Below are 54,510 nucleotides of genomic sequence, written 5' to 3'. Positions count from 1 at the left end.
CGCTCCGGGAGCGGCGACGCGTGGCTCTACGACTACCTCCGCGCGGAACTCGACACGGACCGGTTCGCCCGCGTTCGCGGTCGGGGCATGGCCGTCAACCGAGCGGTAACGGTCGTCACGGTCCTCGCCGGTGGCGTGCTGTACGAACTCGACCCCCGACTGCCGTTTCTCGCATCCGGCGTGCTGAACGGCGCTGGCGTGGTCGTGCTGTTGACCCTCCCGCGAAACCGTGCGTACGCCGAGGGCGACGACAGGGACGTTCTGTCGCCGCTCGACGCGGTTCGCGTCATCCGCCGTCACCTCTCGAAACCGCCGCTCCGGTCGTTCGTGACCTACGTGGCGCTGTTTTTCGCCGCGACCGGTGCCGTCGAGAGTTACGTCCAACCCATCGCCACGGGACCGCTCGGACTTTCCGTCGAACTCATGGGACCGCTGTACGCCGGGTTCACGCTCGTCTCCGCCGGGGTGAGCTACTACGCCGGGACGATAGAGGAGGTCGTCGGCCTCCGAACGACCACCGTGTTCGTCCCGGTGGTTCTCTGCGTCTCATTCGTCCTGCCGGTGTTCGTGCCCCTCCTCGCCCTCCCGATGTTTGTCGCCCGAACCGGGTCGAACACGCTCCTCCGGCCGCTGGTCAACCAGTACATCAACGACCACTCGGAGTCGGTCGGCCGGGCGACCGTCCTCTCCGCCGCGTCGATGGCCTACGCGGTACTCAGGCTCCCACTCGTCCTCCTCGGCGGTCTCGTCGCCGACGCGTACTCGCCGCTGGTCACGGTGGCGGCCGTGGGTGCGATCGTTCTCGTCGGACTCGTTTCGGTCATCCTCTGGGAATCGCCCGTCGGAGCCGGAACCGAAACGGTCAGCGGTTCGTGATTCGGACGACGCGCCCCGAAAATTCGGTCGACGGTGCGCGACGGTTCTCGCTCGACGGTGCGCGGCGGTTCTCACTCCGCGGTGCTCGACGGTTCTCGTTCGACTGTCCGCGGCGGTTCCCCGCCGCGTCTCGTGATGTACCCCGCGATGCGGTTCCGAACGCTCTTCGAATCGACGTTCGTCAAGACGGTCACGCTCTCCTTGTTCCGGTCGAAATCGTCCGTGAACGCTTCCGGGTATCGCTCCAAGAGGATTCCTCCCACCTTCTTCACGTAATCTGGCTGAACGGGCATTGGCACGTCGTCAACCCACTCCGGCAAAACAGTTGGGGCATCCCTCAACACGGTGAAACGAAGACGATTCCGACCTACTGGTTCGCCTTCCCGACGAACTTCTCGCGCACTTTGCGAATCTTCGGCTGGGCGTTCATCGTGCAGTAGGCGTCGTTGGGGTTCTTCTCGTAGTAGTCCTGATGATAGCCCTCGGCCTCGTAGAACTCCGAGAGCGGTTCGACGTCGGTGACGATGGGGTCCTCGAACGCGCCCTCCGATTCGAGGCCGTCGATGTACGCCTCGGCGACCTCCTTCTGGTCGTCGTCGTGGTAGAATATCGCGGAGCGATACTGGGTGCCCACGTCGGGGCCTTGCCGGTTGAGCGTCGTCGGGTCGTGGATGGTGAAGAACACCTGCAGGAGTTCGTCGTAGCCGACCGTCTCGGGGTTGTACTCCAACTGGACGACTTCGGCGTGACCCGTCTCGCCGGAGCAGACCGCTTCGTAGGTCGGGTTCTCGACCGACCCACCGGCGTAGCCCGACGTGACGGACTGCACGCCGTCGAGTTCCTTGTACGCCGCTTCCAGACACCAGAAACATCCGCCCGCGAGTGTGGCCGTCTCGGTCATGGGGGAGGTTGGACCGCGAAGCGTTAAGACCCTGCGGTGGCGGTCAACGTTTCAGCTATCGCCTCGTTCCGGCGTTTGAACGAAATGAACGAACCGAACCGACGTCAGCCGTCGATGAGTTGGGAGGCGGTGATGACGTTCACGTCCTGCTTCTCGACGTACTGCAGGAGCGATTCGAAGTCGGCCTCGCTGATTTCTCCGTCCGTCCCGACTTCGTGAAAGAGCGGGACGACGAGTTGCCCGTACTCGGCGGCGTTGTCCACGTACCGCTTCGTCACGTCGAGGTTCTTGCCGTTCACCCGCGAGACGATGGCGTCCTCGTTTTCGAACGGCATGGCGTTGGGCGACGCGCCGAAGCTGAACACCGTGTCGTAGTACTTCCGGGCGAGGTCGAAGGTGTTCGGACCGACCTCGTTTTTCGGGACGAGGAGGTGGCGCGCGCCGTCCTCGAAGCCGCGGGACTGCAGGTACTCCTGTGTCCGCTTCAGGAGGTCCTCCTGCTCTTCGGGGGAGTAGTCGGGGAAGTAGCGAGCCTGCACGTCGGGGTGGGCCGATATGTCCCAGCCGCCGTCCGCCATCTCCGAGAGTTGGTCCTCGGTCAGGCGGTCGTCGTGCCCGATGCTCTCGGGAATGACGGCTTCGACGCCCGCGAAGTCGTACTTTTGCATCAGTTTGAACGCGCGGTAGTGGGTCGCGTGGCTGTCGTCGAAGGTGAACATCACCGCGCCCGTCTTCGGGCGGGAAACGGTCCGAAGGTCGTCGACGAGGAACTCGATGGGAGCGGACGCGTTGGTGTCCACCGGCCGTCCGACGATGCGGATGTCGGACACGGAAGCGAGGTCCGGGCTCCCGGTCGCGGCGGTGACGCCGAGGTTGAGCCGCACCCAGCGGTCTTTCGGTCCGACGAGGGTTCGTTTCAGACGGAGGACGTTGCGTCCGTCCGGAGCGTGCAGTTGGACCGCGATTTTGGCGAAATCGTGGCTGGTCACCTTGACGGCCACCGAGAGGTTGGTCCCGCGGAGGTCGGCACCCGAAAGCGACCGCACGATGTGCCCTTCCTTCGTCTCGTCGCTGCCGGTCACGCGCGCGCACTGTGACCCCTGATACGGGTCGTCGGTGGCTTTCGATAGCGTCCCCTGCCGCGGAACCGCCCGCCACTCGTCGAGCGTTTCGAAATCGTGGGGAACCGGCACGCTCGACGCACCCCCCTGCCGCGTCTTTCGCTCGTTCTCGTCTGTCGGTAGCGGTGCCTTGCCTGCAATCGAGGAACAGCCTGCAAATCCGACCGCACCGGCGGTCGCCAGAAACGTCCGTCGCGTCTGTCGCGTCATCTCTATCCTTCCGAATGAGACTCCGTATATATTCTTATGAGCAGTTTAATGAGATGCGGTTTTTGTTGCTATAGAATACTGAATTTAGTACATCTACTTGAGACTCTATCCGAAGGCTTGCCAATTCAAGCGACAGATTTATATGTTTTTCGCACTTACCTATGGTTAGCGGAGCGCCCTTGCCACCGGTTTCTCCCGAGGGTCAGTTCCGACTCATTCCATCATGACGAGCACGAAAATCCAGCAGACGGACGAGCGGACCGCAGCGCATTCGAACCAACCGCGGACGCGAAAGCGACGGGCACGGACGAACGAACACGAGGACGAACGGGCGACGGAGCACGAGCACGAAGACGAGCGGGCGGACCACCGCTGTCCCGAATGCGGTGGCAGCCTCGTCACCGACTCGGAACACGCCGAAACCGTCTGTAGCCAGTGCGGCCTCGTCGTCGAAGCCGACGGCATCGACCACGGCCCCGAGTGGCGCGCCTTCGACGCCAGCGAACGCGATTCGAAATCCCGCGTCGGGATGCCGACGACGAAGATGATGCACGACAAGGGGCTGTCGAGCAACATCGGCTGGCAGGACAAGGACGCCTACGGACGGTCGTTGAGTTCGCGCCAGCGCCAGAAGATGCAACGCCTCCGAACGTGGGACGAGCGCTTCCGCACCCGCGACAGCAAGGAGCGCAACCTCAAACAGGCGCTCGGCGAAATCGACCGCATGGCCAGCGCGCTCGGCCTCCCGAAGAACGTGCGCGAGACGGCGAGCGTCATCTACCGCCGCGCGCTGAACGAGGACCTCCTGCCGGGGCGCTCCATCGAGGGCGTCGCAACCGCCTCGCTGTACGCCGCGGCGCGCCAGAGCGGCGTCCCCCGCACGATGGACGAGGTGACCACCGTCAGCCGCATCGACGGCATGGAATTCAAGCGCACCTACCGCTACATCGTCCGCGAACTCGGCCTCGGCGTCAAACCCGCCGACCCAGAGCAGTACCTCTCGCGCTTCGAGAGCGAACTCGACCTCACCCACGAGACCAAGCGCCGCGCCCACGACCTGCTCAAGACGGCGAAAGGGACGGGTATCACGAGCGGGAAATCGCCCGTCGGCCTCGCCGCCGCGGCGCTGTACGCCGCCGCCCTGCTCGAAGACGAGAAGCTCACGCAGGACGAGGTGAGCGACGTCTCGGACGTGAGCACCGTCACGATTCGCAACCGCTACCACGAACTGTTGACCGCGGCCGACGAGACGGACGCGCTCCCGACGACCGCCGGTACCGACGAGGCGACAGCCTAATCGGTTTTTTCCTTCGAATAAGCGACGAATAGAGACATCTCTCGGATTTTGTGTCACCCCAAAATACAGTATTTCTGAAGTCGTTGCCCACCTATGAACCGGCGAACGCTCACGGCGGGACTGGCGAGCGGTTTCGCGGCCGCCCTCACCGGGTGCGTCTCCCGACTCTCGACGGCGGACCAGACGAATAAGACCGAGCACCGGACGTTTCAGGTACAAAGCGGAACGCGGCTGGCGGTCGAGAACGAAAACGGGTCGATAGACGTTCGTCGCCACGACGGCAGCGACGTCGATGTGACGATGAAAATTCACGCCCGAGAGGGTGGCTCGCTCGATGACGTCTCCCTTTCGGACGCGAAGACGGCGGACGAACTTCGCCTGCGCGTGCACGCGGACGCGGACGACGTGAGCGTGGCGCTGACGGTTCGCTACCCGAACTCCGTCCCGGTCGGAGAGCTACGGAGCACGAACGGACGCATCGATGCGACGGTGGTCACCGCCGGAGACAGCGCGGCCGTTCGAACCGAGAACGGCAGCATCGACGTGAAACTGCTCGAAGTCGCGCGCGACACCGACGTTCGAACCGAGAACGGCAGTATCGACGCGGCGCTCGCGTCCGACCTCGACGCGACTGTTTCGGCGACGACGAAAAACGGGTCGCTAAACGCGAGCGGACTCGACTTCTCCTCGGAAGAACTCTCGATGACGGGGTTCACCGGCGTCCTCGGCGATGGGTCGAACGACCTCTCGTTCGAGACCGAGAACGGGTCTATCTCGCTCTCCGCCACCTCGGAGTAACCGCTCACCGAATCCGCGAGAACCGCATTTTCCGGTTCGTGCTCGGTTTCGAATTCGGCCGAATGTCGTCCAAATCGCCGACCGTCGGCCCGTTGACGATGGTCACCGTTCGCCCGTGGCGGTCGATGCGGAAGGCGTCGGCGAACGGCCCGTCCTCGATGCGCCACGTGTCCGGACCGACGCGGGTCGCGTTCCGTCCGCGAAGCAGGTCGCGGTACGCTCGTCGGAACTCGGTCGCATCACGGGGCGTCTCCCATTTGGTTCGCCAGACGTACCCCCGTTTGTCCCCCTTGTGGTACGGCCAGAGTCGGTCGTTCGCCCAGCCGTCTGACGGCGTACTGGAGTAGTTGAACAGGTCGAACTTCCCTTCGTCGGGGTTCTGGAACTGTCGCCAGCGGATGATGGGGTTCCCCTCGGCCCGTCCCTGATACCAGAACATGGTGTAGATGCCGGTCTCTCCGACCGTCTGTGACCCGTTGACGCCGCGTTTGCCGTAGAGCTTCCAGCCGCTTCGCGCCTGTTCGCCGAGGCGGAGGCGTTCGGGACCGTCGGTTCGCGTCTCGGGGTGGATGACCGCCTTCGACGACTCCGGCGGGTTTCGATACTCCTCGGTCACCGCCTTCCACTCGCCGGAATCGAACCGCGAGGCGACGTACGCGGGACCGTCGGAGTAGGGCTGAATCAGCGCAACCTGCATGGCGAGGTTGTAGGACGGAAGCGGGCCGCCGCCGTACGGCGTCCGCTTCGGCCCGACATCGGGCTTGGCGACGCACTGCCACGACTTCCCACACCGGTTCGTGTACCGCTTCTCGACGTACATCGCTTCGCCCTCCGTCAGGCCGTCGTCGGCGCGGCGGCCGTCCATCGTCTTTGATTCGAGTTCCGACGACGACAGGTCGACGTGCTGGTCCTGTATCGCGTGGGTGAGTTCGTGCACCAGCGTCGCGTTGTCGATGCGGCGCTGGCCGTGCGAGATGACGTAGATTCGGTCCTCTCCCGGGACGTAGAACCCCGCGACGCGCTGTTGATAGAGTCGGGTCTGCTGGCGGGCGGCATCGGCGCGCTCGCCGGTGACGAACAGCCCCTCCCACACCTGATTCTCCCACGCACGCTGTGGCGGCGTGTTCGAACGCGCCGCCTGCTGTCGGACGAGGTTCCGATACTCCTCCCGCGACAGCGGCTCGACGTCCACCGACCGGGTGAACTCCTCGTCTCGGATGAACTCGACGCGCGCCATCGCCCGCCCCACGTACGCCTTCAACTCAGCGTCGGACAATCCGTCGCGCTGGTTCACGTCGATGCTCTCGTTGTACCAGTAGCCGTTCTCCCAGCCGATGACGTCGGAGCTCGGGTCCGGCGGGTGGGTTTCGGCCGCGCTCGAATTTCCGTGGTTCCCCCCGGGAGCCACCATCGCGACCACCGGCGCGGCACAGACGAGTAACACGACGACCACCCCCACGAGTCGCATACCGATGCCACGAGCGCCCGCGGCATAACGGTTGACCGTTGTGTTACGCCGCGTGTTTCGTCGAATTTGGTCGAATCGGGGTGAACGCTGGCGGGACGGCTTCCCCGATTCGGTTACAGATAGTCGAATTCCTGTCGCCCGCCGTCGAACCCGGCGCGTTCGTGTGCCCACTCGAACGGGTCTTCGTCGCGGCGGTCCCAGAGGAACGAGACGATTTCGTCGCCGACGTCTTCGCCGTAAAGCGACGGTTCCGAGCGCATTCGCTCGCGGAGCGAGTCGTTCCCGTGAACGTGTTCGACCATCCCCTGCATGAACTCGCCCGAAATCGGCGGTACGAGGAGGTTGGAGTTCGCTTCGAACACCGTCTCGGGACGGTCGGTGTTGAATCGCGCGGTCAGACAGACGGCCTCCTCGATGTGGTTGAGTTCCTCCTGCATGCTCCCGGAGTCGGTCAGTTCCGCGAAACACCGCCCGGATTCGAGGAACTCGTAGACGTGTGCGTGACGCTTCCAGAGACCGCTGAAGAAGAAGTTGTCGTGGTCGTCGTCGAGTCGGAGCAGTTTTTCGCGCAGACCGTAGTTTTCGAGCGCCGCCTTGGTGGCGTTGAGTTCCACGAAGTTGACGTTGTACCCCGCCTCGACGAGCCCGATAACCGCGTTCACGATGGCGCGAAACCGGTCGGGAAGGAGGTTCGCCCGACGGTGGACGTCCACGCGAATCCAGTCGTCGCGGCGTTCGAGAATCGGGTAGACGTCGAAGACGCTCTCGCCGTCGCCTCCCTTTTTCATTTCGATGGCGTCCACGACCGAGTTACCCACGACCGGAATCCGCTCTCGACCGTGTACTTCCTCGGGATAGCCTTCGCGGACGAGGTGGTCGCGGTTCAGCGCCGTCGGCGCCAAGTGGTACGTCGCTGCGGCGGACCCGACGAACGTGTCGTACTGCTCCGGGAACGGTTCCGTTCGGTTCAACTCCCAGTCCGCGTTCCACTGCTCTTCGACGAATTCGGCGGGCGTCCCGTACCGCTCGAACGGCGGGGCCATGCTCCGGAGACCGGCTTCGTTGTGGGCGACGCCGCTGTTAGTGGCGAACAGCCACGCCTGCGGGACGATTCCGGCGGCGAGCGTATCGCCGTGGACCACCGGGAGGACGGTGGTGTCCGGGTACGACGCGGCCAGCGCGTCGGCGACCGACTCGATGCGGGTCAGCAACTCCGCCGACTTCTGCGAGAGACCGCCCCGGACGTTCAGGTCGACCGCGATGTGCTCCGCGAGGTCGTACTCGTCGAGTCCGTGACCGAGCAGGTCGTCGTAGTGTTGGCCCGTGTGGAGGACGAAACACGGGACGCCTCGCTCGCGGGCCGCCGCGACGACGGGCGCTTGTTTGTAGAAGTCGGGTTTCGTCGCGGTGACGACGGCCAATACGAAGTCCTCCCCTTCCATCTGTCGGGCGAGACGGTCGTCGTGTATCTCGACATCCATCGAGTTGACCGCTCGTTTCGGTTTGTATATTTCTTGTCATCCTCCGGGACGCCGATGTCCCGGAAAGAAGACAGAAACCCTAAGTTATCAATCCCGCTACTCGGTACCGTGGAACGAGATACCGCCCGCGTCATCGTCATCGCCCTCCTCTGCATCCTCGCCATCGCGTTCGCCGCCGCGACGCTGAACTCCGCCGTGACGGACGGCGGGTCGGGGACCGGTTTGGGCGGCGGTCCCGGTGGCGTCGGAAGTGGCCAGACGAACGGATCGAGTCCCAGCATGGCCGGTGAGGGAGCCCCGGCGATACCGCTCGAATTCCCCTGCTATCCCGTCCTCAACACGGGACCGGTCATCCTGCTCATCCTCGCGGTGTTTCTGGGACTCGTGGCGCTCGCCTACCGGAAGGCGGGGTTTCTCGGCGCATTCGCAATAATCGGGCCGGTCGGCATCCCGACACTGCTCCTACACGCGCTGTTGACGGCGTGCACCGCCCCACCCTTCCAAGGCGCGGGTGGACTCATGGGCGGGAACCGGACCAACTTCTCGCTCCCGAAGGGCGGTACGGGCGGCATCGGAAACGGTGCGACGAACGTGACCACACCGTCGGTGCTGATGTTCCTCGTCCTCGGCGTCGCGCTGGTCGGTGCCGTCGCCCTCCTCGTTCGGAGTTCGAGCGGCGACCAGGAGACGACGCCGGAGGTCGAAGCCCTCGACGAAAGCGACGAGGACATCGCGGCCGTCGGGCGGGCGGCGGGCGAGGCGGCCGACCGAATCGAATCCGAATCGAGCGTCGAAAACGAGGTGTATCGAGCGTGGCGCGAGATGACCGAGTATCTGAACGTCTCCTCGCCGGAATCGAGCACCCCGGGCGAATTCGCCGCGGCCGCCGTGGACGCGGGGATGGCCCGTGACGACGTGACCGAACTGACGAGCGTCTTCGAGGAGGTCAGGTACGGCGGACAGGACGCCAGCGACGACCACGAACGGCGTGCGGTCGATGCGCTCCGCCGCATCGAGCGAACGTACGCGGAGGACGACGAATGAACGTTCGGTCGGTCGTTACGGCGGTCGGAGTCCTCGCCGTCGGATGGGGGCTGGCGGTCGTCTTCGCGCCCGGGTTGGCGACGCTCTTCCCGCTTCGGGACCTGTTCGTGAAGTTCGTCGGACTGCTCGCGTTCGTACAGGGGCTTCGCGTCGTCCAGTCCCGACGGCACACCGACATCGACGGGACCGACACCGGCGACCCCGAGACGAACGTGACGCTTCCGATACCCGGGCAGGAGTTCGACGAGCGACTTCGGTCGGTTCACTCGGGACCGCGAAAACGACGGTTCCGGTCGCGGAAGGAACTCAGGGAACGTCTCGAAAGCGCGCTGGTCGAAGCCATCGTTCAGCGCGAAGGCTGTTCGGACGACGGCGCACGGACGCGCATCGAGACGGGGGAGTGGACGGACGACCCCGAGGCCGCCGCGTTCGTCGCCGGGCAACCCGCACCGCGGCGGTCGTGGCGCGAGTGGCTCCGCCAGTCGTTCGGCAGCGAGACGGCGTTCCAACACCGTGCACGGCGGTCAGCCCGTGCCGTCGCCCGGTACGTGGAGGAGGGACGATGAACGTCGTCCGCGAGACCAACCGGTGGCACGGCGTGAGCGCCATGGCGCTGCTCGCGGCCGGTGTCGGCGTGTTCACCGAGAGCCCGGTCACGCTCCTCGTCGGCGTGGTCGGCGTCGCCTTCGCGGCGTACGCTCGGACCGCGACGCCGCCGTCGACCGACTTCGAGTTGACGCGCACCGTGGCCGAGTCGGCTCTCGGACCCGGAGACGAAACGACCGTGGAGGTGACGGTCGAGAACGTCGGCGAGACGACCGCGCCGGACCTCAGAATCGTGGACGGCGTTCCGGACGGACTCCGCGTGACGGCGGGGTCGCCCAGAATCGGGACGGCGCTCCGCCCCGGCAAACGAGCCACGTTCAGTTACACCCTCGAAGCGGTTCGCGGCGACCACGTTTTCGGCCCGGCACAGGCCATCGCCCGAGACTTCAGCGGCGCTGTCGAACGCGAGTTCGAACTCGAAGACGAGACGACCATCACCTGCACACCCCGACTTCAATCGACGGCCGACGACGTTCCGCTCCGCGAACAGACGATTCGACACGTCGGACAGGTCACCACCCGAGAGGGCGGCACGGGCGTCGAATTCTTCGCCACACGGGACTACCGGCCGGGCGACCCGCTCTCGCGCATCGACTGGAAGCGCAAGGCCCGCACCGGCGAACTGACGACCGTCGAGTTCCGCGAGGAGCGAACCGCGACCGTCGTGCTCCTCGTTGACGTTCGGGAACAAGCGTACCTGACGGCGGCGACGGAGGACCCGAGTGCGGTCGAGCACTCGATCCGCGCCGCCGGGGACGCGTTCAGCGCCCTGCTCGACAACGGGGATAGGGTCGGCATCGCGGCGCTCGGCCCGGAGGAGGCGTGGCTCGCACCCGGCACCGGCGAAACCCACCGCGCCGAAGCGCGGAACCTCCTCTCGCACGCGGCCGCGTTCGCCCAGAGGCCGCCGGACGAGATGTTTTACTCCACGGTGAAACTGCGCTGGCTTCGGCGGCGGTTGCCGAGCGACGCGCAGGTGGTATATCTCTCGCCGCTCTGTGACCGGTTCGCTCCGGAGGTGGCGCGGCGACTCGACGCCATGGGCCACCCCGTAACCGTCATCAGTCCGAATCCGACGACGGACGAGACGACGGGACAGCGACTCGCACGGGCGGAACGAACACAGCGCATCACGTCGCTCCGCGCCGGAGGTGTTCGGGTCGTGGACTGGAACCCCGACGACCCCCTCGGCGTAACGCTGGCGAAGATGAACAGGCGGTGGGCGCGATGAGCGGAACGGAAATGCGGGACGGGACCATCGACCGCTCGCCAGCGCGAGTGAGTCAACTGCTCTCCGTCATCGCCGCGTCCGTCGCGGTCGGCGCGAGCGCGCTGTTCGGCGGCGTCGGCGCGCTCGGCGGCATCCTCGGCCTGCTGTTCGTCACCGTGGGCGTCGTCCGGGGAAGCCGTCGCTCCGTCACCATCGGCAGTTTCGTCCTCCTGCTCGGGATTCTGGCGGGAAGCCTCGTCGCCGCACCCCCCGAACTTCTGATTCCCGGCGCGATAGCGACCGTCCTCGCGTGGGACTTCGGCGAACAGGCCATCAACGTCGGCGAGCAGTTGGGCCGGGAGGCGGACACCCAAACCCTCGAAGTCATGCACGCCGCGTCGAGCGCGGTCATCGGCATCACGGCGGGCGTCGTCGGCTACGGCATGTATCTGGCCGGAAGCGGCGGCAGGCCCGTGACCGCGCTGGTGTTCCTGCTGATCGCGGTGCTGGCGCTCACGTCGGCGTTGCGGGCGTGAAACGGAAGAAGAACTATTTTCTACTCGACCGTCGGCACGGGAACGCTGTCCAGCACCGACTCGACGATTTCGTCCTTTCGCGCGTTGTTCACCTTCGCGTCCGGCGTGAGGACGACGCGGTGGGCCAGCACGGGGAAGGCGACGCGTTTCACGTCGTCGGGGGTGACGAAATCGCGGCCCTGCATGGCGGCGCGGGCGCGGGCCGCCTCGAAGAGGCGCTGGGTCCCGCGGGGGGAGACGCCGACCTCGACGCGGCGGTCGTCACGCGTTCCGCGGGCGATGGCGGCCATGTATTCGAGCAGGTCTTCCTCGACGCGAACCGTCTCGGGGACCGATTGGAGGTCGGTGACGAGTTGGTTGTCGAGGACGGTTTCGACGGACGGGCTCTGGCTGTCGCGGGCCGCACGCCGCCGGAGGAGTTCGATTTCGCCGTCGAGTTCCGGGTAGCCGAGGCTGGTCTTCACGGCGAAGCGGTCCACCTGCGCCTCGGGGAGCGGGAAGGTCCCCTCCTGTTCGACGGGGTTCTGCGTGGCGATGACGAAGAACGGTTTCGGCAGTTCTCGGGTGTCGCCGTCCACCGTCACCTGTCGTTCCTCCATGGCTTCCAAGAGCGCGGCCTGGGTCTTCGGCGGCGCGCGGTTGATTTCGTCGGCGAGGACGACGTTGGCGAAGATGGGGCCTTCGTTGAACTCGAACTCCCGGTCCTGTTCGTTGAACACGTGCGTCCCCGTCACGTCGGCCGGGAGGAGGTCAGGGGTGAACTGCACGCGGCTAAACGAGAGGCCGAGCGCGGAGGCGAAGCTCCGCGCGGTGAGGGTCTTTCCGGTTCCGGGCACGTCCTCCAGGAGAACGTGGCCTTGCGCCATGACGCCGAGGAGGACTGTTTCGAGGAATTCGCGGTCGGCAATGACGGCAGTTCCTATCGCGTCGAGGACGGAATCTGCCTTGGTGTTCGCGTCTGTAACGTCCATGAAATATCACGCAACGGCCATCGATTTTAATGTGGTGGTCGTCTGGGTTTGCGTGACGAAAATCGAAACCCATAAACCGGAAAACGCGGTACTGGAAAGTGAGCCGAGATAGCCTAGCCCGGCCAAGGCGGCAGATTCGAAATCTGCTGTCCTCACGGACACGGGAGTTCAAATCTCCCTCTCGGCGTCATTCTCCGAACGTAACCGACCGAGAGTCGCGGCTCTCGGTCACGTGTGAGGAGATGACGGTTGATGGGTTTGAACGACGGAAGAGGCAGTCTCACGAGCGAAGCGAGTGAGGAAGCGTCTTCAGGTGGTTCAAATCTCCCTCTCGGCGTATTTTCACGAGCAAAACGGCGAGCATCGCGTAGCGTGTGCTCGCCACGACGCGAGTGGGGGAATACTCGTCGTTTTCCTCCCTTATCACTCGTTCAATCGTTGACTCAGACTTCGAAAATCGACACGAGCCTCCGGGCGGCGTGCCCTCCGGCTCGTCCCAGCGCCGGGGCAGTTTTTCACTTCGAGCTTTGCCACTCCCGCACGGCATTTCACGTCCAAAATGAGAAATCCCGCCGCGTCAGTGGCGGCGTTCGGAGAGTATCGGGCGGGCGGCCTCCAGAACCTCGCCGGGGTCGATGTCGGTGTCGTCCCACGCCGGGAGGACGGCGTGGCGGTCGTGGTCGTCCGGGGGTCGAACGGCGTCGGCGTACGTCTCGACCTGTTCCCGCTCGGCCGCCGAATCGTAGTCGAGGCCGTTGAACTCGGCGTCGGCGGCGTACTGCCGGACGAACCGGCGCGCGGTGTCGCGGTAGCGCTCGGGGAGCGTTTCGTACTCGGGCGTGACGCCGTGGGCCTCACAGACGCGAAAGAGGGCACTGCCGACGCCCTCGCTCATCGTGGAGAGGCCGCCCGGTCCGGCCACGCCGCGGTGGTCGTGTTCGTAGCGGCCGAGGTCCACCTGTGCGCTCCCGTCGAATCCGGCGTGTTCGAACGCGCCGCCGAGGGTGCCGACCTCCAAGCCCCAGTCGCGTTCGACGCGCATGCCCGCGGCGAGGTCGGCGGTCATGCCGAACTCGCCAGCCAGCGCGTAGCGAAACGCGGCGAGGTAGTCGAGGATTCGTCCGTCGTCGGCGCGGCGCAACGTTCGAACCAGCGGCGCGTAGAACAGGCGAAACAGCCGACCGTAGAACCGATTCTCCTCGACGCGGGCGTAGTAGCCCTTCGTGAACGAGAAGCCGCGGTCGAGCGGGGCGAGCAGTCGCGGCACGACGGACGAATCGTAGGTCTTCGTGTCGGCGTCGTGGCAGACGACGAACTCGGAATCGGCCGCAGCGACGCCGAGGGCCAGCCACACGTCCCGGCCTTTGCCCGCCGGTCCCGTCAGACCGTGGTCGTCGAGCAGCGCCTCGACGCGCGGACTGGAACACCAGAGGACGGAGAGCGGCACGTCGAAGGCCGAAAGCCAGTCGTACATCGGCCCGACCGCATCGTGCGGCGCGCGGAGCGGAACGACGACGCGGTTCGGCGAAACCGTTTCGAGCGCCGACAGGACGCGTTCGGCCGTCCGCGACTCGAACTCGCGGTCGGTCATCGGGACGACGACCGCGGTGCGGTTGGTCGGAGCGTCGGGAATCCGGCCGGTCAGGTCGTGGAGCGTCGTCACCTGCTCCTGCACGTACTCCATTGGCGTTGGCTTCGGTGAGGGGAAAGAAAAAGGGCGTGGAGTCGGCAGACGCGTGTGATTGACCGCGGGGTTAGCTCGTCACCGCCGTGGCCGGAAGTCGGTTGGCACGGTGCAGGACGAACAGCACCGCCAGAATCGCCAGCAGGCCGACGGCGAACGTTCGGAAGACGGTATCGAAAAGGTATCCGGCGTCCAACAGCGCGCCGACGACCGAACTCCCCCCGGCCTGCCCGATCATGGCGAGGCCGCTGTACATCGCGTAGGCGCTGGCTCGATTCTCGTCCGGAAGGGAGTCGAGGAGGTAGGTGTCGAGCGCGGGGAACAGGCTGTGGATGACGTAGCCGAGGGCGAGCGAGACGGCGACGATGGCCGCGAGACCCTGTGCGGCCGTCAGTCCGAGGAGACAGACGATGAAGCCGCCGAGGATGGACAACATGAGCGGGACGTGTGGCAACCTGTCGGCAAGTCGCCCGGTGAACCAGAACGCGGGGACGCCCGCCGCGAAGACGACCGTCAGTAGGGTGCGGGCGGTTTCCGGCGATAGCCCCTTCGTCTGGTGGAGATAGCTCGGGTAGAAGTTGAACAACCCGTTCCAGACGAACCCGGTCGCGCCGATGATGGCGACGCCGCTCAAGATGATGGGCCACTGGCGACGGAACGCGGTGACGAACTCGCGGTCGGTGGCACCCGCGTCGGGAAGGTCGGTTCGGCGCGCGACCACGAAGAAGACGACGGTCACGGCCGCGGCGACGGCCGCGAGCAACTTGAGAACGCCCCGCCAGCCGACGACCGTCAGCATCACGCCGACGAAGACGGGTGCGATGGCGGCCGCGAGTTGGCTCGCCGTCCCGTGGATGCCGATAGCCCGCCCCACGCGGTCGGGGTACAGTTCGCTCACGAGCGGGTTCGCGGCGATGAAATACACCGCACTGGAGACGCCCATCGTGAACGCGCCGACCGCGAGGAGCGGAACGGAGGGCGCAAAGGCGGTGAATCCGGCGGCGGCGGTCAACACGATGCCAGCGCCGAGAACGGCGCGGTGGCGCTCGACTCGGGTGAGGAGGTATCCAGTCGGAATTCGGGGGAGCGCGCTCCCGAGCCAGACGAGCGTGGCGATGAGCCCGACGGTGGCGTTACTGACGAGGAATTCGTGTTTGAGCGGTTCGAGCAACGGCGCGAACATCACACGAGCGAAGTTGACCAGAAAGACCATCGAGCTGAGTGATGCAAAGAGGCGTCCCCGGGACACGCGAATCTCTTTATCGAGAGGGTAATCAAACCTTCCGAAACGGGCAAAGAGAGTCTTACGGTGCGGTATTCGTTCGCATTCCCCAGAGGTCGGAGAACGTGATGACCTCGACGCCAGCGATTCCGTCGATGTGCGAGAGGAGTTTCCCGTAGTCCGAGATGGACATCGTGTTGCTGCTCTCGAAGTCGTGAAAGTTCAGGATGCCGCAATTTCGATACGTTGCGACGTTATCGACGACCGTCTTCGAAATCTCCAAATCGTTGCCGATGGTCCGGGGGAGGACGAGCGGGTCGAACCCGCAGACGCCGGTCGTGTTGACGTTCCCCGACTGGTTCATCCCGCCCATGTAGTGATAGTTCGAAACGACGTCGAGCGCCGTCTCGTCGAAGTTGTTTCCGGGATAGACGATGAAGTCCGCACCCGAAAACTCGTGGTCGATGAGCCACTGTTTGTGTGTTTCGAGGATTCCGTCGAGTTTCGACGCCGACGTCTCGGAGAACGGGAACTGGCTGCTCCCGTGTGCGACCACTTCGTCGCCCTTCGATTCCCGTTCTTTCAACTCTTCGAGCGACATGAACGCGTCGCGTTTCAATCCCGCGAGGTTCGGTGGGTGGGTGAGCACGGCGGGGTAACCGTATTCGTCGTGGAGCGGCGCGGCGTTCTCGTAGTAGCTCCGCTTGCCGTCGTCCCAACTGAGGATGACGTACCCTTTGTCGGGTTTCGGATGGAATCGCACGTCGTCCACCCACGCTTTCACGTCGTCCGCCGTCCCGTTGGTGACCTGTAGCAGTATTCGGTCGATGGTGCGCAAGTCGAGTTTTTCGTCGGCTTCGAAGACGCCGGGGCAGGTTCGGAACCAGCCGATGTCTGGGGGTCGATAGGAGATATCCCGGAGTTCCAACGCGGCTTTGTTTCCGTCAGTGTCCACCAGATACACGTAGAAGCCGATTTTCGAGGGCGTCGTCGTTCGGATCATGGCCGACACGTCGCGGTCGGTGAAATTCATCGTCCCGGACAACCGGCGTTCGATGATGACGTGATGACCGCCCCGCCCGACCAATCGAAGGCTCTGCGAACCGGTGTGCTTCGTCTTCGAATCCGGCGTCATCTCGCCTTCCAACGACCGCCAACGGGCCGGGTCTTCGAACGTCTCGAAACTCGTTCCCGGCGAAGCGAACCGCTTCCGACTGTCGTATTTCGTGTGAAGGGAGGACGGTTGTTCCGTGGTCGTCGTCTCGGTCGAAGCGGTCGTGGCGGTCGATTCGCTCGTCCCGGACGATGTGGGCGGGGAACTCGTGTGCTCGGTCGTGTCTCCGGTGCCGTCGTTGGAACACCCAGCGAGAAAGCCGATTAAACCGGTACCGGAGAGGTGGAGGAGGCGGCGGCGGGTTCTATTCATCTAAGATATACAATTTGAAAAACAGCAATAAATGTTTGTTGGCCTGATTTTAGTATGTACAATGATAACTGTTATCAAAAAGAAACACAATCGTTTCCCTCGACCCGACGAAGGTCGATTTCGTCGGTGCGTATATGTCACTCCGTGGTGTATGTTGTCTCGATGCAATCAGTTCGAAGCGGTCTGCGAAAGGGAGAGGTCGAGAAGGACACGTACGGTCGTCTCTCGTGTTCAGACTGCGGAGAATCGCTGAAAACGCGAAACGACCCGGACGAGGTGTACTCGGTTCGTTTATGCCAGAACTGTGATGGTAAGTGGAAAGTGCTGTAGGTCGGACTGTTCGACGCCCTCACTCGAAAACGGCATCGAAGGCGTTCGCACCCATCGGGTCGAAGCGCCCCGCGTCGAGGTTCTCCTGAACGTGCTCGCTCGTGCTCGCACCGACGAGCGAACTGGTTACGCCGGGCGCGCTCCGCGCGAAGTTGATGGCTCGCTGTGCGGTCGTCTCACCGGCGAGCTGTTCGGCGACTTCCTCCGGCATCTCCGCCGCGAGGTCTCCTTGCGCGATGCTCGCGCTGGTGACGACGTTCAACCCCGCCTCGTGGGCGAAGCGGAGCGCACTCTGTTTTCCGTCGGGACCGTCCTGTGACTCGACGGTGAACGCGTCGGCCATGACGACGTTGAACGGAAGTTGAATCACGCGGAAGTGGGTCCTCGTGTTCTCGGCGGCTTTCGCGGCGCTTCGAGCGCGGGAGACGACCTCGCGGAGCGAGAGGTAGTCGTCGTGGCTCTCCGGGACGCGGAAGGCGTTCCACGTCGCCACGCCGTAGTGACGGATGTCACCGGCGGCGGCGCGCTCTTCGAGTCGGGCGAACGTCGCTTCGAGTCGGTCGTACACCTCCTCGTGCGAGTTGGAGTAGAGCTGTGTTTCCGGGTTGTGGACGTAGTAGCAGTCGATGGTGTCGAGTCCGAGGTTGTCGAGCGACCGGTCCAGTTGGTCGTCGATGTAGTCCGGCGCGAGACAGTGACTCCCGCGAACCAGGTCGTCCGAATCGACGAGGCCGGTGTCCACGAACTCGCGTTTGACGTACTTCCCCGGTTCGTCCGGTCGCTCGCCGTCGAAGGGAACGAACCCGCCCTTGGTCGAGACGAAGACGGCATCCCGGTCCACGTCGGCGTCGGCGAGCGCCTCCCCGACGACGCGCTCGCTCCGCTGACACCGGTAGTTGATGGCGGTATCGACCATGTTGATACCCCCCTCGACCGCCGTCGTGATCGCGTCGTAGTAGTCCTCGTCCACCGCGTCGGTTGGGTCGCCGAGGTACGTCCCGATACCGATGGACGAAACGGCGAAGTCGCCGAGCTGCCGGAAGTACGTCCGCCCGAAGTCCTCTCCGTGTTCGGTTCGATAGCCGTGTGTTCCCGATTCGGTCGCCATGCATCGTGCTAGTCGGGAGAGCGATAAAAGACCGTGGCATTCGCACGTCGGACGCTGGTTCCTGTAGGTTTATCGTCCCTTCGTCCGCATCGACCCCATGACACGAGCACTGCTCGTCGGCGGAACGCGGTTCATGGGCCGACACACGGTCGAGGAACTGCTGACCCACGGCTACGAGGTGACGACGTTCACCCGCGGCGAATCCGGAACTCCGTTCGCCGACCGCGACGGCGTAACGCACTTCGAAGGGAACCGAAACGACCGAGAGGCGCTCGAAGCGGCCCGGAACGAGGTCGAACCGAACGTCGTTATCGACTTCTGCGTCATGCATCCCCGGCAGATAGCGGCCGCCACCGAAATCTTCGCCGATGCGGACGCCTACGTCTACGTCTCCAGCGGCAGCGCGTACGCCGAACAGCCGATTCCGACGCGCGAGGACGCGACGCTTCACGACTGCACCCAAGAACAAGCCGACGACGAATCGATGGAGAGCTACGGCCCGCGAAAGGCCGAGTGCGACCGCGTGTGTTTTGCCGCCGCCGCGGACGGCGTGAACGCGATGGTCGTCCGTCCCATGCTCGTCTACGGCCCGTACGACTACACCGAGCGATACGACTACTGGCTCCACCGCGTGGCGGAATACGACCGGGTTCTCGTGCCGGGCGACGGCGACAGCCTCCTGCACCGCGCCTACGCGCTCGACGGTGCCCGCGCCCTCAGAATCGTCGCGGAACGCGGCACACCCGGCGAGGCGTATAACCTCGCCGACTGCGAAACGATGTCCCTCGGTACGTCCCTCGAACTCGCGGCCGAGGCGCTCGATACCGAGGTCGAACTGGTCCACGCGAGCGAACGAGAGTTGGCAAAACACGACGTGTCGTCCCTCGACTTCCCGCTCTACGCACCGACGCCGCACCTCGTCTCGACTGAAAAGCTCGCTTCCCTCGGATGGGAATCGACGCCGCTGTCCGAAGCCGTCGCCAAAACAGTCGAGGAGCACCTCGAATCCGACCGTACGGGGGAGGAAATCGGCCCGAACCGCGGGACAGAAGAGACGATTATCGCCGACCTGACGGACTGATACCCGCTATCGGCTATCGAGCCCGGAACTCGAACCCTTCCACGTCCCCCTTCTCGTCGCCGACCACGCTCGCGATGCCCGCACCGAACGAGTAGGCGATTCCGCGCGCGCCGAGGTTCAGCCGCCGTCGCAACGGCTGGCTGGGTTCGAACTCCCGTACCGACACCTCCGGGACGCCCAACCGCTCGGCGAGACGCGCCTCCACGTCCTCGCGCGTGCCGAGTTCGTCCACGAGACCGATGCGCTCCGCGTCGTCGCCGAGGTACACCCGCGCCTCCGTCTCGCGGACCGTCTCGGGGTCGAGGTCGCGCCCCGTCGTCACGCGCTCGACGAAATCGTCGTACATGCCGTCGATGATGCCCTGTAAGTAGTCGCGCTCGTCGCCGTCCAACTCCTTCAGCGGGATGCCCGCATCCTTGTACTTACCCGCCGCCAACCGTTCGTAGGAGAGGCCGACCCGCTCCGCCAGTTCGGCGGCGTTCACCCGCGAGCCGATGACCCCGATGCTGCCGACGAGACTGGCCTCGCGGGCGAACAGTTCGTCACAGCCGCTCGCTATCCAGTAGCCACCGCTCGCGCACACGTCGGTCGCGTAGGCCACGGTCGGCCCGTCGAACCGCTCCGCCGCGAGACGGATGTCCTCGCTCGGGACGACCTCGCCGCCGGGCGTGTTCAACCGCAACAACAGCCCGTTCGCGTTCTCGTCGTCGTTGGCGCGGTCGATTTGCGTCACGATGTCGTCCGTCGAAGTCCCGGCCGGAGAAGGAATCGACCCGCCGCCGTCCCGCCGTATCGGGCCTTCGACGGCGACCTCCGCCACGTCGTACGATGGGAACCGCTGGGCGGCGACGCGGGCGGCGGCCCGTGCGCCAATCACACCCGCCAGCAACACGAGCAGAATCCCCAGCAGTTCCACGAGCGATGTCGGATAGACGAGAAACAGCCACCACGCGACCGCCACCGTTAGCACTGTTCCGATGAAAACGATTGCGAGCCGTCGCCCGCGGCCACCACTGTCGGCCGAGCGTCCGCTTGCCATACCCGGTATCAGGTGGGCGACGGCGTTAAAAGTTCGCTCGCAAAGGTTCGCAGATTATAGCAGACCGGTCTTCTGGAGCTTCATGAGGTCCTCGGTGTCGAGGGTCTCTCCTTCCTTGAACTGCTGGTAGATCTCCTCGGCCTCGGCCTTGGCCTCTTCTCGCTCCTTGGCCTTCTCGGACTTGCGCTCTTTCTCCTCTTTCTTGTCGAGTTCGCGGAGGCGTTTTTGGACGCGGACGAAATCCTCGTGGTGCTGGTCGGCGGCTTCCTGCGCTTCCACGAAGTTCTCGTGCATCTCGTCGGCGTCGTCACGGATGTCGTCGGCCTCGCGGTAGGCCTCGATCATCTTGTTGTGGTGCTGCTGGGCCTGATCCGCGAGTTCCGTCACCTTCTCGTGGTGCGTGCTCGCTTCGGCGCGAACTTCTTCGGCCTCTTCGACGAGTTCCTCGAGGTCGTCGCTCTGGTCGAGCTTTTCCTTGCGGCTCTGGTACTCGTCGCGCTTGGCCTCGATCTTCTCGATGAGTTCGCGCTCGTCCTCGGTGGAGAGAACTTCCGTCTGCTGTTTGAACTCAAGCTCTTCGATTTCCTTCTTGAGCTGCTCCAAATCCTTTCCCTCGTCCAGTTCGAGGTCGGATTTTCGCTGTTCAACGCGGTCGAACAACTCGTTCGCCTCGGCGTTGAGTTCGTTGCGCTTCTTTTTGTGTTCCTGAACCTGTTCGTTCAGTTTGTCACGCTGCTCTCGGTGTTCTTGCGCCTCGTCCACCTTCTCACGCGTCTTCGCGTTTAGTTCGTCGCGTTTGGACGCGCGCTTGCTCGCTTGCTGATTCAGCTCGTTCCGTCGGTCTCGGAGCTGTCCTGCGAGTTTAATGAGTTCACCTTTCGACTTGTTCTGAAGATCCTCTTCTGTTACGCTTACCATTCTTAGTTAAACCTCGGTTCCTCCCGCTCCGGCGGATAAGAGCATCGCTACTCTTCTATGAGTACCAACCAGCCGATGACAATATTCCCATATCATTGGTTGACGCGCGGTGCTACCGTGACGCCGGAAGCGTTCAGGTATTACGAAGTATTCGACATAGCTATTTAAATGTTGTGCCCTCGAATTATGTGGAAACGCCTAGCACACGCCCCGTACGCCGTGGAAACGGTTGACACACGTGTCCGTGCGAGTTTATAAATGGTCGGTGGCGTATGCAAGCGACGATGCGGGGGAATAGAGGAGGCAGGAGTTGGTATCGGAGTAAAACGCACCGGAGAAATCCTGTTCCGGCTATTTTCACTTTCACTCCGGACACGGGTCGATTTAACATAGATGGCGGAACGAAATCGGATATGATCGAGACGCTCCGCTGTACGTGTGAAGCCGCCGAGTGTGACCGCGAACTCGACGAATCCCAGCGCATGCTGACGATGGAGACGAGCGCCGGAATCCGCCACGCGTACGAGTGCGAATGCGGCGCGGTGACGGTGACCGTCGTTCGGTGACGGTGGTCGTCGGGCGATGCGGGCGACCGCCATCCGAGAATCACGACACCATCGAAATGGCGACGCTGAAGTGTCCCCCGCGGAAAGCCGACGCCATGAAGGAGACGATTCACGCGCGCGGCCACGAGAACGTGTCCGGCCGCCACGCCAGCACGTTCGAAATCACGACCGACGATTTCCTCACGCCCGCGGGCGACTGCATCCTCGCCATCGAGGCCGACCGCGCGCCCGCCGACTTCGACCCCGACTTCGTGGACGCCTGCCGGGACGAGGACGCCACCATCACCGTGACCGTCGAAGCGGGCGACCACGCCGAAACCGTCACCGGCCGCGGCCATCCCGACCTCGAATTCGACAGCGACCGAAGCATGGTCGGGCGCACCAGCGACTACGTGGACGAACGGACGTTCGTCGTCGGTTGTGAGTTCGCCGCCGAAGGGTTCGACCGCGACCTCGTGAACGCGCTGGCGGACGGCGCGGAGGCCGTCGTCACCGTCGAAGTCGAGTAGCCGCTCGCCCGACGGCCCGATGGTTTTTCTTCGATTGCGCACCGAGACCACTCCATGAGCGACGACCCGGAACCCGCCGAGAACATCAGCGGCGGGGCGGACGGCGGCGGAATGGCGGCCGAGTTCACGCCCGCCGACGCCGAGACGCGAGCCGAGGAGGTCGTGGACCGACTCGGCGAACTGTACTGGCAGAAGACCTACGGCGGACAGGACGCCTTCACCTGCCTCGTCCGAACCATCCTCAGTCAGAACACGAGCGACGTGGCGAGCCAACCCGCACACGACGACCTCGTGGCGCGCTACGGCGGCGGGGACCTCGCCGAAACCCTCGCCAAAGCCGACCACGGCGAACTCGCCGACACGATTCGCTCCGCCGGACTCTACAATCAAAAGGCGGACGTGATAATCGAGTCGGCCGAGCGCGTCCTCGCCGACTTCGGGAGCGCGGCGGCGTTCGACGAATTCGTCCGCGAGGAGGAACCGAACGAGGTTCGGTCCGAACTGCTGGACATGAACGGCGTCGGGCCGAAGACCGCCGACTGCGTGCTCCTCTTCTCCGGCGGGCAATCGGGCGTCTTCCCCGTGGACACGCACGTCCACCGAATCTATCGCAGGATGGGCATCGCGCCCGCGGATGCCGACCACGAGGACGTGCGGGAAGTGTTGGAGCGCGAGGTTCCGGCCGAGAAATGTGGATTCGGGCACACGGCGAGCATCCAGTTCGGACGGGAGTACTGCTCGGCGAGAAACCCCGCCTGTCTGGACGGGCCGGAGGCCTGTCCGATGTTCGATTTGTGCGAGCAGGTTGGAGTTGATGTAGAACGAGGTGAGGTCGTTGACCCGGCGGAGTCAGGGCTGTGAACCCGGCCGTCTCTACCCGGTAACTGGTGTCGGTTCCCCCGAACCGAGCTTTCGCGAGAGCCACTCCCCGGTCATCGCGGCGATTGCCCCGGAGAGACCGACCATCAGGGCAACGAACGCTACCAGTACGAACACGACGAGTACCTCCAAGGCCCCGAAGGACATCGGCTGGTCGAACCGTAAAATCGCACCGACCGTGGGAATCGCATTCCACAAGATTGGCAGTGAGCCAACCAATCCGGTTTGGAACCCGATACGCTGCGCCTCCTTCTTTCCGCCAAGCGTTACCACTCCACCGACCAGTCCGGGCCAGAAGATGACGCCGAAGTCCAGTGCGCTGGACCCCGGGGAGTTGATCAGGACGTACGCGGATGAAATGAGTCCGGCAGGCAGCGCGTACGCCCACGGATGAGCCGTCACGAATTCACGGAAGTTTCTAATCACGGGGTTGTTTGTATACTATACATTCATTCGTGCATATATTTGTTGACGAGCAAAACCAATTACCCCTACCGATAGCGAGAATCGTCCGATTCTCTACTCCACGCCACCCTCGGAGTGCGACACGTCCGACACCCACGTCGTCTTCTCGTTGACGAACTCGTGAATCCCGTGCTCGGAGAGTTCGCGGCCGTAGCCGGAATCCTTCACGCCGCCGAAGGGGAGGCGGGGGTCGGATTTGACGAGTTCGTTGACGAACACCATCCCGGCCTCGATTTCCCGGGCGACTTCCTTCGCCCGTCGCTTGTCTTGCGTCCAGACGCTCGCACCGAGTCCGTAGGTGGTGTCGTTGGCGCGCCGAATCGCCTCCTCGACGTCCGAGACGCGGAACACGGACGCGACGGGGCCGAACAGTTCCTCGCGTGCGGCGGGGCTGTCCTCGGGGATTTCGGTGAGTACCGTCGGCGGGTAGTACGGTCCGTCCCTGTCGAGCGGTTCGCCGCCGAGTTCGACGGTCGCACCCGCGTCCACGCTCTCCTCGACCTGCTCGTGGAGGTCGTTCATCAGGTCCTCGCGGGCCTGCGGACCGATGTCGGTGTCCTCGTCCATCGGGTCGCCGACGGTCAACGACTCCATCTCCGCGGCGAATTCGTCCATGAACTCGTCGTACACGTCGTCGTGGACGACGAAGCGCTTGGCCGCGATACAGGACTGGCCGCTGTTGATGCAGCGGGCCCGTGCACCCGTTTTCGCCGCGTCCTCGATGTCGGCGTCGGGGAGGACGACGAACGGGTCGCTGCCGCCGAGTTCGAGGACGGTCTTCTTGAGATGGCTCCCCGCCGTCTCGGCGACCGCACGGCCCGCCGGTTCGCTGCCCGTGAGCGTCACCGCGGCGAGTCGGTCGTCCGCGATGACGTCCTCCATCTTGTCAGACCCGACGAGCAGGGTCGTGAACGCACCGTCGGGGTAGCCCGCCTCCTCGAACACCTCCTGAATCGCCATCGCGCACCCCGGCACGTTCGAGGCGTGTTTGAGCAGGCCGACGTTTCCGGCGGTGAGGTTGGGCGCGGCGAACCGGAACACCTGCCAGAACGGGAAGTTCCACGGCATCACCGCGAGCACCGGCCCGAGCGGTTCGTAGGAGACGTACGACTCCACGTCCGGTTCCGTGCCGATGTGTTCGTCCTGCAGGAACTCGGCGGCGTGCTCGGCGTAGTAGTCACAGACCCACGCGCACTTTTCGACCTCGGACACCGCGCTCTCGATGGGTTTCCCCATCTCCGCCGTCATCGTCTCGGCGTACTCCCGCTTGTTCTCCCGGAGCACGTCCGCCGCGTTCGAGATGAGGCGCTGGCGCTCTTCTATCGGCTGGCGGTGCCACTCGTCGTAGGTGTCGGTGGCGCGCTGAAGCTTCTCGTCGACCGCGCTCTCGTCGTCCTCGTCGAACGTGTCTATCACGTCGCCCGTCGCGGGGTTGAGACTCTCCATACCTACTCCTGACAGTTCCCACGTGCATGTACGCTACGGCAGAACACGTTGGAGAGGGACGTGGGAGAGAAACGAGCTACCTAACGCGTCGTAACCGCCGTTTTCGACGGAAAAACAAACCGCCGGAAGGGGCAACGACCCGTTTCTCCGCATACGCGCCGCATACTTATGCGAGTCGCTACCGACCGTTCCCGTGACATGAATCGCCTGAGGAACGGGGGAAGAAGCACGGAAGCGAGCGGTATCGGGAGGCGTCGAGGATAATGGCGTCGCTCGAAATCTTCCTCGTCATCGGAGTGAGCCTGTTGCTCTCGCTCGTCCTGAGCGAAGCCATCGAACGACTCGGCGAACCGGGGTTTCTCGGCGAAATCCTCGCGGGCGTCGTCCTCGGTCCATCCGTCGCCGTGCTCATCGCCAGTACGGCCGAGAACAGTCCGTTCATCCTCATCGCCACCATCGGCGGCCTGTTGCTCTTCTTCGACGTCGGCTACCAGCAGATAGATTTGAGCGATCTGCTCGCCGCGTTTCGCCCGGTGTTGATAATCGGGCTATCGGGCGTCATCCTCCCGTTCGTCGTCGGATACATCATCGGGAGCTACTTCGGACAGGGGTTGGAATCGAGCCTCTACCTCGGTCTCATTCTCTCCGTCACGTCCGTTTCCATCGTCGTCAGGACCCTCCTCTCGCTCGACAAACTCGACACGCAGTACGGGCGCTGGATTCTCGGCGCGTCGGTGGTGGACGACGTGGTTGGCCTGCTCGGCATCTCCATCCTCCCCCTGTTCTTCGTCAGTGGCGGCCTGATGGGGACCGCCTCCGCTCTCGGATTGGCCGCGCTCTTCTTCGTCGCCGCGGCGATTTTCTACCGATTCCTCCTCGACCCGGTGTCAGACCTGCTGTCGAAATCCCAAGTCGGCATGGCGGATTTCATCGGCATCCTCGGACTGCTGTTCATCTTCGGCTACGCCTCCGACGCGGTGGACCTCTCGTACTTCATCGGCGCGCTGACCATCGGACTCGTCATCTCGACGAACAAGCGACTGGAGGGAAAGAAACTCCAGTCGAACGTGTACGGCATCGCCTACGGCGTGTTCATCCCGCTCTACTTCGTCGCCATCGGAGCCAGGATGAACCTCGGCGCGCTGACGGTCAACACCTTCATCGTCGTCTTCGCCGTCTTCGGCCTCCTCTCGAACTTCGTGGCTGGCTACGCCGGAAACATCATCGCCGGAGGGCGTCGGGAACACTCGCTCATTCTGGGCTTCGCCCTCCTTCCCCGCTCCGAATCGGGAATCGCCATCGTCTCGCTCGGCGTCGCGCAGGGTATCGTCGGCAACCAAATCTTCGTGGCTTATCTGGTCGTCTTCGTCGTCTCGGTGTTGTTGACACCCTCGCTTTTGAAGCGGGCGGTCGAACGGGCCGAGCGGAAAAAGGCGAAGAAGGCGAAAAAGAAGGATGAAGGAACGGACGCGGGGAGTTCGGGAACGTCGAAATCGACGGACGCGGGCGGATAGGCGAACGATCACTTCTCGCGGTCGTATCGCTCCGCCGCGGTTTCGAAGGCGGTTTCGGCCCGCTCCGTGCTCCGCCGCCCTTCCGCTTCCGCCATCGCCTCCGGGTCGGGGTTCACGTCGTCGTCGATTCGCGCCCACGAGTTGTGGACCTTCGCGTGACACCAGCGACAGAGGTACACCGTGATTTCGTGCGAGAGCGTCTCGCCGCCCCCGGCGTAGGAGAGGTGGTGTTCTTCGAGGAGCGGGCGCTCGTTCGAGTGGGCCATCCGCCGCTCTTCGAGGCCGCAGCGGACGCACTGGCGGTCGTGATTTCGACAGCGGAAGTGCGGGCAGTCGCGCCACGACCAGTCGCCGTCGGGGTCGGCGACCGGGCAGGCGAAGTCCTCTTCGCGGCGCTCGCGGGCGAACGCCGGGTCGTGTTGCGGATGGTCGAAGGCGTAGCGGCAGTTCCCCTCGTCGGTGAGGTGGTCGCAGAGGCCGACGTGCTCGTACGGGTCGTCCACGCCGACGGCGGTGCCCGTCGGTGTCTTCTCCATGCTGAACTCGTAGCGGCGCGCTCGCACAAACGTTTTGTCTTCTCCCTGAGGAGTTCCCGACGTGCGCGTCGTACACGAATCGGACGGACGGTCGGAGACGCTAGCGAACGATGTCGAGACGGCGGATTCGTTTCTCTCGCAAGCGAAGGGACTGATGTTTCGCCGGTCGATTCCCGACGATTACGCCCTCGCGTTCCGATTCGACGACGTGGACGCCCGCGACGTCCACATGGTGTTCGTCCCGTTTCCGCTCGACGGGGTGTGGGCGGTGGACGGCGAAGTCCAGCGGGTGAAACGGCTGTCCGCGTGGACCGGATTGGGAAAAGCGGAAGCGGACACGCTGTTCGAACTGCCCGCCGGAAGCGCATCGGACGTCTCGGTGGGCGATACGGTTCGGCTGGTCGAATAGAGTATCTTACTCGGCGTCGGCCAGCGGACTGAACCCGTCCACGGGCGTCACGGAGTAATCGACGGTGAGCGTGTCCTTCGTGGCTCGAATCCGGCCGACGAAGGCGGAGATTTCCTCCAACGTTCCTTCGAGGACGAACAGTTCCATGCAGTGGTGATTGCCGATGTGGTTGTGGAAGTTCGAAGCGACGAGTCCCTCGTGTTCGTGACGGAGGTGCATCATCCGCTCCTCGACGTTGGTCGTCTCGTAATCGAAGAGCACGGTGACGATGGCCATCAGTTCGCGGTCTTCGAGGCGGCGGTCCTCGAACTCGCCGAGGAGGTTTCTGCTGGCCTCGCGGACGACTTCGCTCCGGCCGGTGTAGCCGTGTTCGTCGGCGAACTGGTCGATTCTGGAGAGCAACTCGTCCGGCATGGAGACACTGACGACGGTCATGTATTAATCCAGAACCCAAACGCTATTAGAATCTTGTTATCAGTATTCGAACTGGATTCGTTCGCTCTCGGGGTCCACCGTCACCTCGCCGCCGACCGGAACCGGCGCGACGGGGGCCGTGTGGCCGAAATCGAGGTCGAAGACGACCGGGGCGTCCGGGTTGTACTCGGCAACGAGGTCGGCGATGGCGTCGCGTTGGCGTTCGCGGTACACCGCCCGTTCGTCCGGCGGTCGCGCCACCTCGTGTGACCGCGCCTTCGCCCGTCCGACCAGAACCGCGGAAAACCGTGAGAGGAGTCCGCGCTCGCCCATCCCCATGAGCATCCAGCGAACGTCGTGTTCGCTCGGCAGTTCCTCGGAGGTTTCGAGGAGCAAGACCGCGCCGTCCAGTTCCGACGGGGCGGGCAGGTAGCGGTCCACGGACAACTGTTGGTCCACGACGGACAGACAGCCGCCCCACGTTCGACCCGTGACGCGTTCGGTCCCGCCGCGCCACTGCCACCCCGGATTCGGCTCCATCTCGCGGTGCTTTTCGAGGTTGTTCGGGTCGGCCCAATCCAAGTTCTCGTCGGTGAATCGATCTGCCAGACGGAGTTCGCCGAACGATTCCTCGAACATGGCCCGCTTCAGGTACTCGACGGTGTAGTCGTGCATCGACCCTTCCATGGCGAACTCGGTGAAGAGCGTGCCGCCGTAGAACGAGACGACGCCCTCGTTCCAGAGGACCGTCTGAAGGTTCGTGTTGTCGCTCGTACCGTAGAACCGCGTCGGATTCTCGCGGAGCACGTCGGTGTCGAGGTGCGGCAGGATGCGAACTTGGTCCGCGCCGCCGATGACCGCGATGACGCCCGCGATGTCGGGGTCGGCAAAGGCGTCCATTACGTCCTCCGCCCGCGCTGCAGGGTGGTCGTACAGCCACTCCGGGGATTTCGTCGCGGTGGGGAACTCGACGGGGGTCAGTCCGAACTCCGATTCGAGACGGTCGAGTCCCAACTCATAGACGTGGGGGAACAGGGACGCGTGGCTCGTTCCGGGTGCGATGACCGCGACGGAATCGCCCGGTTCGAGGGCTGGCGGGAGGACGAACTCGTGCATGAGAGACGCGTCGAGAGAGTGTCTGAAAGCCGTTTCGTTCCCCGTTCTCCCCCGCTAACGAGCCGTTAATTCCGAATTTCACGGACAGAGCACTCCTGATTCGAGCTTAACCGTGACATAACAAAGACCCGTTCGGCCGTCGGCACGTCTATGTCGAACAGTTCCGTGGGGTGGTTAGAGACGCGCGGGGAGTGGCCGACGGCCGCCCCAAACCGCGTCTGGTTGTTGGCGATTCTCATCGGGGGGAAGACGCTCGACGCGGTGAGCACGATTACCGTCCTCCACCTTCGGGCCGACGTGTTCGAATCGGTGTGGCTCACGCGAACGCTCATGGAGCAGTTCGGGACGGTCGGCGGGTCGTTCCTCACGCTCGTGTTCGCCGTCGTCGGCGTCGTCGTTCTCGCGGAGAGCGGCCTCCTCATCGAGCGACTGTTCCCGGAGTCATGGACCCCCGAGGGGTACCCCGCCGCCTTCAGGACGACGACGTATCTCGCCGCTGGCGCGTGGTACGGCTTTCTCGGCGTCCACAACTTCCTCTATCTCGTCTGATAGCCGACAATATATCTATTTTCTTATATTTCGGTGCCCGGAACGCCAACACTAATATCGACCGCCCGACGCTTCCCGGTAATGAGCGAGACGAAAGATGAACTCGCGGGCGTGGTCGATATGTTCGGGGCGCTGACGCGCGCCGAACTGGCCGATGCGCTCGCCGAACTGGCGTTCAAGCAGGGCAAGGAAGTGGACGTGTCGGCGTTCGAGGCGGTCATCGAGGACGGCGTGCGCGACTTCTACCTCGTCGAAGCCGACGCCGACGGGGAGACCGTCCTCGTTCCCGGACCGGTTGCGTTCCCCGCACTGCCCGAGAACGCGGAGGACTTGCCGCACATCATGGACGTCCCCGAGCGGACGACCGACCGCGAGCGACTCGGGGAACGGGTACGGAAGCGATTGGCGACCGAGGCCGAAACGGCCGACGAGGAACGCGCACGGTATCTCGTGGACGTGAGCTACGACCTCGAAGCGTGGGCGCCGGTCGAAGCGGACGACGTGCGCGAGCGGTTGGACGAGTCGCGTCCCGACCGGGCAAATTAAGGCCGGAGGGAGCAACGAAAACACATGAACCTCGGTCGGGTGGCCGACCACGAACCACGGTTGGTCACGGACGAGAAGCGCGAGGCCGCCGTCCTCGTTCCGATTATCGCCCGCGACGACGGCCCAGCCCTTCTCTTCACGAAGCGGGCGGATCACCTCGGCGAACATCCCGGACAGATGAGTTTCGTCGGCGGCGGGCACGAACCGGGAGACGCGGATCTCTGGGAGACGGCGGTCCGGGAGTCCAACGAGGAAATCGGTCTTCGACCGGAGGAGGTCGACGGCGTCGGCCGACTGGACGACATCCGAACGATAACCCACTATTCGATAAGTCCGTTCGTCGTTCGGATTCCCGACCGGCAGTACGACCCCGACGAGCGCGAGGTGGCCGAAATCGCCGTGCTCCCCGTCTCGGAACTGACGGACTTCGACAACTACGAGAACGAGTACCGCGAGCATCCGCGCTACGGCGAGGTGGTCATCCACTACTTCCACGTCGATGGCTACACCGTCTGGGGCGCGACGGGCCGGATTCTGGTCCAACTGCTCGAACTGACGACCGACTGGCGCGCACCGGAGAAGATAGACCGGTTCGTCGATACCGACCCGGATTTGGGATAGCGTTCGGCGGAGAGACGAGAACGAGCGCGCTCGTCCGCTCGACGACGGATGCTCGGGACGATTCGCGCACAACCGGCGCGAACGACCCGACCGACGCCGAAAATACGAGATACTGAATCCTCTCGAGGAGCACTGAACCATAGTGAATGACACTGACTTGCACTATTTCTCACTAAATCATACCATTCTCTACTGAAGAGTACTGGACTACCGACGCGGTAGCGGCCGGTTTCGGGTCGTTCGACCGACGCACCAGCGTTCCGGATTGTCGGTACCCATAGGAACGAGGTGGTGGACGCTCAATGGCCGGTCATGCACGATGCAATCGTCGTCGGAGGCGGAATCGTCGGCGCCTCCGTCGCGTACCACCTCGCACGGAAAGACGTGGACACGCTCCTCGTCGACCGCCACGATACCGGACGAGCGACCGACGCCGGTGCCGGAATCATCTCGCCCGCGACCAGCAGTCGCACGGCCTCGGACCGGTGGTTCGAGTTCGCGCTCGACGCGGCGGCGTACTACCCCGAACTGGTCGAGCACCTCGAAAACGAACAGGACGGGAAGACGGGCTACTCCGACTGTTCTCTGCTCTCGGTCGCGGTGGGCGAGGACGAAGTACCGGAGTACGACGCGGCATCCGAACGGATTCGGGAGCGACAGGAGAAGTACGATCAGCCAGCGCCTGGAACGACGGAAGAAATCTCGTCGTCGGAGGCGCAATCGCGGTACCCCCCGCTCGCCGAAACCCGCCGGTGTCGCGCCTACGACGGGGCCGCGCGGGTGGACGCCCGGACGTTCACCGGCGCGTTGCTCCGGGCGGGAGAAAGCCACGGGCTCACCGTCCTCGACGGGGACGTGACCCGAATCGACCACGAGAACGGCGCGGTCACAGGCGTCGAAACCACGGACGGCGGGCGGTACGAATCGGATGCGGTCGCCGTCGCCGGTGGCGCGTGGTCGCCCCGCTTCGCGGAGTCGCTCGGCGTGTCGATTCCCGTCGAACCCCAGCGCGGTCAGATCATCCACCTCGATTTGGGCGAGACGGACACGTCGTCGTGGCCCATCCTCAGCCCGTTCCACGGCCACTACATGGTCCCGTGGCCGGACAACCGCGTGGCGGTCGGCGCGACCCGCGAAGTCGGTTCGGGGTTCGCACCGCACACGACGGCCGCGGGCGTCCACGAAGTGCTCGGCGAGGCGCTCCGCGTCGCGCCCGGCCTCGCCGACGCGGAAATCGACGAGGTTCGCGTCGGGCTTCGTCCGCGCTCCGCCGACCAACTCCCCGTGTTGGGCGCGGTTCCGACCGTCGAAGGCGTTCATCTGGCGACCGGCCACGGCGCGACGGGCCTGCAACTCGGGCCGTACAGCGGCAAACTGGTCGCGGACGAAATGCGAGGAGAGTCCGTCGATATCGAGACGTTCAGCGTGGAACGGTTCGAGTAAGGAATTCGAGTACGGGATTCGAATAGGGCAGTGGAGTGGGTCGTTTCATCGACCAGCCGGCCGTTCTCAAAACCGGTCGAGCGAGAACAACTCGATATCGTGGCGACTCTCGTCGTCGATGGCGAGGTCCGCTAAAATCTCACCGACGACGCTCGACAGTTTGAAGCCGTGGCCCGAAAACCCGGCCCCGACGACGACCTGCGGGTGGTCCGGAAGCGTGTCGATGATGAAGTGCTCGTCCGGCGAGTTGGTGAACATGCAGGTCTCCAAGCGCATCGTCGGTCCCGCCGCGTCGGGAAAGTAGCGCTCCGTGAAATCCCGGAGGACGCGTTCGTCGCCGGGGGTCGGTTCGGCCACGTCGTCCGGGTCCACCTCCTCGTGAAAGTGGTTGTACTTCCCGACCTTGTACCCCGGCACGCCGTACTCGGGGAAGCCGTAGAAGTAGCCCTCCTCGCACTCCACGATGAAGACGGGGAACGAATCGGGCTGGAACCGCTCGGGATGTTCGGGCTGGAACCACCCCAAGACCTGTCGCTCCGGCACCGCCTCCGTCTCCAGCATGGGGAGCAGGTTCGCGGCCCACGCGCCCGCCGTAACGACCATCGCGTCGGCGGTGTAGCTGTCTTCTGCCGTCTCGACGCGGACGCCGCCGTCGGCGGTCGGCTCCCAGTCGAGGACGCCCTCCCGCGCGTGAATCTCCGCGCCGTGTCGGTGGGCCGCGTTCACGTGGGCGACGACGCACTGCTCGACGTGGAGGAACCCGCCGTCCGGTTCGACGACCGCGACGAACTCGTCGGGCAGATCGTAGCCCGGATAGCGCTCGCCGAGTTCCGCACCCGAGAGCAGTTCGTGTTCCAAGCCGTGCTCCTCGGCCGATTTGCGCGCACCGGCGACCTTCTCGCTTCCCTCGGGTCCGGCGACGACGCACTCGGTTTTGTGGAGCAGTTGCGTCGAGTGGGCCGCGTCCAACTCGTCCCACAGCTCGTAGGCGCGTTCGAGCAGCGGGACGTAATCCGGGTGTTCGTAGTACGCCTTTCGGATGATTCGCGTCAGGCCGTGGGACGACCCCATCGAGTGCGGTACGTCGTAGCGTTCGAGACCCAATACGTCTTGCCCGCGCTCGGCGAGGTGGGCCGCCGTCGCGCTCCCCATGCCGCCGACGCCGACCACGATGGTGTCGTACTCCGTCATTCGTTTCCACCCTGTCCGCCGGTGACAATGAACGTGGGGGTCCGACGTCACGCGAGTGGTGGGCGCCGCCGCGGAACCGACGTCCCGCCGTCACCGAGTTGAACCGGCGATTTCGTTGTCCCAATTCCGCGAATCATCCGAAAAATGGCCGTTCGGCGGACCGATACAGGTAAACCTGCGAGGTGAATATCGAGTGAAAACGGCCGCTTGGCGGTCGTGATACCGTGACGGAACAGACCGACTACTTCGACGACAGAATCGCGGACGCAATCCTCCACGGCTCGCCCTACGAGCGACTGCGCGTCCGACGGAACAGCCTCTTCGACCAACGTATCTCGACGAAACTGGCGTGGCAGAGCGTCGTGCTCCTCGCGCTCTCGCTCGTCGGACCGATAACGCTCGGCTATTCGGAATCGGTCGCGGCGCTATTTCCGGGCGGGACGCCGCTCACGTCCTCGCCCATCATCCTGATGCCCGGCGTGCTCGTCCTCCTCCTCGAAGCGGGCGCGGCGGCGGGACACGTCGCCGTCGCGGCGACCATCCTCACCAACGAGTCGGACCTCAGCACGCGCCGGATGCGTCAACTCCTGAGCGTCGAGGAGATGGCGTCGTTCTACGGCCTCATCGGCGGCGCGCTGCTCCTCACGATAACGGTGGCGTTCTTCCTCCTCGGGTACGCCGGAGTGGAGACGATTCAACAGTACACGACCGCCGGAGCGCAGGGACCGTTCGACACGTCCGGGACCGGACTGAGCGTGCTGGCGGTCTCGACCGTCGCCTTCGTCGGGAGCGTCATGCTCTTTACGGCGAGTCGTCTGCTCGATACCCGAATGCGATAGCGGGCCGGACGGAACGCTTACTGACGTTCACGGCGTGGGTGTGAGCATGGAGGAATCGGGATGGCGAGAGACACGGAGGACACGCTGTACGACATTCTCCTCGACCCGTCGCTCGACGACGACGTGTACCGAGCGTTAGCGAGCCGTCGCCGTCGGTACGCCGTCTACGCGCTGATGGAGTGGGACCGGGTTTCGATGGACGAACTGGCCGACGTTCTCACCGGGTGGCTCTACGCGAGCGAGTACCGAATGGCGACGCCGGACGACCGAAACCGGTTGATTACGGAACTACGCCACGAGCACGTCCACATGCTACGGAAGGCGGGACTCGCCGGGTACGATTCGAGCGGAGACGGACTCGTACTCCCCGAGCTAGCCTATCCGGTCGCCAGACTGCTTCGCTGGGCGCGACGGAACGAGTATCCGAACTGACTGTCACGGGAGACGTTCAAATGGACCTTCGGGAAACCATCGCCGATGTGGAACGCAACCGAAAGACGCTCGTCGTCTACAGCGAGGACCCGTCCACCGACATCGCCGACGAGTTCGAGACGAAAAACGTCACGGTGCGGTACAATCGACTTCGGGGCGTCGGCCCGGACGAGTTCCTCGTCATCCGCGACCGCGACGGATTCAAGGGTGCAATCGGACTGACGTCGCTTCGAGAGTTTCTCACGCCGCCCGTCCGCGTCCCGTGGAGCGACGAGTTCGACCCGTCCGCGTTCCGCGACCTGTTGGCGCTGCTCGGCCGGACCCTGTTCTCGTCGTTCGACCGTCGCCAGATGCTGGCGACGAGCCGCGAGTTCGAGGACCGCGCGTGGCGCGTCGGCGAGGGAACGCTCCACGTCGGCTTCCAGTCGTTGTCCGCGTTTCGCGCACAGACGGACGTGTACCGTCGCCTCGCGCGCGAGACGACCCTCGACGTCCACATCTACGGGCGGGCGGACTGGCAACCGCCGCGTATTCGAAACACGACCTATCGTGCCAGAAAGACGGGCGAAATCGGTTCGGTGTGGTTCATCGTCTACGACGGCGGCGGCGACGACCGGCAAAAATGCGCGCTGGTCGCCGAGGAGCGCGACGAGGGGCGATTTTTCGGCTTCTGGACCTACGACCCCTCGACGGTCGACGACCTCCGAACCCACCTCGAACGGACGTACGGGTGAGCAGAGAGCCGTCGCGGCGTTCGGCGACGGTCCCCGATTACCGATTTCGGACGACGGGATACAGCGCCCCCAACACCAGTCCGAAGACGGCGTGACCCATCAGACTGGTCGGGTTGACGTTCGGGACGGGAGGTGCCATCGGGAAGCCGACCGCCTGCAACCAGACGGGCATGACGAGGACGGCCGCGACGACCCAGAGCAGGACGCCGTACCCGACGCCGACCAGCGCGGACGTTCCGACCGAATCCGTCAGCGTTCGAAAGCGCGGCGTCGTCGCGATCGCGGCGAACACGACGCCGAAGATAGCCGCGTTTACCATGTGAATCACCCATCCGGCAAATCCACCGTCGAGTCCCCAGAGGGCGGGAATGGCGTGTTCGATGACCGGCCGCATCTGCACCGTCAGCATGACGCCCATCACCGCCCCTGCGACGAGTCCCGAACCGACGCCCGCTTGCCACGCGCCGTCCGTATTCGCTGCCGTTTCCGCCGTTCGTTCGGTCGCTGTTTCGGTTGCCATCATCCGTAACTACCGCGAATCTGGATAAGTCGATTTGGCGTGCGTGCGGTCGGGACGCACGTGCGTCGGGAATGCACGACCGGGGTGAGTTGAAGGTAACTGGGACGTTTATCGTCGTTCGTGTGGTCTGCTCACTCATGAACGACCCCGACCCACAACGATTCCGAAGCCTGATGCTCGCGGATGAGCCGGGGTTCGAAGACGTGTTGACCTGCGTGTTCTCAATCCAACCGCACGAGAGTCGAACCTATCTGGCGCTCTTAGAGCGTCCGAACAGCACGACCGAGGAGTTGGCGCGGACGACCGGCCGCGACCGAAGCAACGTCTCGCGGTCGCTTGCGACCCTGCGCGAGAAGGGGTTGGCGAGCAGACGCCGCCACCTCCTCGACGGCGGAGGGCACGTCTATCGCCACGAACCGACGCCCCTGTCGGAGGCGAAAGCGCTCATGCACCGAACGCTCGACGAGTGGTGTGCGTACGTCCACGGTCGAATCGACGAGTTCGGCGAGTGACTCACTCGTCGGACGCGAGCGCCGCCACCCGAACCGCTCCGAGCGTCGCCAACGGTGCGAAAACAGCGACCGCGAGGAACGTCCCGAGCGCCACTCGGAGCGATAGGGACGTGCTGGGCGCGTCGAGCAGCGGAAGGCTTCCGAGCCAGAACTGGAACGTCCCGACGAGCACGGAAAATCCGAGGACCGACACACCGTGGCCGGACACCGCGGCGGAACTCCGCCGAACCGCGTTCCGTATCGACGCACCCCGGGCCACCAGAACCGGCGCGGGAAACAGCCGCACCGAAACGAACACGAAAGCGAGGAAAGCGGCGAGCTTCCCGACGAACCCGAACGCCGCGCCCGTCGCGGCCACCAACGAGAGGACGGCCAGCAGACCGGCGAGATAGGCGGTTACCGACGCGACGTCACGCGGCGAGACGGAATCGCCATCGACGAGGGCGACGACGGCGGTGACCGCGGCCGCGGTCGCCGTCAACGAGGCGAGCCATACCGCGGCGATTCCGGCGACGGGGAGGAGACGAAGGCCGAACACCGCGCCGACGGGTCGGGTAACGAGCTGCACGGAACCGGGATGGGAAAGGACTGTGAGATGGGCGACGCCGTAGCGACCGATGGTTTCGAGCTGTACCGGAACCGAGTCGCGGAGTCGAACGAGGTTGAGGGCGGCGAGAACGATGCCTATCAACAGGAACGGCAGGGCGAGCGACGGCCGCGTTCGGAGGTCCCTGACGCTCCCTTCGAGCAGTCCGAAGGCGCTGATGTCCTCGTCGGACGGCGAGCCGATGCGGTTGACTCCCGCCCCCGAAATCCGGTCGTTTTCGCTCATCGGGATGCCTCCAAGGCGTAGAGCGCGAACCCGTCGGTGAACAGCAGTGCGCCGCCGCCGACCGCCGGAGAGGACGGGTCGCCTTTCGTCGGGAACGTCCAGAGCCGCCGACCGGTCTTCGCATCGAGCGCGACCAGCCCCGATTGGTCCGGGGCGTAGACCGTCTCTCCGGCGACGACGGGCGTCGTTTCGTGGCCGCCGACGCGGGCGGACCATCGGGTCCGCCCGGATTGGGGGTCAAGCGCGAGGAGAACCATTCCCTTCTCCCGCTCGACTTGCACGAACACCGCGTCGTCGGTGACGGTCAGCGACCCCTGTATCTCGGCGTACTCGCTGTCGCCGTCGAGGTGGCGGAACCAGCGGCGGTCACCGCTCTCGGCTTCGAAGGCGATGGCGTAGTCGTCGCGGACGCCGTACACGCCGTGGTCCGCGGCGGTCACGTAGCCCCATGTGAGGACCTGCTTGAAGGGCTGTCGTCGCCACCGGACCGCACCCGTCTCGGCGTCGAGCGCGGCGAACTCGTTGAGCCACGTCGCGACGTAGACGGTGCCGTCGTGGACGGACGCCCGCGAGGCCATTCCATCGGTCCGGTAGCGCCACCGTTCGGCCCCGCTGCTCGCGTCCAGCGCGAGCAGGGAGCGCTCGTCGAGGTGGGCCGGGACGAACACCAGTCCGTCCGCGACCACCGGCGGCGACCCGTCGCTCGACGGGAAGAACGACGACGCGAAAGACGACTCCGGCGCGGGCGTCCGCCACCGATATCGAAGCTCGCCGCGGAGGTCCGACGACGGGTTGACCGCGGAGACGCGCCGTCCGTCGGTCGAAATCACCGTCTCGTTGCGGTAGGCGGTGTCGGCCGCGATGGCGGGGAACTGCCCGTGTAACTCCGAGAACAGCGTCCGCGTCGTGCCGTCGGCCACGTCCACGGCGAGAAGGTCGCCGCTGGCAGTGTAGACCGTCCCGTCGTAGACGAGCGGCGACGACGGCGTTCCGAACACGGTCCGCGGCGTTCGTTTCCAACGAACGTCGGGCTTCGACCGGAGCGAGAGTCCGTCCGGTTTGTAGCCGCTTCCCGCCGGGTCGTACCCGACGAGCGGCCAGTCGTCGCTCGAAACCGTCGTCGTGGCGGCGGGATAGACGGCGCTACAGCCACCGAGCGTGCCCGCGACGGCGGCCGAGACGGCACCGAGGAAGCGCCGACGGGAGGGGGAGAGAACGGGGGAATTCGAAGGAGGTCTGAAGTCGCTCACGTTTCGGTACAATCAGTGAGAAAACAAATACCGTTCGGATGGACGACATCCTGAACTGGTCTATCAGTCCACTTAACCGTCTTCGCGGATTTGCAACGGTAGCGAATGAGCTATCGAGACGCGGTTATGGCGGCGAAGTACGCCGGTGGGTCGAACGAGCAAGCGACGGCGCTCCATCAGCGACGACTCGAAACCGTCATCGACGGCAGGGGGTACTTCGACTTCGAGTCGCCGCGGGGCATCGTCGTCCACGTCGTCCCCACCGGCGTCTACGACGACGGCTACGCCATCGACCTCGGGGGCCACAGCGTCCTGCCGGAGGCCGACCCGTCGCGGCCGGAACAGCTCCCCGTCCTCGGGCGGGACGGCGCGCGCGGGTCGTGGACCGGCGACGGGTTCGGGGCCGTCGTCGAGGCCGACGAACGCGACGCCCCCGCGGGCTACGCGCACATCTTTTCGAACGGCGTCGTCGAGTCCGTCTCGGCGATTCCGTTCGAGTCGTCGGAATCCGACGCACCGCGACTCGACGGTCGAACCCTCGAACTCGAACTGACGCGGTGCGTCCGTCGGTATCTGCGCGTTCTCGCCTACCACCAGCGTATGGCACCGGTTCACGTCGCACTCAGCGTGTTCGGCACGGACGGGCTTCGCCTCGATGCGAGCGGGAAGGAGGCGGGTGACGCGACGGCCGTCGAGGAAGTGACCGAGAAGAATGACATTATTAATGAAGGAATACTCGCTCCGTTTCCGGTCACGTTCGAAAACTACGACGTGGACGTGCGGGAGGCGTTGAGTGACCCCATCGATGCGCTCTGGCGAGGTGCCGGTCGTCCCGGCTCTCCCTTCGTTTCCGGCGATACGTGGGTGCTCCGGTCCGAGTTCACTCGGACGAAGTGAGCGGACGTCCGGGTGTCGAGTCGTCGGTTGTGTTGACCGAAATTTTCCTCGCTTCGACACATGCCCCGAAATTTAATCATAATAGCAACAAGAATGGAGAATAATTACGACGATACGAGTGATTCTTTTCCGGGATTCAGTTCCACATCGGCGACATATTCTATCGAATACTAGTATCGGAACGAACGTCGTAGGCCGTGCTTACCGATTTCGACCACACGTTTCAGGCACCCAATAACAATGATTGGCTCAGTAAAAAAGATTCGACAGTTGCTCATATCCGCGGACTGCGGACGAGCGGCGAACCCATCAACGAATCACAGAACACATGACGAAAAAAAGCACCATACCAGACTCGATAAAGCGACGACGGCTTCTACAGGGCCTCGGTGCAACCGGTGCCGCGGCGCTCGCTGGCTGTACAGGCAGTCAACAGGGCGGAGGCGGTGGCGGAAAGCTGAACCTCGCGCAGGTCAAAAGTCCGCTCGAATTCGACCCCATCGTCCTCAACGACGTCCCATCCCAACAGGTATCGGACCGCGTATTCGAGGGGCTGTATACGTACAACTCGGGCATCGAAATCGTCCCCCACATCGCAACCGGGGAACCGACGGTGAAGAACAACGGAAAGACGTACATCGTCGAGATGCAAAAGGGGGTGAAGTTCCAGAACGGGGACTCCATGACGCCCGAGGACGTGAAGTACTCCTTCGAAGCACCCGTCAAGGAGGAGACGGAGAACGCGGCCACGTACACGATGATAGACACCGTCACGCCGATGGGAGATCGAAAGGTCAAGTTCGATCTGAAATATCCGTACGGGCCGTTCATGAACATCCTGACCGCTTCCATCGTCCCGAAGAAGGTCCGGGAGAAGGACAAAAAGAAGTTCAACAAGAAGAATCCCGTCGGCTCCGGTCCGTTCAAATTCGACGGCTGGCAGGAGGGCAACTTCGCCAGAATCAAGCGCTGGGATAACTACTGGGGCAAGCCGGAACCGAACCTCTCCGAGGTCAAGTTCGTGCCGGTCGAGGAACCCACGACCCGACTCACGAGCCTGCAGACCGGGGAAAACGACGTTATCGAGGAAATTCCGCCGAAGCTCTGGAAGCAGGTCGAGAACATGAACGACGCGTCCATCGCATCCAAACTCGGGATGGGCTACTTCTATCTGGCCTTCAACTGCAAGAAGGGTCCGACGACGGACCCCAAGGTTCGGGAGGCCATCGACTACTGCTTCAACATGGACCAGGCCGTGTCGAACTTCGTCGAACCGACCGGCGTCCGCCAGTACAGCCCGCTGCCGGAACAGCTCTCGAAGCAGTGGGGCTTCCCGCTGGAGAAGTGGAAGAAGATTCCCCACAACAAGAACATCGACAAGGCAAAGGAGATGCTGGACAGTTCGGACAAGGTTCCGGACAACTGGAACGCCAATATCATCGTTCCGCCGGACGACAAGCGCCAGCAACTCGGCGTCACCGTGGCGAACGGGCTGAAGGAAGCCGGATACAACGCCAACGTCCAGCGCCTCGACTGGGGTGCGTTCCTCGATAAGTACGTCTCGGGCAAGCCGAGCGACTACAACATGTACACGCTGGGCTGGTCCGGCGGTCCGGACCCCGACGACTTCCTGTACTACTTCTTCACGAAGTCGGCCCACGGGACGACCGACGGCACCTACTACACGGGCGTGGACAAACAGGTCCAGCAGGCGCGGAAAACCGCGAACCACGCCGAACGCAAGAAACTGTACAGCAACGCCATCACCAAGTTGCTCAACGATCGGGCGCACCTGCCGTCGTACAACTTGAAAAACAGCTTCGGGGTCAAACAGGACGTGAACGGGTTCATGGCGCATCCCTTGTTGAGTTTCGTTCTCGCGACGAGCTACACCAACGTGTCCATCGGGGCGCAGTAGCTCGACCCCCGTTTCGATACGACTCACCGACAATACAATGGGAATCTTCCGCTATACGATTCGACGCTTGCTGCAGGCCATCCCCGTCCTCATCGGCATCGTCACGATAACGTTTCTGTTGACGAACGCGATTCCGGGCAACCCGGTGCAGATAATGCTCGGACCCTCGCCGAGCGCACAGATGGTCCAAGAGATACGCGCACAGTACGGGCTGAACCAACCGCTTCCGGTGCGGTACGTGAACTACCTCGTCTCGGTCGCGCAGGGGAACCTCGGCCAGAGCATCTACTACGGGGTCCCCGTGACGCAGAAGATAATGGAGCGACTGCCGGTGACGCTCCTGCTCATGCTGTCGAGTTTCACGTTCGCACTCGTCGCCGCCATTCCGCTGGGCATCGTCTCGGCCAAACGACGCAACAAACCGACCGACCACATATCGCGCGTCGTCGCCCTCATCGGCGTCAGCACGCCGTCGTTCTGGATCGGACTGATGCTCATCATCATCTTCGCGTACTACCTGAACTGGCTTCCGGCGACGGGGCTGGTGCTCCCGTGGGCGAGTCCGAGTTCGGTCGAGGGGGCGTCCTCCCGGGGCGACGTGCTCTGGCAGACGTTCACCCACCTGTTGCTCCCGACGCTCTCGCTCGGAACGCTCCAGATGGCCGCTATCACGCGAATCGAACGGTCGTCCATGCTGGAAGTGCTCCAACAGGAGTACGTGAAGCTGGCGCGCGCCTACGGCGTCGCGGAGCGCACCATCGTCCGAAAGCACGCGTTTCGAAACGCACAACTCCCCGTCATCACCGTCGTCGGCCTGCAACTCACGTCGGCGCTCGGCGGGGCGGTGCTGACCGAAACCGTGTTCAACATCAACGGAATGGGGCGGCTCATCATCACGGCGATCAACAATCAGGACTACCCGCTGGTCATGGGGACGACGATATTCTTCGGTCTGACGTTCATCCTGGGCGTCGTCATAACCGACCTTTCGTACGCGTACATCGACCCGCGAGTGACCTACGACGAGGTGGACTAAGATGGGAACAGGAGAAGCAAGTTCGACGGACGTTCGCAACGCGAGCAGGAACGAACAGGCTGACGACGGGGGGAAAGTCGAAGCCCGCGTCGGGTGGCGATACACGCTCAGCCAGATACGCAAGGACACGACCGCGCGGTTCGGGTTCTACATCATCGGCTTCATCTTCGTGGTCGCGGTCTTCGCGTGGATAGACGCGAAGCTCTTCGATTACGCCATCATCAGTAGCTTCTGGCACAACCCGGTGAACGACCCGTCGAACGCCAAGATTCTGCGTCCCCCGGCGTGGACGAGCAACACGTTCGGCCCCGGACTGTGGGAGTACCCGCTCGGAACCGACCACCGCGGTCGAGACATCCTCGTCCGACTCGTCTACGGCTCCCGAATCGCCATGCAAGTCGGCATCGTCTCGACTGGATTCGGTCTCATATGCGGGACGCTCGTCGGTGCCGTCGCGGGCTATCACGGCGGATGGGTAGACGACGTGCTGATGCGCGTTGCCGAGACGCTGTACGCGATTCCGTTCCTCGTGCTGGTCATCGCATTCATGGCCGCGTTCGGCCGCGACCTGACGTTCGCCATGATCGGCGTCGGCATCACGACGATTCCGGTGTTCGCCCGCCTGATTCGGTCGCGGGTGGTCAGCGTCCGGGAGGAAGAGTACATCGAGGCGGCGAGAGCGGCGGGCGTCCGCGACCGGAACATCATCCTCCGGCACGTGATTCCCAACAGTTTCGCACCCGTCCTCGTGCAGGCGACGTTGCAGGTCGGCATCAGCATCCTCATCGTCGCAGGGCTCTCGTTCCTCGGGTTCGGCGCACAGCCCCCCACGCCGTCGTGGGGGCAGATGTTGAGTCAATCGCGCGGCTACATGCTTCCCGACCCGTGGTTCAGCCTCTGGCCGGGACTCGCCATCCTCGTCACCGTGATGGGGTTCAACCTGCTCGGTGACGGGCTGCGGGACGCGCTCGACCCGCGAATCAAGAACTGACGGAGACACCATGACTGATACACTGTTACACATCGACGACCTGAAGACGCAGTTTTTCACCGAGGAGGGCGTCGTCCGCGCGGTGGACGGCATCTCCTTCGACGTAAAGGAAGGCGAAATCGTCGGCCTCGTGGGCGAATCCGGGGCCGGAAAGAGCGTCGCCGCACAGAGCATCTTGCGCCTCATCGACCCGCCCGGCGAAATCGTCGGCGGCGAGGTTCGGTTCCGCGACGAGGTGCTGTTCGGCCTCGAAGAAGGTCCGGACGGCGAACTCCGCCAACGCGACGAGATGCTCTCGAACGACGAGATGCGCCGACGGATTCGCGGCCGCGAAATCGCCATCATCTTCCAAGACCCGATGGAGAGCCTGAACCCGGTGTTCACGGTGGGCGACCAACTTCGGGAGTTCATCAAACTCAACCGCGGCCTCTCGAAGAGCGAGGCCAAGGAGGAAGCTATCGACATGCTCCGCGAGGTGGGCATCCCGGAACCGGTGGAACGGTACGACAACTACCCCCACCAGTTCTCCGGGGGGATGCGCCAGCGCGTGCTCATCGCCATGGCGCTGGCCTGCGAGCCGAGTCTCATCATCGCGGACGAACCGACGACGGCGCTCGACGTGACCGTCGAGGGCCAAATCCTCTCGCTCGTGGACGAGCTACAGGACAAGTACGACACGAGTTTCATCTGGGTCACCCACGACATGGGCGTCGTCGCCGAACTCTGTGACCGCGTGAACGTGATGTACCTCGGCGAAATCGTCGAGCAGGCGACCGTGGACGACCTGTTCTACGACACGAAACACCCCTACACCGAGGCGCTGTTGGACTCCATGCCCCGCCCCGATCAGACCGTCGAGGAATTGAATCCGATTCGGGGCGTCATGCCCGAGGCCATCGACCCGCCGCGCGGGTGTCGGTTCCACACCCGCTGTCCCGACGCCCGCGAAATCTGCACGGAGGTCCACCCCGACTGTCGGGAGGTGTCGGACCAAGGCGAAAACACGCACAAGGCGGCGTGCGTGAAACACGACGCCTTCGACGTGGGCTACGAGTTCAGCGACCCCATCGAGATTCGCGCCGAGACGGGTATCACGGGTGATGTCGTCACCGACCCGCAGGAGGGTGACTGACCGTGAGTGATTCGATGGCGACGGGAAAAGTGGCCGACGAGGAACCGAAGATGGGTGAACCGCTTCTCGAAGTGGACGGCCTCACGAAACATTTCGCCGACAGCGGCGGCTTCCTGTCGGGGGTGTTCGGGGAGCAAAAGCCGGTCCGCGCCGTCGAAGACGTGTCGTTCACCATTCGAAAGGGCGAAACGCTCGGCCTCGTCGGCGAGTCGGGATGTGGCAAGAGCACGCTCGCGCGGGCCATTCTTCGGCTGGTCGAACCGACCGACGGGACGGTGTATTTCAAGGGCGAGAACCTGACCGCGTTGGACGGGGAGGGGCTTCGGTCCCAGCGCAAGGACGTCCAGATGATATTTCAGGACCCGCAGTCCTCGCTCGACCCGCGGATGAAAATCGGTCCCATCGTCGAGGAACCGATGAAGGCCCACGGGATGTACGATTCCGAGGGACGGGAGGCGAGGGCGCGCGAACTGCTCGAAAAGGTCGGTCTCGACCCGCAACACTACAATCGCCATCCGCACGCCTTCTCCGGCGGGCAGCGACAGCGGGTGAATCTGGCGCGCGCCTTGAGCGTGAACCCGGACTTCATCGTCTGTGACGAACCCGTCACCGCCCTCGACGTCTCCATTCAGGCGCAGGTGCTCAACACCATGCGGTCGTTGCAGGACGAGTTCGGCCTGACGTACCTGTTCATCGCCCACGACCTCTCCGTCATCCGCCACATCTCGGACCGCGTGGCGGTGATGTACCTCGGACAGTTGGTTGAACTCGCGGAGAAGGAGGAACTGTACGAGAACCCGCAGCATCCCTACACGCAGGCCCTGCTGGAGTCGATTCCCGTTCCCGACCCGCGACTGGAGGGGACCCGCGGCGTCCTCGAAGGCGACGTGCCGAGTCCCATCGACCCGCCGTCCGGGTGTCGCTTCCGAACCCGGTGTCCGAAGCTCATCGCGCCGAAGGAGTACGACCTCTCCCGCGAGGAGTGGGAGAACACGCGGGCGTTCCTTCGGGAGGTCCAGCGTCGGTCGTTCGAACCGACGACGAAGGAAGAGATAGAGAATCGCTTCTTCGACGGCGAGAAACCGCACGGCGACGCGGGGCGAATCGTGGACGACGCCGCCGGACGAATCGTGGACGGCGACTGGGACGGCGCGACCGAACTGCTGAACGAGTCGTTCGCCGAGAAGAGCATCTGTGCGAGACAGGTTCCCGAGTACGAGGTTCCGACCGAACACGGAACCACGCCGCACGACGCCGCCTGTCACCGTCACCGGGACGACGTGCTCGACGGAATCCAGCAGTAGCTATCGAATCGTGACGGTCGTCTCGTCCCGCGGCCGTTCGTCCCCCGTGGCGAGGTACGCGGCGACTGTGTACTCGCCGGGGTCGGCGGGACGACGGGAGGGTTCGTCCGTTCGTTCGAATCGCCCGTCCCACGTCACGGTGGTCCGCTTTTTCTCCCGCGCCCGGAAGTAGAAGGCGTTCGGACGGTTTCGGACGTAGTAGGCTTCGTCGCTGGCTTCGAGTTCGCCGTCCACCTCCCACGCCCAGAGGCGCTGGCGCGGGGTTTCGACGACGACGGGGAACGGGCTTCGATTCTCGAACGTCACGGTGATGGGAATCTCGTCGCCGACGGCGTACCGCGCCTCGGGAACCGAGACGGAAACCGCGACGCTCCGCCGGGCGACCCACTGGGGGACGAGCGCCCGGATAGCGCGCCCGAGGTAATCGACGTTGCCCTCGAAACCCAACTGGTCGTCCGACTCGGTTCGTGACATGGCCCTTGGTTATCCAAATCCGTCCACCGTGGTGGCTTTTGTGGCTTCCTTCCGCGCCCGGTCGTCGTGGATGAACCCGTGGTTTGCCAACGACCCAGCGTTTATCTCCGTCGTTCCCATTCCCTTCGTATGGTCGATACGGGCGTTCTCGTAGCCTTCGTTCCGGCCGCGCTCGCGCTGAACGTCGCGCCGGGACCGGACAGCATCTACACGTTGAAACGGAGCATCAGCGACGGCCGAACCGCCGGGGTGATGGCCGCCGCGGGAACGTCCACCGGGAGTCTCGTTCACACGACCGCCGCCGTCCTCGGTCTGTCCGCCCTCCTCAAGGCGTCGGCCCTCGCGTTCACCGCCGTCAAACTCGTCGGCGCGGCGTACCTCCTCTATCTCGGCGTGACGACGTTCAGGAATCGAGACGAGTTCGACATCGCCTCGGACGGGGAAACGCAATCGCACGCCGAGTCGTTCCGGCAGGCGTTCGTCATCAACGTCAGCAATCCGAAGGTCGCCGTGTTCTTCCTCGCCTTCCTCCCGCAGTTCGTCGAATCGAGCGGGAACGCCCCCGTCCAGATATTCACGCTCGGCGTCCTGTTCGGCTGTCTCGGCTTCTGTTATCAGGCGGCGTTGGCGACGTTCTCCAGTCGCGCGCGGCGGGTGATACTCGAACGCGCCGTCGTCCGGGACCTCCTCCGCTACGCCAGCGCGAGCGTGTTGGTCGGGTTCGGCGTCGAACTTCTGTTCGAAAAGCGCGTGGTGAACTGACGGAGCGCCGCGGCCGCCGTGGTGCGACGATGTAGATACCGTTTTCCGGGCGTACTCCCAATTCGGAACGATGACGCAGGTGATGGATGGCGTCCGTAGCGTGCGCGGCGAGCGCGTCCGTCTCGCCGCCGTGATTTGGGCGGTACTGCTCGCACAGGTGCTCCTCTATCCCGGCGTTCCGGACCTCGTGGTCCACCTCGGGGCGGGCGAACAACTCGACGGCGGGACGTGGTTTCTGGTCGCCGAGTTCGCCGCGTTCGTGGTGTGTGCCGGAATCTGGGGCCACCTGAGCGACCGTCTCGGAACCCGCGTTCCGCTCGTCGTTTTCGGTGCGGTCGGCGCGGCGGCCGGGTACGCGGCGCTCGCGCTGGCACCGGCGTTGGGCGTCCCGTTCGGCGGGGTGCTGGCACTCCGCGTGGTGCAGGGGGCGGCGACCATCGCGGCGTTCTCGCTCTCGATGACGATGTTGATGGACCTCCGGGGCGGCCACGGACGGAACATGGGCGCGGCCGGAATCGCCATCGGCCTCGGAACCGCGATGGGTGCGCCGATAGGCGGCCAACTCGCCGAGGTTCACCCGACGACGCCGCTCGCCGTTGCGAGCGTCCTCATGGTCGGGACAGCAGTGCTCGCCCGCTCGGTACCCGACCGCGTACCGTCGTCCTCGCGGGAGACTGCCGCGGCCGCCTTGAAACGGCTCCGCGAGCGCCCCGAACTGTCGATTCCGTACGCGTTCGGATTCATCGACCGGCTCACCGCGGGCTTTTTCGCGCTCGTCGGGACGCTCTACTTCCAATCGGAGTTCGGTCTCGACGCGGGCGCGACGGGGCTGATGCTCATGCTCTTTTTCGCCCCGTTCGCCCTGTTGCAGTACCCGATGGGCAAACTCTCCGACCGCATCGGCCGGTTCGTCCCCATCGTCGTCGGGTCCGTCTGCTACGGCGTCACCATCGTCGCCGTGGGCCTCGCACCGACCGTCCCGCTCGCGGCCGCGGCGATGGTCGCGGTCGGCGTCGGCGGCGCGTTCGTCTCGCCCGCGACGATGGCGCTCGTGACCGACATCGCGGGCGAGAGCGATAGAGGGGTCGCCATGGCCGGGTTCAACGCCGCCGGAAGTCTCGGGTTCCTGACCGGGTTCCTCGTCGGCGGCGGCCTCGCCGACCGACTCGGATTCACGACGGCGTTCGCGGTCACCGGACTGCTCGAAATCGCCATCGCGTTGGTCGCCTTCCGCGCCGTATACCGCCTCGGCGACCGCATCGAGCGCACCCCGACGCGGACGGATGGGTGAGTCCCGGCTACCCAAACGATTATTACCACCGCCGTTTTTAGGCTAGCCTAAAGAATCACTTCGTCCGCGAGACGAAGGGGTTCGGTGAAAGACCATGTACGGACGAAACGGAACGAAGCGAGCGAACGTGTGGGCCGGTCTCTACGCCGGTCTGATCGGGACTCCCGACGAGCGAACGGAAACCGACGGCGAAGGTCCCGAGGCAGGAACCGAACGACTCGACGGTCGGAGCGAACGCTCCGAGGGCGATTGAGTCGAAGAGAGAACGAATCGAGAGAGACGCGCGAGCGCTGTTGTTTTCGGGATTTCGGACCCGTCGTATCAGTCCCACCGACCGCGGTCGTCGTGGTCGTCGTGACCGCCGTGACCGTGACCCCACCCGTCGCCGAAGGTCACTTCCGCGATGCGCGTGTGGTACGGGTCGCGCTCCTCGGCGGCGGGGTCGATGTCGATGTCCGGCGAGTACTGACCCACCGTCCAGAACGTTCCGGTGTGCGGGTCCACCGAGATACCGTTGTAGTCGCCCCAGCGCATGACGTCTTCGCCTTCGCCGTAATCGTATCGTGATTTACCCTCCTCGACGACGATAGAATCCTCCAATTTGTTCCGGTCGTACCACTCGGTTCGTCCCGCGACGGCCATGCTCGGGTACGTGTCGGGACCGCTCACGTTGTGCGTGATGATTGTCGTATCGCCGTCCGACTGGATGGTCGGGATGAAGTACGACGTGCCGGGTTCGCCGTACACGCCGCTCTGGACGACTTGTCGCGTCCGCGTGTCCACTTCGTACCACTTGATGGCGGCGACCGGTTCGCCGTCGCCGTTCCAGTCGTAGGCGATGGTGTGGGCCGTCCACAGCGACCCGTCGTTGTAATCGAGGTTCATCTGCCGCGTGCCGAGCGTGTCGATGCGCTTTTCGGAATCCGGTTGCTCGGCGGTCGGCGGATAGGCGAACTCCTCGACGGGAACGGTGTGACATTCCAGCGTCGGGTCGTCGAGCGGGTCGGTCAACTCCCACATCGTGAGCGCGCTCGCCGTCGGATTCGGGAAGGTGGAATCCAGCAGGTAGAACGTCCCGTGCTGTCCGCCTGAGAACGGTTGAAGCGCCGGTTGGAGGGTGAAATCCTCCCGCTCTACGTTCGGGTTGTCCAAATCGGTGAAGTGATAACCGGTGGTGTCCCGTCCGCGGTAGATGGCCTCCTTGTCGAGCGTCACCATCGTCACCGACACGTCCTCGCCGAAGAAGTTCTGCGCGAGGTAGATGGCGTCACGGTCCAGTCCGAGCGTGGGATAGTCGACCAGCCCCTCGTTGTCGAGCGGCGGAATCCGGTAGACGTTCCACTCCCCGTTCGGGTTGGGCGTCTCGGAGACGGCGACGACCCACCATCCTCGCGGCGGCCGTTCGAGGGTTTCGGCGGCCGTCTCCGCGCCGTCCTCGCCCTCTTCACCCTCGCCGGGTTCGCCGCCCGCCCGCTCCTCCATCTCCTCGCGGGTGACGATTTCGCCGTCTTCGGTGATGCCGGGTTCGTACTGGACCGCGGCGACGACGAACCGATTTTCCCGTCGGTCGTAGCGCGCTCGGGGGTCGAAGACGAACGGTTCGCCGTAGACGTAGCCGCCTTCCGGTTCGTCGATGACCGGCGCGAAGATGTCGTTCAACTGGACGGACAGCTCCTTGTGCCCGGACCGCTTGTTGAAGACGGCGACCTGCGTGTTGACCGCGTGGATTACCTTGCCGTACCCGGCCGCGATTTGCGAGTCGGAGGGGACACCGCCCGACGTTTGCTCGGCGTTCACGCCGTCGTACTCGGTGAGAATGGACAGTTCGTCCTCGCCGTCGCCCCACCAGCCGTGTTTTTGCTCGTGTCGATGCCGCCCGTGTTGACCGTGTGCCCGCGACGCTTCTATCTCCCGTTCGCTCGCCGGTTCCCCGGCCCCCGCCTGTTTCGCTTCCGTCGCCGTTCGCTTCGGTCGTGACGCGATTCGCCCGAAGTTCACCGACCCCCCGGAGTACGTCCGTTCGAACGGCCCCTCGGCGCACTCTCCACCTTCCTCCGCCGCGCGGACCGACGACGAACTGAGACCCGGAATCGCCATACTTCCGATTCCCAGTCCGCTTAATTGAAGCGCACGACGACGACCGAGACGGAATCCGTCGTTCGTATCGTTTGCTTCCGATTCCCAACCACTGTTTTTGCCATCCATCACATATAATATAGACAGTAGATTCGTGTTATATTTATTTATTTGAATAATATAAAAGAAACCTGAGACGATGCTCGATGAAACAGTGCGTGAAATGAGAGACGATAATAATTAGGTGGAACGAAACCGCCATCCGAAGCGAGTTCCGACGACGACGTTTCGAAGCATCACCTCGGGTACCGACGAAAGCCGAATACGGGCGCGCTCGCTTTCCGGTCGAGACGGATAGTTTCTATTCGACGGCGGTGGGCGGTAGCGGCGTCGAACTCTCACGACAGCGCGACGAAACCGATACCGACCGCGGTGACGGCACCGAGGGAGACGACGACGGACCGCCCCAACCGCTGCGTTCCGAACAGCCAGACGATTCCGATTTTGACGGCCGTGTTGACGCTGGCCGCGAGGACGATGCCGCTCGTCGCGGTCGCGGTCGAGATGGTGCCGCCGCGGGCGAGATTGCTCAGCGAAATCGTGATGGCGTTCACGTCGACGAGGCCGGAGACGATGGCGACCGAGTACACGCCCGTCGCTCCGAATTCGGCGCTGACGGTCGTGGTGGCGACGAGGACGACTGCGAAAAAGAGCCCGAAGAAGAGCGCGGGCCAGAGCCGAAACCGGTTCTCCACGTCCGCCTCCAGCGGGACGTCCTCGCTGACCCCGCTGTAGACCACCCGGGAAACCACCACGCCGACGACGACCATCCCGACGACCGGCGGGAGGACGGGGACGAACAGGGACGGATTCACGACGAGGACCTCCAACAGAATCCGCGGGAACATCGTCAACGAGGCGATGACCGTGGCGACGCCGCACAGTCCGGTGAGGGACGGGTCGCGCCGCGCGTTCCCCGCCATCGAAACCGCGGTCGCCGTGGACGAGACCAGGCCGCCGAGCACGCCCGTCACTTCGAAACCCACCTCGTTGCCGACGAGCGTGGCGAACACGTATCCCGTGAGGCTGATTCCCGAGACGAAGACGACCATCAACCAGACGAACTGGAGGCGCAAACCGCCCAGAAAGGCGATGCGTTCCGGCGGCAGGAGCGGGAAGACGACGAGGGCGACGACGAGGAACTTCAGGCTCGCCCGCATCTCGGCTTCGTTGAGGCGGGCGACAAACTCGTGGATGGGCCGTTTCTCCGCGAGGAGCGCCATCGTTACCGTTCCGAAGACGACGGCGAGTCGGAGTCCCGTATCGGAGTGGGTCGCCATCGCGCCGTAGACGAAGGTCAGCATCGTCGCAACGGCCGTCGTCATCCCGATGTCGCCCGTCGTCATCACCTTGGCGACGTAGGCGACGACGACCAACCCGGCGACGAAGACGACTGCTATCGGCAGGAGCGACGGGAAGAACGCCTGTACGAGCGCACCGAATCCGGCGATGAGCGGGAGCGTTCTGCTCCCGGCGAACAGGTTGCCGGGGTCGCTCCACTCCCGTTCGATGCCGATGAGAACGCCGATACCCAGCGCGATGAAGACGGCGACGACGAGCGGAACCGCCATGACGAACGACCTAGGCGGGGCGAACACATGAATCGTCGCGTCAGCGGGCGGAGCACGGGGAGAAGGGCGTCATTCCTCGGGTTCGTGGACGGTCAACACCGGCACGTCGGCCATTCGGACGACGCGCTCGGTCACGCTCCCCAGTAGGTAGCGGTCGAGACCGCGCCGTCCGTGGGTACCCATCACGATGCAGTCGATGTCGTTATCGTCGGCGTAGTCCAGAATCACGCGGTGTGGATGCCCGCCCGTCACCACGTCGTCGACGACATCGATATCGGCGTCCTCCGCCGGTTCGCGCACCGCCGCGACCGCTTTCTTCCCCCGCTCTTCGAGGTCGTTCAGGATGGACCCCTCGTAGGCGTCGGGCCACATCGCGCCGATGTCGATGACGTACACCGCGTAAATCGTCGCGTCGAACCGCTTCGCCAGTTCGACGGCGTTTCGCGCCGCTTCCGCGGCCGAGTCGCTACCGTCCGTCGGGACGAGGATGGTATCGTACATCGGTGGGGAGTACGGCGGGAAGTGGGATAGTACCGCGGTTCAATAGCCACCACCTGAGAATCGCCAACCATCCTTCGAGACCGCCGAATATACTTCGGGACCGCCGTTCTCCCCATCGCACGAAGCGTCGAGGGGTCCGCAGAGACAGCGGAGCTGTGCTCCCGCTCAGGGGCGTCGGTAGCTGTCTTGGAATCCCGTCCGACATCGGCGACGGACGAGATGCGGTTCGGAAGGCGAGGTCGGAGTCGCGGTATCCGTCTGACGACCGCGGGACGGGGGCGACTCCGAACGTGAGGAGCAATAAACCTATGACCCGCGAGAAGTGAACGCAACGTATGCAGCGAATCGATATCGACGACGTGGAATCCGGAGGAATGGGTGACGCCGACCGCCGCGGACTCTCGAACGCGCTGGAGACGGACGATATGTCCATCAACCACTACGCCCTCGAACCGGGCGATGCCTTCTCGGGCGGACTGCACACGCACCTCGACCAGGAGGAGATATTCTACATCGTCTCGGGGACCGCGACGTTCGAGACTAAACCCGAGCCGGACGCCGAAAGCGAAACCGTCGAGGTCGGCGCTGGGGAAGCGATTCGATTCCCGCCGGGAGAGTTCCAGCAGGGGCGCAACGAATCGGACGACGAAGTGGTCGCGCTCGCGCTCGGTGCGCCGCGGGACTCGACCGATGTCCGCGTCGCACAGCCCTGTCCGGAGTGTGAGAGCGACGTTCTCGGGTTCCGGATGGGAGACGACGGGATGTACCTCGAATGTCCCGACTGCGGAACGACCGTCGAGATGTAAACTCACGACGGATCCCCTTTTCGACGCCATTCGAGCGTGTCGCTCCGTACAGACCGTTCGAAAAGACGTTCTTCCGCTTTCCGAAGCGACTACTCGCGGAGCAGGTTCGGGTAGTTCACGATGAGTCCGTCCACGCCCGCTTTCGCCAGTTGGTCGGCTTGATACCACGTATCGAGGGTGTAGACGTTGACCTCGCGGCCTTCGTCGTGGGCGACCTGCACGAGGTCGATGTCCGCGAAGTCCGGGTCGTCGAGGTAGTAGGGGTCGTCGAAGAACGGCGACCCTTTCACCATGTTGTACGGCGGGTTGACCGCCTCGCAGTCGTACTCCCGAACGATGTCGAGGCCGCGTTCGATGGAATCCCAGAGGAGATAGCCGACGGGGATGTCCGGGTTCACCTCGCGGACGGTGGCGATGGCCGCCTCGTAGAACGAGGAGACGAGGACGTCGTTTCCGTGCTCGGCAACGATGTCGAGCGCGTCCTCGGTGAACGACCGCCAGCGTTCCTTTCCGGCCTCCAGTTCCGCGCCGGAGAGATTCGTCGAGGACTGCGCCGCCGCCGACCCGGGGTTCTTGAACTCGATGTTCACGTCGACGTGGTTCGGAATGGCCGCCAACGCCTCGGAGAGGAGCGGCACGGTTTCCCCGCTGCCGAGGACGTTCGCGTTCAACACCGTCTCGCAGTCGTTCTCCCAGACGTACCCGTGCTGGTCGGTGAGGCCGCGGGTACCGCCGTCCCGCGCGCCGAGTTTCTCGTCGTGGAAGACGACGATTTCGCCGTCCGCACACGGCATGATGTCGAGTTCTATCATGTCCGCCGTCCGCGAGGCCGCTTCGAACGCACGGAGCGTGTTCTCCGGGTGGAGTCCCTTGTACCCGCGGTGGGCGACGTACGTGATGTCGTCCTCGTCGTCTCCCCCACCGCGCCCGTGGTCGTCGTCCGCTCCGTGATCACCTTCGTCGTCGTCGGAACATCGCTGCTGTGCGGTTCCGACGCCAGCCAGCGCGGTGCTGGCGACCGCGGCCCCGGTTCCAACGAAC

Annotated in this window: 58 protein-coding genes and 1 tRNA gene (2 of these 59 cut by a window edge); 33 read left to right on the top strand and 26 right to left on the bottom strand. The window is 64.3% G+C overall.

Annotated features, from left to right (window positions below; genetic code table 11):
* Positions 1–876 carry the 3' portion of an MFS transporter gene (locus tag B208_RS0115755; protein WP_007981763.1) on the top strand. It extends 321 nt beyond the left edge of the window, so the window shows 876 of its 1,197 coding nt (coding positions 322–1,197); its start codon lies off the left edge, out of view; it ends in the stop codon at positions 874–876.
* A 71-nt stretch (positions 877–947) separates the two neighbouring features.
* Here the strand turns inward: B208_RS0115755 and B208_RS0115750 are convergent, their stop codons facing one another.
* The 3 genes from B208_RS0115750 to B208_RS0115740 all read right to left on the bottom strand — a co-directional run bounded on the left by B208_RS0115750 (position 948) and on the right by B208_RS0115740 (position 3,108).
* The gene (locus B208_RS0115750) at positions 948–1,169 is read right to left on the bottom strand and encodes a 30S ribosomal protein S17e (protein WP_007981765.1); all 222 of its coding nucleotides are present in this window, start codon (positions 1,167–1,169) and stop codon (positions 948–950) included.
* Between the two features lie 74 nt (positions 1,170–1,243).
* Positions 1,244–1,777 carry a peptide-methionine (S)-S-oxide reductase MsrA gene (msrA, locus tag B208_RS0115745; protein ID WP_007981767.1) on the bottom strand — a complete coding sequence of 178 codons (534 nt, stop codon included), beginning with the start codon at positions 1,775–1,777 and terminating at the stop codon, positions 1,244–1,246.
* 104 nt (positions 1,778–1,881) lie between these two features.
* Positions 1,882–3,108, bottom strand: a complete 1,227-nt coding sequence (locus B208_RS0115740) for a polysaccharide deacetylase family protein (RefSeq protein ID WP_007981768.1) — start codon at positions 3,106–3,108, stop codon at positions 1,882–1,884.
* A gap of 223 nt (positions 3,109–3,331) precedes the next feature.
* Here B208_RS0115740 and B208_RS0115735 point away from each other — a divergent pair, with 223 nt between their 5' ends.
* Together B208_RS0115735 and B208_RS0115730 are read left to right on the top strand one after the other, a co-directional pair.
* A complete protein-coding gene (locus B208_RS0115735) occupies positions 3,332–4,405 on the top strand; it encodes a transcription initiation factor IIB (protein ID WP_007981770.1) in 1,074 nt (357 codons plus the stop codon).
* A 93-nt stretch (positions 4,406–4,498) separates the two neighbouring features.
* A complete protein-coding gene (locus B208_RS0115730; protein ID WP_007981771.1) occupies positions 4,499–5,203 on the top strand; it encodes a DUF4097 family beta strand repeat-containing protein in 705 nt (234 codons plus the stop codon).
* Between the two features lie 4 nt (positions 5,204–5,207).
* On the opposite strand, the gene B208_RS0115725 is transcribed toward B208_RS0115730, so the two are convergent.
* Together B208_RS0115725 and B208_RS0115720 are read right to left on the bottom strand one after the other, a co-directional pair.
* Positions 5,208–6,671, bottom strand: coding sequence for an Hvo_1808 family surface protein (locus tag B208_RS0115725; RefSeq protein ID WP_007981772.1), 1,464 nt, complete (start codon positions 6,669–6,671; stop codon positions 5,208–5,210).
* A 113-nt stretch (positions 6,672–6,784) separates the two neighbouring features.
* Positions 6,785–8,152 (bottom strand): UDP-N-acetyl glucosamine 2-epimerase, encoded by a 1,368-nt coding sequence (locus tag B208_RS0115720; RefSeq protein ID WP_007981773.1) that lies wholly within the window; start codon positions 8,150–8,152, stop codon positions 6,785–6,787.
* Positions 8,153–8,260: 108 nt separating this feature from the next.
* Here B208_RS0115720 and B208_RS0115715 point away from each other — a divergent pair, with 108 nt between their 5' ends.
* From B208_RS0115715 to B208_RS0115700, 4 genes are read left to right on the top strand one after another with little or no spacing between them, the layout of a single operon-like run.
* The gene (locus tag B208_RS0115715) at positions 8,261–9,196 is read left to right on the top strand and encodes a DUF4129 domain-containing protein (protein WP_007981774.1); all 936 of its coding nucleotides are present in this window, start codon (positions 8,261–8,263) and stop codon (positions 9,194–9,196) included.
* Positions 9,193–9,762: a DUF7269 family protein gene (locus tag B208_RS0115710; RefSeq protein WP_007981775.1), complete on the top strand. Its 570-nt coding sequence runs from the start codon at positions 9,193–9,195 to the stop codon at positions 9,760–9,762. Before B208_RS0115715 ends, B208_RS0115710 begins: the two co-directional genes overlap by 4 nt.
* Positions 9,759–11,033, top strand: a complete 1,275-nt coding sequence (locus B208_RS0115705) for a DUF58 domain-containing protein (RefSeq protein ID WP_007981776.1) — start codon at positions 9,759–9,761, stop codon at positions 11,031–11,033. The genes B208_RS0115710 and B208_RS0115705 overlap by 4 nt, the downstream gene beginning before the upstream one ends.
* Positions 11,030–11,548, top strand: a complete 519-nt coding sequence (locus tag B208_RS0115700; protein WP_232423819.1) for a DUF7519 family protein — start codon at positions 11,030–11,032, stop codon at positions 11,546–11,548. The genes B208_RS0115705 and B208_RS0115700 overlap by 4 nt, the downstream gene beginning before the upstream one ends.
* Before the next feature lie 20 nt (positions 11,549–11,568).
* On the opposite strand, the gene B208_RS0115695 is transcribed toward B208_RS0115700, so the two are convergent.
* Positions 11,569–12,519, bottom strand: coding sequence for an AAA family ATPase (locus B208_RS0115695; protein WP_007981778.1), 951 nt, complete (start codon positions 12,517–12,519; stop codon positions 11,569–11,571).
* A gap of 102 nt (positions 12,520–12,621) precedes the next feature.
* On the opposite strand from B208_RS0115695, the gene B208_RS0115690 reads away from it, so the two are divergent.
* Positions 12,622–12,706 (top strand) — tRNA-Ser (locus B208_RS0115690).
* 390 nt (positions 12,707–13,096) lie between these two features.
* Here B208_RS0115690 and B208_RS0115680 read toward each other — a convergent pair.
* The 3 genes from B208_RS0115680 to B208_RS0115670 all read right to left on the bottom strand — a co-directional run bounded on the left by B208_RS0115680 (position 13,097) and on the right by B208_RS0115670 (position 16,851).
* Entirely contained in the window at positions 13,097–14,203 is a 1,107-nt protein-coding gene (locus B208_RS0115680; protein WP_007981779.1) for a glycosyltransferase family protein, read from the bottom strand.
* A gap of 70 nt (positions 14,204–14,273) precedes the next feature.
* A complete protein-coding gene (locus B208_RS0115675; RefSeq protein ID WP_007981780.1) occupies positions 14,274–15,416 on the bottom strand; it encodes an MFS transporter in 1,143 nt (380 codons plus the stop codon).
* A gap of 91 nt (positions 15,417–15,507) precedes the next feature.
* Positions 15,508–16,851: a polysaccharide deacetylase family protein gene (locus B208_RS0115670; RefSeq protein WP_007981782.1), complete on the bottom strand. Its 1,344-nt coding sequence runs from the start codon at positions 16,849–16,851 to the stop codon at positions 15,508–15,510.
* A gap of 162 nt (positions 16,852–17,013) precedes the next feature.
* Between B208_RS0115670 and B208_RS25010 the strand changes: the two genes are divergently transcribed.
* The gene (locus B208_RS25010; protein WP_303645061.1) at positions 17,014–17,181 is read left to right on the top strand and encodes an HVO_0758 family zinc finger protein; all 168 of its coding nucleotides are present in this window, start codon (positions 17,014–17,016) and stop codon (positions 17,179–17,181) included.
* Positions 17,182–17,200: 19 nt separating this feature from the next.
* On the opposite strand, the gene B208_RS0115665 is transcribed toward B208_RS25010, so the two are convergent.
* Positions 17,201–18,289, bottom strand: coding sequence for an aldo/keto reductase (locus tag B208_RS0115665; protein ID WP_007981784.1), 1,089 nt, complete (start codon positions 18,287–18,289; stop codon positions 17,201–17,203).
* 97 nt (positions 18,290–18,386) lie between these two features.
* Here B208_RS0115665 and B208_RS0115660 point away from each other — a divergent pair, with 97 nt between their 5' ends.
* Complete coding sequence (locus B208_RS0115660; protein WP_007981786.1) at positions 18,387–19,370, top strand: NAD-dependent epimerase/dehydratase family protein; 984 nt, start codon at positions 18,387–18,389, stop codon at positions 19,368–19,370.
* 13 nt (positions 19,371–19,383) lie between these two features.
* Here B208_RS0115660 and sppA read toward each other — a convergent pair whose 3' ends face one another.
* The gene (gene sppA / locus B208_RS0115655) at positions 19,384–20,409 is read right to left on the bottom strand and encodes a signal peptide peptidase SppA (protein WP_007981788.1); all 1,026 of its coding nucleotides are present in this window, start codon (positions 20,407–20,409) and stop codon (positions 19,384–19,386) included.
* Positions 20,410–20,463: 54 nt separating this feature from the next.
* A complete protein-coding gene (locus B208_RS0115650; RefSeq protein ID WP_007981791.1) occupies positions 20,464–21,327 on the bottom strand; it encodes a coiled-coil protein in 864 nt (287 codons plus the stop codon).
* 413 nt (positions 21,328–21,740) lie between these two features.
* Between B208_RS0115650 and B208_RS24445 the strand changes: the two genes are divergently transcribed.
* The 3 genes from B208_RS24445 (at position 21,741) to B208_RS0115635 (ending at position 23,263) form a co-directional block, all read left to right on the top strand.
* Positions 21,741–21,893 carry a hypothetical protein gene (locus tag B208_RS24445; RefSeq protein WP_007981793.1) on the top strand — a complete coding sequence of 51 codons (153 nt, stop codon included), beginning with the start codon at positions 21,741–21,743 and terminating at the stop codon, positions 21,891–21,893.
* Positions 21,894–21,988: 95 nt separating this feature from the next.
* Positions 21,989–22,402 (top strand): DUF371 domain-containing protein, encoded by a 414-nt coding sequence (locus B208_RS0115640; protein WP_026177885.1) that lies wholly within the window; start codon positions 21,989–21,991, stop codon positions 22,400–22,402.
* A 54-nt stretch (positions 22,403–22,456) separates the two neighbouring features.
* The gene (locus B208_RS0115635; protein WP_018128965.1) at positions 22,457–23,263 is read left to right on the top strand and encodes an endonuclease III domain-containing protein; all 807 of its coding nucleotides are present in this window, start codon (positions 22,457–22,459) and stop codon (positions 23,261–23,263) included.
* 12 nt (positions 23,264–23,275) lie between these two features.
* Here B208_RS0115635 and B208_RS0115630 read toward each other — a convergent pair whose 3' ends face one another.
* Entirely contained in the window at positions 23,276–23,683 is a 408-nt protein-coding gene (locus B208_RS0115630) for a DUF5518 domain-containing protein (protein WP_232423817.1), read from the bottom strand.
* Positions 23,684–23,800: 117 nt separating this feature from the next.
* The gene (locus B208_RS0115625; protein ID WP_007981802.1) at positions 23,801–25,192 is read right to left on the bottom strand and encodes an NAD-dependent succinate-semialdehyde dehydrogenase; all 1,392 of its coding nucleotides are present in this window, start codon (positions 25,190–25,192) and stop codon (positions 23,801–23,803) included.
* 263 nt (positions 25,193–25,455) lie between these two features.
* Here B208_RS0115625 and B208_RS0115620 point away from each other — a divergent pair, with 263 nt between their 5' ends.
* Positions 25,456–26,706 (top strand): cation:proton antiporter, encoded by a 1,251-nt coding sequence (locus B208_RS0115620; protein WP_007981804.1) that lies wholly within the window; start codon positions 25,456–25,458, stop codon positions 26,704–26,706.
* 8 nt (positions 26,707–26,714) lie between these two features.
* Here the strand turns inward: B208_RS0115620 and B208_RS0115615 are convergent, their stop codons facing one another.
* Positions 26,715–27,242 carry a DUF7097 family protein gene (locus B208_RS0115615; RefSeq protein ID WP_026177884.1) on the bottom strand — a complete coding sequence of 176 codons (528 nt, stop codon included), beginning with the start codon at positions 27,240–27,242 and terminating at the stop codon, positions 26,715–26,717.
* A gap of 61 nt (positions 27,243–27,303) precedes the next feature.
* Here B208_RS0115615 and B208_RS0115610 point away from each other — a divergent pair, with 61 nt between their 5' ends.
* Positions 27,304–27,651 (top strand): DUF192 domain-containing protein, encoded by a 348-nt coding sequence (locus tag B208_RS0115610; RefSeq protein WP_007981807.1) that lies wholly within the window; start codon positions 27,304–27,306, stop codon positions 27,649–27,651.
* A gap of 6 nt (positions 27,652–27,657) precedes the next feature.
* Here the strand turns inward: B208_RS0115610 and B208_RS0115605 are convergent, their stop codons facing one another.
* Together B208_RS0115605 and B208_RS0115600 are read right to left on the bottom strand one after the other, a co-directional pair.
* The gene (locus B208_RS0115605; RefSeq protein ID WP_007981810.1) at positions 27,658–28,086 is read right to left on the bottom strand and encodes a CopG family ribbon-helix-helix protein; all 429 of its coding nucleotides are present in this window, start codon (positions 28,084–28,086) and stop codon (positions 27,658–27,660) included.
* 39 nt (positions 28,087–28,125) lie between these two features.
* Positions 28,126–29,181: a S66 family peptidase gene (locus tag B208_RS0115600; protein WP_007981820.1), complete on the bottom strand. Its 1,056-nt coding sequence runs from the start codon at positions 29,179–29,181 to the stop codon at positions 28,126–28,128.
* A 150-nt stretch (positions 29,182–29,331) separates the two neighbouring features.
* Between B208_RS0115600 and B208_RS0115595 the strand changes: the two genes are divergently transcribed.
* From B208_RS0115595 to B208_RS0115580, 4 genes are all read left to right on the top strand, one after another.
* Entirely contained in the window at positions 29,332–29,730 is a 399-nt protein-coding gene (locus B208_RS0115595) for a hypothetical protein (protein WP_007981822.1), read from the top strand.
* An 81-nt stretch (positions 29,731–29,811) separates the two neighbouring features.
* Positions 29,812–30,276: a DUF7109 family protein gene (locus tag B208_RS0115590; RefSeq protein WP_007981824.1), complete on the top strand. Its 465-nt coding sequence runs from the start codon at positions 29,812–29,814 to the stop codon at positions 30,274–30,276.
* 24 nt (positions 30,277–30,300) lie between these two features.
* Positions 30,301–30,897: an NUDIX hydrolase gene (locus tag B208_RS0115585; RefSeq protein WP_007981826.1), complete on the top strand. Its 597-nt coding sequence runs from the start codon at positions 30,301–30,303 to the stop codon at positions 30,895–30,897.
* A gap of 312 nt (positions 30,898–31,209) precedes the next feature.
* The gene (locus B208_RS0115580) at positions 31,210–32,340 is read left to right on the top strand and encodes an NAD(P)/FAD-dependent oxidoreductase (protein WP_007981828.1); all 1,131 of its coding nucleotides are present in this window, start codon (positions 31,210–31,212) and stop codon (positions 32,338–32,340) included.
* Between the two features lie 66 nt (positions 32,341–32,406).
* On the opposite strand, the gene solA is transcribed toward B208_RS0115580, so the two are convergent.
* Entirely contained in the window at positions 32,407–33,531 is a 1,125-nt protein-coding gene (gene solA, locus B208_RS0115575) for an N-methyl-L-tryptophan oxidase (RefSeq protein WP_007981829.1), read from the bottom strand.
* Positions 33,532–33,755: 224 nt separating this feature from the next.
* On the opposite strand from solA, the gene B208_RS0115570 reads away from it, so the two are divergent.
* Genes B208_RS0115570 through B208_RS0115560 form a run of 3 tightly spaced genes read left to right on the top strand, consistent with a single transcriptional unit; the run spans position 33,756 to position 35,536 of the window.
* On the top strand, positions 33,756–34,370 hold the full coding sequence (locus B208_RS0115570) for a hypothetical protein (protein ID WP_007981831.1): 615 nt from the start codon (positions 33,756–33,758) through the stop codon (positions 34,368–34,370).
* 60 nt (positions 34,371–34,430) lie between these two features.
* Entirely contained in the window at positions 34,431–34,802 is a 372-nt protein-coding gene (locus B208_RS0115565; RefSeq protein ID WP_007981833.1) for a DUF7344 domain-containing protein, read from the top strand.
* A gap of 20 nt (positions 34,803–34,822) precedes the next feature.
* Positions 34,823–35,536, top strand: coding sequence for a DICT sensory domain-containing protein (locus tag B208_RS0115560; protein WP_007981835.1), 714 nt, complete (start codon positions 34,823–34,825; stop codon positions 35,534–35,536).
* Between the two features lie 37 nt (positions 35,537–35,573).
* Here the strand turns inward: B208_RS0115560 and B208_RS0115555 are convergent, their stop codons facing one another.
* Positions 35,574–36,056, bottom strand: a complete 483-nt coding sequence (locus B208_RS0115555) for a hypothetical protein (protein WP_026177883.1) — start codon at positions 36,054–36,056, stop codon at positions 35,574–35,576.
* A 137-nt stretch (positions 36,057–36,193) separates the two neighbouring features.
* Here B208_RS0115555 and B208_RS0115550 point away from each other — a divergent pair, with 137 nt between their 5' ends.
* Positions 36,194–36,568 carry a helix-turn-helix domain-containing protein gene (locus tag B208_RS0115550; protein WP_007981838.1) on the top strand — a complete coding sequence of 125 codons (375 nt, stop codon included), beginning with the start codon at positions 36,194–36,196 and terminating at the stop codon, positions 36,566–36,568.
* A gap of 1 nt (position 36,569) precedes the next feature.
* On the opposite strand, the gene B208_RS0115545 is transcribed toward B208_RS0115550, so the two are convergent.
* Both B208_RS0115545 and B208_RS0115540 read right to left on the bottom strand, forming a co-directional pair.
* Positions 36,570–37,400, bottom strand: coding sequence for a hypothetical protein (locus B208_RS0115545; RefSeq protein WP_007981840.1), 831 nt, complete (start codon positions 37,398–37,400; stop codon positions 36,570–36,572).
* Positions 37,397–38,650 carry a PQQ-binding-like beta-propeller repeat protein gene (locus B208_RS0115540; RefSeq protein WP_007981841.1) on the bottom strand — a complete coding sequence of 418 codons (1,254 nt, stop codon included), beginning with the start codon at positions 38,648–38,650 and terminating at the stop codon, positions 37,397–37,399. The genes B208_RS0115545 and B208_RS0115540 overlap by 4 nt, the downstream gene beginning before the upstream one ends.
* A gap of 105 nt (positions 38,651–38,755) precedes the next feature.
* Here B208_RS0115540 and B208_RS0115535 point away from each other — a divergent pair, with 105 nt between their 5' ends.
* From B208_RS0115535 to B208_RS0115510, 6 genes are all read left to right on the top strand, one after another.
* Positions 38,756–39,547 (top strand): hypothetical protein, encoded by a 792-nt coding sequence (locus tag B208_RS0115535; RefSeq protein ID WP_232423816.1) that lies wholly within the window; start codon positions 38,756–38,758, stop codon positions 39,545–39,547.
* Positions 39,548–39,875: 328 nt separating this feature from the next.
* Positions 39,876–41,465 (top strand): ABC transporter substrate-binding protein, encoded by a 1,590-nt coding sequence (locus B208_RS0115530; RefSeq protein ID WP_007981843.1) that lies wholly within the window; start codon positions 39,876–39,878, stop codon positions 41,463–41,465.
* Between the two features lie 37 nt (positions 41,466–41,502).
* On the top strand, positions 41,503–42,501 hold the full coding sequence (locus tag B208_RS0115525) for an ABC transporter permease (protein ID WP_007981845.1): 999 nt from the start codon (positions 41,503–41,505) through the stop codon (positions 42,499–42,501).
* A gap of 1 nt (position 42,502) precedes the next feature.
* Positions 42,503–43,492 (top strand): ABC transporter permease, encoded by a 990-nt coding sequence (locus B208_RS0115520; protein ID WP_007981846.1) that lies wholly within the window; start codon positions 42,503–42,505, stop codon positions 43,490–43,492.
* A gap of 10 nt (positions 43,493–43,502) precedes the next feature.
* Positions 43,503–44,624: an ABC transporter ATP-binding protein gene (locus B208_RS0115515; protein ID WP_007981848.1), complete on the top strand. Its 1,122-nt coding sequence runs from the start codon at positions 43,503–43,505 to the stop codon at positions 44,622–44,624.
* 14 nt (positions 44,625–44,638) lie between these two features.
* A complete protein-coding gene (locus B208_RS0115510) occupies positions 44,639–45,928 on the top strand; it encodes an ABC transporter ATP-binding protein (RefSeq protein WP_007981850.1) in 1,290 nt (429 codons plus the stop codon).
* Here the strand turns inward: B208_RS0115510 and B208_RS0115505 are convergent, their stop codons facing one another.
* The gene (locus B208_RS0115505) at positions 45,929–46,402 is read right to left on the bottom strand and encodes a hypothetical protein (protein WP_007981852.1); all 474 of its coding nucleotides are present in this window, start codon (positions 46,400–46,402) and stop codon (positions 45,929–45,931) included.
* Between the two features lie 129 nt (positions 46,403–46,531).
* On the opposite strand from B208_RS0115505, the gene B208_RS0115495 reads away from it, so the two are divergent.
* The 3 genes from B208_RS0115495 to B208_RS24440 all read left to right on the top strand — a co-directional run bounded on the left by B208_RS0115495 (position 46,532) and on the right by B208_RS24440 (position 48,708).
* On the top strand, positions 46,532–47,164 hold the full coding sequence (locus B208_RS0115495; RefSeq protein ID WP_007981856.1) for a LysE family translocator: 633 nt from the start codon (positions 46,532–46,534) through the stop codon (positions 47,162–47,164).
* 70 nt (positions 47,165–47,234) lie between these two features.
* Positions 47,235–48,455 (top strand): MFS transporter, encoded by a 1,221-nt coding sequence (locus B208_RS0115490; protein WP_007981858.1) that lies wholly within the window; start codon positions 47,235–47,237, stop codon positions 48,453–48,455.
* Between the two features lie 94 nt (positions 48,456–48,549).
* A complete protein-coding gene (locus B208_RS24440; protein ID WP_007981860.1) occupies positions 48,550–48,708 on the top strand; it encodes a hypothetical protein in 159 nt (52 codons plus the stop codon).
* 68 nt (positions 48,709–48,776) lie between these two features.
* Here B208_RS24440 and B208_RS0115480 read toward each other — a convergent pair whose 3' ends face one another.
* The 3 genes from B208_RS0115480 to B208_RS0115465 all read right to left on the bottom strand — a co-directional run bounded on the left by B208_RS0115480 (position 48,777) and on the right by B208_RS0115465 (position 52,663).
* Positions 48,777–50,552: a hypothetical protein gene (locus B208_RS0115480; protein ID WP_007981861.1), complete on the bottom strand. Its 1,776-nt coding sequence runs from the start codon at positions 50,550–50,552 to the stop codon at positions 48,777–48,779.
* Positions 50,553–50,929: 377 nt separating this feature from the next.
* Positions 50,930–52,162 carry an MgtC/SapB family protein gene (locus B208_RS0115470; protein ID WP_007981863.1) on the bottom strand — a complete coding sequence of 411 codons (1,233 nt, stop codon included), beginning with the start codon at positions 52,160–52,162 and terminating at the stop codon, positions 50,930–50,932.
* Between the two features lie 69 nt (positions 52,163–52,231).
* Positions 52,232–52,663, bottom strand: a complete 432-nt coding sequence (locus B208_RS0115465) for a universal stress protein (RefSeq protein ID WP_007981865.1) — start codon at positions 52,661–52,663, stop codon at positions 52,232–52,234.
* Between the two features lie 335 nt (positions 52,664–52,998).
* On the opposite strand from B208_RS0115465, the gene B208_RS0115460 reads away from it, so the two are divergent.
* Positions 52,999–53,469: a cupin domain-containing protein gene (locus B208_RS0115460; RefSeq protein ID WP_007981867.1), complete on the top strand. Its 471-nt coding sequence runs from the start codon at positions 52,999–53,001 to the stop codon at positions 53,467–53,469.
* Between the two features lie 89 nt (positions 53,470–53,558).
* Here B208_RS0115460 and B208_RS0115455 read toward each other — a convergent pair whose 3' ends face one another.
* Positions 53,559–54,510: the 3' portion of a glycerophosphodiester phosphodiesterase gene (locus B208_RS0115455; RefSeq protein ID WP_007981869.1), read on the bottom strand. It continues 38 nt past the right edge of the window; the window shows 952 of its 990 coding nt (coding positions 39–990); the start codon falls outside the window, past its right edge — the gene reads right to left on this strand; its stop codon occupies positions 53,559–53,561.

It is taken from the genome of Haladaptatus paucihalophilus DX253, from assembly GCF_000376445.1.
GTDB lineage: Archaea > Halobacteriota > Halobacteria > Halobacteriales > Haladaptataceae > Haladaptatus > Haladaptatus paucihalophilus.
The sequence above is the reverse complement of the archived record's forward strand: the minus strand, read 5'-3'. Positions and strand labels throughout refer to the sequence as shown.

What these genes read in the sequence shown, in the direction of transcription:
- B208_RS0115490 (WP_007981858.1), top strand. Translation starts at nt 47,235, where the DNA reads ATGACGCAGGTGATGGATGGCGTCCGTAGCGTGCGCGGCGAGCGCGTC.
- B208_RS0115695 (WP_007981778.1), bottom strand. Translation starts at nt 12,519, where the DNA reads ATGGACGTTACAGACGCGAACACCAAGGCAGATTCCGTCCTCGACGCG.
- B208_RS0115650 (WP_007981791.1), bottom strand. Translation starts at nt 21,327, where the DNA reads ATGGTAAGCGTAACAGAAGAGGATCTTCAGAACAAGTCGAAAGGTGAA.
- B208_RS0115665 (WP_007981784.1), bottom strand. Translation starts at nt 18,289, where the DNA reads ATGGCGACCGAATCGGGAACACACGGCTATCGAACCGAACACGGAGAG.
- B208_RS0115605 (WP_007981810.1), bottom strand. Translation starts at nt 28,086, where the DNA reads ATGACCGTCGTCAGTGTCTCCATGCCGGACGAGTTGCTCTCCAGAATC.
- sppA (WP_007981788.1), bottom strand. Translation starts at nt 20,409, where the DNA reads ATGGCAAGCGGACGCTCGGCCGACAGTGGTGGCCGCGGGCGACGGCTC.
- msrA (WP_007981767.1), bottom strand. Translation starts at nt 1,777, where the DNA reads ATGACCGAGACGGCCACACTCGCGGGCGGATGTTTCTGGTGTCTGGAA.
- B208_RS0115495 (WP_007981856.1), top strand. Translation starts at nt 46,532, where the DNA reads ATGGTCGATACGGGCGTTCTCGTAGCCTTCGTTCCGGCCGCGCTCGCG.
- B208_RS0115710 (WP_007981775.1), top strand. Translation starts at nt 9,193, where the DNA reads ATGAACGTTCGGTCGGTCGTTACGGCGGTCGGAGTCCTCGCCGTCGGA.
- B208_RS0115675 (WP_007981780.1), bottom strand. Translation starts at nt 15,416, where the DNA reads ATGGTCTTTCTGGTCAACTTCGCTCGTGTGATGTTCGCGCCGTTGCTC.
- B208_RS0115565 (WP_007981833.1), top strand. Translation starts at nt 34,431, where the DNA reads ATGGCGAGAGACACGGAGGACACGCTGTACGACATTCTCCTCGACCCG.
- B208_RS0115615 (WP_026177884.1), bottom strand. Translation starts at nt 27,242, where the DNA reads ATGGAGAAGACACCGACGGGCACCGCCGTCGGCGTGGACGACCCGTAC.
- B208_RS25010 (WP_303645061.1), top strand. Translation starts at nt 17,014, where the DNA reads ATGCAATCAGTTCGAAGCGGTCTGCGAAAGGGAGAGGTCGAGAAGGAC.
- B208_RS0115465 (WP_007981865.1), bottom strand. Translation starts at nt 52,663, where the DNA reads ATGTACGATACCATCCTCGTCCCGACGGACGGTAGCGACTCGGCCGCG.
- B208_RS0115460 (WP_007981867.1), top strand. Translation starts at nt 52,999, where the DNA reads ATGCAGCGAATCGATATCGACGACGTGGAATCCGGAGGAATGGGTGAC.
- B208_RS0115635 (WP_018128965.1), top strand. Translation starts at nt 22,457, where the DNA reads ATGAGCGACGACCCGGAACCCGCCGAGAACATCAGCGGCGGGGCGGAC.
- B208_RS0115585 (WP_007981826.1), top strand. Translation starts at nt 30,301, where the DNA reads ATGAACCTCGGTCGGGTGGCCGACCACGAACCACGGTTGGTCACGGAC.
- B208_RS0115595 (WP_007981822.1), top strand. Translation starts at nt 29,332, where the DNA reads ATGTCGAACAGTTCCGTGGGGTGGTTAGAGACGCGCGGGGAGTGGCCG.
- B208_RS0115620 (WP_007981804.1), top strand. Translation starts at nt 25,456, where the DNA reads ATGGCGTCGCTCGAAATCTTCCTCGTCATCGGAGTGAGCCTGTTGCTC.
- B208_RS0115555 (WP_026177883.1), bottom strand. Translation starts at nt 36,056, where the DNA reads ATGGCAACCGAAACAGCGACCGAACGAACGGCGGAAACGGCAGCGAAT.
- B208_RS0115530 (WP_007981843.1), top strand. Translation starts at nt 39,876, where the DNA reads ATGACGAAAAAAAGCACCATACCAGACTCGATAAAGCGACGACGGCTT.
- B208_RS0115730 (WP_007981771.1), top strand. Translation starts at nt 4,499, where the DNA reads ATGAACCGGCGAACGCTCACGGCGGGACTGGCGAGCGGTTTCGCGGCC.
- B208_RS0115580 (WP_007981828.1), top strand. Translation starts at nt 31,210, where the DNA reads ATGCACGATGCAATCGTCGTCGGAGGCGGAATCGTCGGCGCCTCCGTC.
- B208_RS0115705 (WP_007981776.1), top strand. Translation starts at nt 9,759, where the DNA reads ATGAACGTCGTCCGCGAGACCAACCGGTGGCACGGCGTGAGCGCCATG.
- B208_RS0115725 (WP_007981772.1), bottom strand. Translation starts at nt 6,671, where the DNA reads ATGCGACTCGTGGGGGTGGTCGTCGTGTTACTCGTCTGTGCCGCGCCG.
- B208_RS0115560 (WP_007981835.1), top strand. Translation starts at nt 34,823, where the DNA reads ATGGACCTTCGGGAAACCATCGCCGATGTGGAACGCAACCGAAAGACG.
- B208_RS0115750 (WP_007981765.1), bottom strand. Translation starts at nt 1,169, where the DNA reads ATGCCCGTTCAGCCAGATTACGTGAAGAAGGTGGGAGGAATCCTCTTG.
- B208_RS24440 (WP_007981860.1), top strand. Translation starts at nt 48,550, where the DNA reads ATGTACGGACGAAACGGAACGAAGCGAGCGAACGTGTGGGCCGGTCTC.
- B208_RS0115520 (WP_007981846.1), top strand. Translation starts at nt 42,503, where the DNA reads ATGGGAACAGGAGAAGCAAGTTCGACGGACGTTCGCAACGCGAGCAGG.
- B208_RS0115720 (WP_007981773.1), bottom strand. Translation starts at nt 8,152, where the DNA reads ATGGATGTCGAGATACACGACGACCGTCTCGCCCGACAGATGGAAGGG.
- B208_RS0115600 (WP_007981820.1), bottom strand. Translation starts at nt 29,181, where the DNA reads ATGCACGAGTTCGTCCTCCCGCCAGCCCTCGAACCGGGCGATTCCGTC.
- B208_RS24445 (WP_007981793.1), top strand. Translation starts at nt 21,741, where the DNA reads ATGATCGAGACGCTCCGCTGTACGTGTGAAGCCGCCGAGTGTGACCGC.
- B208_RS0115660 (WP_007981786.1), top strand. Translation starts at nt 18,387, where the DNA reads ATGACACGAGCACTGCTCGTCGGCGGAACGCGGTTCATGGGCCGACAC.
- B208_RS0115640 (WP_026177885.1), top strand. Translation starts at nt 21,989, where the DNA reads ATGAAGGAGACGATTCACGCGCGCGGCCACGAGAACGTGTCCGGCCGC.
- B208_RS0115550 (WP_007981838.1), top strand. Translation starts at nt 36,194, where the DNA reads ATGAACGACCCCGACCCACAACGATTCCGAAGCCTGATGCTCGCGGAT.
- B208_RS0115625 (WP_007981802.1), bottom strand. Translation starts at nt 25,192, where the DNA reads ATGGAGAGTCTCAACCCCGCGACGGGCGACGTGATAGACACGTTCGAC.
- B208_RS0115535 (WP_232423816.1), top strand. Translation starts at nt 38,756, where the DNA reads ATGAGCTATCGAGACGCGGTTATGGCGGCGAAGTACGCCGGTGGGTCG.
- B208_RS0115515 (WP_007981848.1), top strand. Translation starts at nt 43,503, where the DNA reads ATGACTGATACACTGTTACACATCGACGACCTGAAGACGCAGTTTTTC.
- B208_RS0115740 (WP_007981768.1), bottom strand. Translation starts at nt 3,108, where the DNA reads ATGACGCGACAGACGCGACGGACGTTTCTGGCGACCGCCGGTGCGGTC.
- B208_RS0115590 (WP_007981824.1), top strand. Translation starts at nt 29,812, where the DNA reads ATGAGCGAGACGAAAGATGAACTCGCGGGCGTGGTCGATATGTTCGGG.
- B208_RS0115525 (WP_007981845.1), top strand. Translation starts at nt 41,503, where the DNA reads ATGGGAATCTTCCGCTATACGATTCGACGCTTGCTGCAGGCCATCCCC.
- solA (WP_007981829.1), bottom strand. Translation starts at nt 33,531, where the DNA reads ATGACGGAGTACGACACCATCGTGGTCGGCGTCGGCGGCATGGGGAGC.
- B208_RS0115505 (WP_007981852.1), bottom strand. Translation starts at nt 46,402, where the DNA reads ATGTCACGAACCGAGTCGGACGACCAGTTGGGTTTCGAGGGCAACGTC.
- B208_RS0115480 (WP_007981861.1), bottom strand. Translation starts at nt 50,552, where the DNA reads ATGGCGATTCCGGGTCTCAGTTCGTCGTCGGTCCGCGCGGCGGAGGAA.
- B208_RS0115670 (WP_007981782.1), bottom strand. Translation starts at nt 16,851, where the DNA reads ATGAATAGAACCCGCCGCCGCCTCCTCCACCTCTCCGGTACCGGTTTA.
- B208_RS0115680 (WP_007981779.1), bottom strand. Translation starts at nt 14,203, where the DNA reads ATGGAGTACGTGCAGGAGCAGGTGACGACGCTCCACGACCTGACCGGC.
- B208_RS0115545 (WP_007981840.1), bottom strand. Translation starts at nt 37,400, where the DNA reads ATGAGCGAAAACGACCGGATTTCGGGGGCGGGAGTCAACCGCATCGGC.
- B208_RS0115470 (WP_007981863.1), bottom strand. Translation starts at nt 52,162, where the DNA reads ATGGCGGTTCCGCTCGTCGTCGCCGTCTTCATCGCGCTGGGTATCGGC.
- B208_RS0115735 (WP_007981770.1), top strand. Translation starts at nt 3,332, where the DNA reads ATGACGAGCACGAAAATCCAGCAGACGGACGAGCGGACCGCAGCGCAT.
- B208_RS0115510 (WP_007981850.1), top strand. Translation starts at nt 44,639, where the DNA reads ATGGCGACGGGAAAAGTGGCCGACGAGGAACCGAAGATGGGTGAACCG.
- B208_RS0115700 (WP_232423819.1), top strand. Translation starts at nt 11,030, where the DNA reads ATGAGCGGAACGGAAATGCGGGACGGGACCATCGACCGCTCGCCAGCG.